The following is a 56,932-nucleotide window of genomic DNA, read 5'->3' on the forward strand; positions in this document are numbered from 1 at the left end:
CGGTGGCGAGGCCGGCCCGGTCGAAGTGGGTGAGCTGGTGCGCGTGCAGGCCGAGCGCGGTGGCCTGCACGGTCAGGTGGGCGACGGCCTGACCGAGGTCGTACGCGGCCCGCTCGGGGTCGCCGCCGGTGTGCGCGCCGAGCAGCAGCGCCGCGGCGTGCCGGGCCCACCGCTGGTCGCCGTCGGGGAGGCTGATCAGCAGCCGCTTCCAGGTGTCGTCATCCCGGTGCCCGAGCGCGAACCGCCACGGCTGGGTGTTGCCGGCCGAGGGCGCCCAGCGGGCGGCCTCCAGCAGCGAGGTGGCCTCGTCGCCGGTGAGCCCGGCGGTCGGGTCGAAGGCGCGCGGGCTCCAGCGGAAGGCGAGCAGCGGGGTGAGGTCGAGCATGCGGAGAAGCATCCCTCATGGGTGTTTTGCACCCTCGACCGCCCCCGGTCAGATGTGGTTAAGAGCACCCGTAACGGACATCAGGGTCACGGCGTTCCCGCGCTCGGGCTGTCGGTCGGCGACGGCGCCTCCCGGCTCACCGGCTCGCCCTCGGTGACCGGCCCGGCCAGCTGCACCGTGGCCGGTGCCGCGCCCGGCTCGCCGGCCAGCTTCAGGGTGCCGAAGGCGGCCCGGACCGCCGCCGGGGTGCCGTCCGGCCGGTAGCAGTAGATGCCGACGTCCAGCGGGGCGTTCAGGGAGGCCGAGGTCGACTCGACCGAGTAGCACTCGCCGCTCACCCCGGGCAGCGGGGCGGCCGGCGAGACCGCGAGCGGGGCCCGCCGGTCGGTGAGCACCTCCAGCCAGTCGGTGAACGGGTGCTGCACCCGCGGGTCCAGCTTCCGGGGCACCGCGTCGTCGGCGTCGCCGAGGCGTACGCAGCCCGCCTGCTGGGCCCAGCCGGCCGAGGGCAGGGCGCACTGGAAGAGCCCGTCCGCGTTCGCGGCGAGCGAGACGTCGACGGCGCCGCCCTGCCCCCAACCGGGCACGTCCACCCGCCAGGTGCCGTCGTTCGCGCTGGTCACCGCCACCGTCCGGGCCGCGCCGTCGGCCGGCTCGAAGGTGTACGTGGCGGTGAGGTGCCGGTCCTGCGCGGCGGCGGCCAGCGCGGCCAGCTCGTCGCGGGCCGCGTCCACCTCGGCCGGGACCGGATCGGCGGTGCTGGTCGGGGCCGGGCTCGGCGGGTCGGCGGTGCAGGCGGCCAGGAGCGCCGGCAGGGTGAGCGCCAGGGCGCCGGTCAGCCGCCGGGCCGCGCGTCGGTGTGCGTGCACCGGCTCATTCTGCGGTGCCGGCCCGGGTGCGGGGAGCCCACCGTACGGGTGTGCCCGTCGGCGTGTCGCGCGGCCGGGCCGGCCCCGGTGAGCCGCCCCACGCCGGGCCGGATGGTGGGATCACCCGACCCGGCGTCGTGCGCCGCCCGATACCCTGGGGAGGTCTGACACGCGCCGCCGGACCGAAGAAACCGGCGGCGCCGGCACGCTCAGGGTCGTCGCTGGGAGGGAGTGCACCGTCGTGGCACTCGTGGTGCAGAAGTACGGCGGGTCCTCCGTCGCCAACGCCGAGCGGATCAAGCGGGTGGCCGAGCGCATCGTGGCGGCCCGCAAGGCCGGCGACGACGTGGTCGTGGTGGTCTCCGCCATGGGGGACACCACCGACGAGCTGCTCGACCTGGCCAACCAGGTCAGCCCGCTGCCGCCCGGCCGCGAGCTGGACATGCTGCTCACCGCCGGGGAGCGGATCTCCATGGCGCTGCTCGCCATGGCGATCCACAACCTGGGGTACGAGGCCCGCTCGTTCACCGGCTCGCAGGCCGGCGTGCTCACCACCTCGGTGCACGGCCGGGCCCGGATCATCGACGTCACCCCGGGTCGCCTCAAGGGCGCGCTCGACGAGGGCGCGGTGGTCATCGTGGCCGGCTTCCAGGGCGTCTCCCAGGACACCAAGGACGTCACCACGCTGGGCCGGGGCGGGTCGGACACCACGGCGGTGGCCCTCGCGGCCGCGCTGGACGCGGACGTCTGCGAGATCTACACCGACGTGGACGGGGTCTTCACGGCCGACCCGCGGATCGTGCCGAACGCCCGGCACATCAAGCACATCACCTACGAGGAGATGCTGGAACTGGCCGCCTGCGGCGCCAAGGTGCTGCACCTGCGCAGCGTCGAGTACGCCCGGCGCGCGGGGTTGCCGATCCACGTCCGTTCGTCATACTCGACCAACACCGGCACGATGGTCACCGGATCGATGGAGGACCTTCCTGTGGAACAGGCACTGATCACCGGGGTCGCCCACGACCGCAGCGAGGCGAAGATCACCATCGTCGGGGTGCCCGACGAGCCGGGCGCCGCCGCGCGGATCTTCGACACGGTGGCCGGCGCCGAGATCAACATCGACATGATCGTGCAGAACGTGTCCACCGAGGGCACCGGCCGCACCGACATCTCGTTCACGCTGCCCAAGACCGACGGCCCGACCGCCATGGCCGCGCTCAGCAAGATCCAGGAGCCGGTCAAGTTCAAGGGCCTGCTCTACGACGACCACGTCGGCAAGATCTCCCTCATCGGCGCCGGCATGCGCTCGCACCCGGGCGTCGCGGCCGGCTTCTTCGCCGCCCTCGGCGCGGCCGGCGTGAACATCGAGATGATCTCCACCTCGGAGATCCGGGTCTCCGTGGTCTGCCGGGACACCGACCTCGACAAGGCGGTCCGGGCCATCCACGACGCCTTCGAGCTGGGCGGTGACACCGAAGCCGTCGTCTACGCCGGCACCGGGCGGTAGTGGGGATGTCGTCGCTGCCCACCCTCGCCGTGGTCGGAGCGACCGGCGCCGTCGGCACGGTGATGTGCCAGATCCTCTCCTCCCGCCGCAACGTGTGGGGCGAGATCCGGCTGCTCGCCTCCGAGCGCTCGGCCGGCCGCCAGATCCAGTGCCGGGGCGAGATGCTGACCGTCCAGGCGCTCACCCCCGAGGCGTTCGACGGCGTGGACGTGGCCATGTTCGACGTCCCCGACGAGGTCTCGGCCGAGTGGGCGCCGGTGGCGGTCGCCCGTGGCGCGGTCGCCGTGGACAACTCCGGCGCGTTCCGGATGGACCGCGACGTCCCGCTGGTCGTTCCCGAGATCAACCCCGAGCAGGTCCGCAACCGCCCGAAGGGGATCATCGCCAACGCCAACTGCACCACCCTCGCGATGATCGTGGCGATCGCCCCGCTGCACCGCGAGTACGGGCTGCGCGAGCTGGTGCTCGCCTCGTACCAGGCGGTCTCCGGGGCGGGGCAGGCCGGCGTGGACGCGCTGCACGCCCAGCTCGGCAAGATCGCCGGGGACCGGGTGCTCGGCTCCCGGCCGGGCGACGTCCGGCAGGCGGTCGGTGACGAGTTGGGCCCGTTCCCGGCGCCGCTGGCGCTCAACGTGGTGCCCTGGGCCGGCTCACTGGCGGACGGCGGCTGGTCGTCCGAGGAGCTGAAGATGCGCAACGAGTCGCGCAAGATCCTCGGGCTGCCCGACCTCAAGGTCTCCGCGACCTGCGTCCGGGTGCCGGTGGTGACCGGTCACTCGGTCGCCGTGCACGCGGTCTTCGCCACCGAGGTGGACGCCGAGGGCGCCCGCGAGGTGCTGCGCAACGCGCCCGGCGTGATCCTGGTCGACGACCCGGCCGCCGGCGAATTCCCGATGCCGATCGACGCGGTGGGCACCGACCCGTCCTGGGTCGGCCGGATCCGCCGCGCGGTCGACGACCCCCGCGCCCTGGACCTCTTCGTGACGGGCGACAACCTCCGCAAGGGCGCCGCCCTGAACACCGCCCAGATCGCCGAACTGCTGGCGAAGGAACTGACCCGCTGATCCGGCCGCTCCAGGGCCGCGCCGGTCAGGCGGCGGAGAGGTGTACGCCGTCCCGGCCGTGCTTCTTCACCGCGTAGAGGGCCTGGTCGGCGCGGCGTAGGGTTCGCTCCGGGGTTTCGCCGGGGCGGGGGAGGGCGACGCCGACGCTGATCGTCCGGCCTGCGCGGCGGGCGGCCTCGGTGAGCCGCTCGGCGATCCGCACGGCCTCCTCGGGGCGACTCACCTCGATCACCGCGACGAACTCGTCGCCGCCGGTCCGGTACAGCTCGTCGCCCTGGCGCAGCGCCCCCTCCAGCGCCCGGGCCAGCCCCACCAGCAGCCGGTCGCCGGCCTGGTGGCCGTACGTGTCGTTGACGTCCTTGAAGCCGTCCACGTCGATCGCCAGCAGGGCGGTACGCCCCGGCGTGGCACGCGCGATCCGCTGCCCGAACGGCCCGGTGTGGCGCAGGCCGGTGAGCGGGTCCGAGCTGGCCTGCTCGCGCAGCCGGGCGAGCGTACGCAGCCGGTCGAGGCAGGTCCACGCCTGCCCGGCCAGCAGCTCGATGAGGTTGACTGTGGTCGGGTCGGGGCGCAGCAGCCGCTCGTCGGCGACCAGCAGCACCCCGCCGCCGTCCGGTGGGCCGACCGGCACCGCCACCAGGGTGCGCGCCCCGGCCCGGGTCAGCGGCAGGTAGTCCTCGGTGGGCGGGTGCCCCGCCTCGCCCAGCGTGTACGCCGAACCGTGCCGGTGCGCCCGGGCGATCATCCGGCCGAGCGCCGCCGGCCCGGCCTCGGCCAGCTCGGCCCGGATGCGGGCCTCCAGCGGGCCGGGGGTGCCCGTCGGGGCGCCCAGCCGCGGCTCACGCCGGCCGTCGAGGATCAGCACGGCGGCGGAGAGGGCCGAGACGTCCCGGGCCGCGGCGATCGCCGCGGTCATCAGGTCCCAGTCGGTGGGTGCGGTGGTCATGGCGGTGGCGTGCCGGAGCAGCTTCTCGCTGCGGCTCTCCGCCGGCCGGCCGCCGAGCGCGCCGATCCGGGCACCGAGCCGGTCGGCCAGCCGCTGCGCGGTCGCCCGCCACCGGTCCGTCTCGACCGGGCCGCTCCACTGGAGGTCCAGCACGCCGAGCGGCCGGCCCGACCGGTCCCGCACCGGCACGCAGATCTCGGCGGTGACGTCGGGGCGTACGGGGAGGTAGTCGGGGTCGGCGGTCACGTCGGGGACGGTGGCGGGCTCGCCGGAGTCATACACACGGGCGACGATTGACCGCTCCGGGTCACGGAGCGGGGTGCCGGCGTTGTCGCTCCCGGTCCTCAACGGCACGGTGGAGAAGACCTGCCAGGCGCCGGTGGCCGCGACGCAGCGGAGCCGGTCGTGGACCTGGAGCAGGATCGAGATCGTCGCCGGGGTGTGCCGGGCCAGCGCCGCGACGGTCCACTGGCACGCCTCCAGCCCGGTCGACGCCATGGGAAGGCGGACCGTGACGTCCCGGACGACTCGCTCGTGATCCACGTCGTTCCTGCTCGGAGGGGGCGGGGCGCGATCAAGGGTACTCAGCGGAGGAGCCCGCGACCTTCGTACACATGTGCTATCCACAGGCTGTGGACGGGGCCTGTGGGTGCGGCCGGGACCCGCGGCCGGGCCGGCGGCGATAGCGTGGAGGTCCCGGGCTCGTCAGGAGGCGCCGATGCTCATCGCCCAGCTCAGCGACCCGCACGTGACCACCGGCCCGCTCGCCGCCGAGCAGGCGTCCGGGCTGCACCGGGCGCTCGGCCGGGTGCTCGCCCTGCGTCCCCGGCCCGACTGCGTGGTGATCACCGGCGACCTGGTGAGCAACGGCCGCCCGGACGAGTACCTCGCGCTGCGCGAGATCATCGCGCGCTTCCCGCTGCCCGTCCACCTCGCCGCCGGCAACCACGACGACCGGGAGTCCCTGCTCGACACGTTCGGCGGCACCCCGTACCTGGGTGGGGGTTTCTCGGCCCACTACCACGTGGACCAGCCGGACGGGACGCTCGTGGTGCTCGACTCGCACGCCCCCGGGGACGACGCCGGGCGGCTCGGCGACGACCAGCTCGGCTGGCTGGACGGCGTGCTCGCCGGCCGCACCGAGGTGCCCGCCGTCGTGTGCCTGCACCATCCGCCGGTCGCCGTCGGCATCCCGGCCATGGACGCCATGGGGCTCACCGACGCGGACGCCCTCGCCGAGGTGATCGGGCGGCACCCCCATGTGGTCCGGGTCGCCGCCGGCCACCTGCACCGGCCGGTGACCAGCGCCTTCGCCGGCACGGTGCTGACCACCGCGCCGAGCACCTGGATGCAGGTCAGCCTCGCCATGACGGACGAGGAGGAGATCGGGTGGGTCGCCGAGCCGACCGCGTTCCTGCTGCACTCGGTGTCGGGCGGCGGCTGCGTGACCCACACCGTCCAGGTCAGCCACGCCGCCGGGCGGACCTGCTGGTTCTGACCGAGCAACTCCTCTGGTACGTCGCGTACGGCTCCAACCTGCACGCGGCGCGGCTGGACCGGTACCTGCGTGGCGGGCGGCCGCCCGGCGGGCTGCGCACGTACCCCGGCTGCCGGGACTGCCGGCCGCCGCGCCGGACGGAACCGGGGCTGATCCCCGGCGGCGTCTACTTCGCCGGCGAGTCGCGGGCCTGGACCGGCGGGATGGCGTTCTACGACCCGGAGCTTCCCGGCCGGGCGGCCGTGCGGGGCTACCTCGTGACGGTCGAGCAGTTCGCCGACGTGGCGGCGCAGGAGATGTACCGGCCGCCCGGCACGGACCTGGACCTGATCCGGGTGGCGGCGGAGACCGGCCGGGCCACCCTCGGCCCGGGTCGCTACGAGACCCTGCTCCGGGTCGGTACGCGCGACGGCCTGCCGATGCTCACCTTCACCGCCCCGCACCGGGCGTCCGAGGTGGACTGGGCCTCGCCCGCCCCGGTCTACCTCGGCATGCTCGCGCGCGGGCTACGCGAGGCGCACGGCTGGGATGTCGCGACGATCACCGGCTACCTGGCGGTCCGGCCCGGTGTCGCGGGGCGCTGGTCCCGCTCGCGGGTTCGCCGGCTGGTCGCGGAGGCGTCGGAACACTGACGCCACGTCGGCGTGGGGGCCTGGTGGGGCCGTCGGTCCCTGCCCGCGCTGCCGTGTCATGGCGCGCCGCCTGCGCCGCCCTGGGGCGGGAGCGCTACCGGGCGGACCGGCAGAACGGGACGCCGTTCGGTCGGGATCCGCCACCCGGTGGGCTGTATTTGCCTACGCAGAGGTTGTCGACGCAAACGTCTCGCGGTGACATTGGCAGCGTCGACGGTGTGCCGCTCGGCACCCGTTCGTGGACCGGCAGGTGCCGCACCCTCCTGCCGGTCCACCCGGCGCACGGCGCCGGCTCCCTGGTCCCTGGGGGCCGGTGCCGTGGGGCCGCCGTCCGGCTGACACGCGGGGCGCCCGCCGCGCCGGGCCGGATCAGCCGAGCAGGGCGTCGCGCAGCGCGGGGGCCAGCACCTCCGGCGGCACCTCGTGGAAGCCGCCCGCCAGGCTGAGGTGGGTGGCGCCGGGGATCGCCCCGGCGGTCGCCCCGGCCGCGTCCCGCAGCCACGGCGGGCTGCCGGTGCTGTCCAGCACGACGGTGGGGACGGCGATCGCCTTGAGCCGGTCGGCGGGCAGGTCGGCGTAGCCGGTGACCGTCGTGTCGTAGGCCAGGGTGTGTGCCAGCCCCGCCATCCAGGCCCATTCCGGGGCCCCGCGCATCCCGCCGACCGCCTCGGCGGGCACGCCGACCGCGTCGGTCAGGAAGAGGGCGACCGCGTCGTCGCGCCGGCCGGCCGCGACCAGCTCGCTCAACCGCTCGGCCAGCCCCGGCTTCGCGCCGCCGTGCGGGCCGGCCTGGAACGGCGGCTCGAAGAGCGCCAGCCCGCTGACCGGCAGCCCTTCGGCCACCGCGTACGCCGCGAGGATCGCACCGGACGAGAGGCCGTAGAGGTGGGCGCCGGGGCCCGCCCGGTCGATCAGGGCGGCCAGGTCCTCGATCTCGCGCTGCACCGCGTAAGGGCCGGTGTCGCCGCTCTCGCCGCGGCCCCGGCGGTCGTAGCCGTAGACGGTGAAGTCGGCGCTGAGCGCGGCGGCCAGCGGGCGCGTGGTGCTCCGGTCGTTGAAGGCCCCGCCGACCAGCACGATCGGCGGCCCGTCGCCGGCCGTCTCGTAGGCGATCGTGGTGCCGTCGGCGGACCGCACCGAGTCCACCGTCCAGTTGGTGCCGCTCGACTCCATGGCTACATTCCTAGCCCATACCTCCGACAGCGGCGCGGCGTGAAGGAATTCACCCCCCGGTCATGTCCGACTAGTCGGGCGTACCGGTGCAGGTTGCCGTCGATATCCACAGTTGAGATGCACTGCCCCGGTCGACCGATCGCTTGACGGGTGGCAAGCTTGCTTCGGCAGGCGGCGTCCCCCCGACCGCCGTCATCCGCGATCGACCCCTGTCACGGCACGTCCAGGGTCACCGGTGCGAACCATCGCCCGGACAGCCACGCGCCGAGTCTCACGAGGAGTTCCATGTCCGTCCCCGGGATGCGCCGGGCCGCCGTCGGCCTGGCCGCACTCGCCGCGACCGCGTTCACCGCGGTCGCCGTCAACCCCAACCAGGCCGAGGCCGGCCCGAAGCCGGTCGACGTCAAGCTGCTCGCCATCAACGACTTCCACGGCAACCTCGAGCCGCCGACCGGCTCGAGCGGCTCCATCGACGGCAAGCTCGCCGGTGGCGCGGAATACCTGGCCACCCAGCTGAACATGCTGCGTGGCACCACCGAGGAGGAGCGGGAGCGCACCATCACGGTCGCCGCCGGTGACCTGATCGGCGCCTCGCCGCTGCTGTCCGCCGCGTTCCACGACGAGCCCACCATCGAGGAGATGAACCTCGCCGGGCTCGAGTTCACAAGCGTCGGCAACCACGAGTTCGACGAGGGCGCCACCGAGCTGCTCCGGATGCAGAACGGCGGCTGTCACCCGGTCGACGGCTGCGCCGACGGCACGCCGTTCGCGGGCGCTCAGTTCCAGTACCTCTCGGCGAACGCCTTCAAGACCGCCACCGGCAAGCCGCTGCTGCCGCCGTACGGCATCAAGAAGGTCGACGGCGTCAAGATCGGCTTCATCGGGATGACCCTGGAGGGCACCCCGCAGATCGTCAGCCAGCAGGGCGTCGCCGGTCTCTCCTTCGCCGACGAGGCGGACACCGCCAACAAGTACGCCCGCATCCTGCGCGCCCAGGGCGTGCAGGCCATCGTCGTGCTGCTGCACGAGGGCGGCGTGCAGAACGGCGGCGGCATCAACGACTGCACCGGCTTCAGCGGCCCGATCGTCGACATCGCCAACCGGATGGACCCGTCCATCGACGTGATCGTCAGCGGGCACACCCACGCCGCGTACAACTGCAACATCAACGGCAAGCTGGTCACCAGCGCCAGCTCGTTCGGCCGCCTGGTCACCGACATCGACCTGAAGGTCGACCGGCGCAGCGGCGACATCGTCAGCGCGTCGGCGAACAACGTCGTGGTCACCCGGGACGTCCCGAAGGACCCGGCCAGCACCGAGCTGATCACCCGTTACAAGACCGCCCTCGGCCCGGTGGCCGACAAGGTCGTCGGTGAGACCACCAGCGTCATCACCAAGACGCAGGAGAACCTGTACCAGACCGGGGTCGACGTCAACGGCAAGCCGACGTACCAGACCGGTGAGTCGCCGCTCGGCAACGTGATCGCCGACGCCCAGCTCGCGGCCACCGACAACGAGCAGAACGCGGTCGCCGCGTTCATGAACCCCGGTGGTGTCCGCGCCGACCTCGACGCCGGCCCGGTCACCTACGCCGAGGCGTTCACCGTCCAGCCGTTCGCCAACAACCTGGTGACCCTGGACCTGACCGGCGCGCAGCTCTACTGCCTGCTGGAGCAGCAGTTCACCACCGCCAAGGTGCTGTACGCGTCCTCGACCGTGCACTACGTCGTCGACGTGAACGGCACCACGGCGCCGGCCGGCACGCCGTGCAGCGGCACCCGCGTGGTCCGGGGCAGCCTCACCATCAACGGCGCCCCGGTCACCGACACCGCGACCTACCGGGTCACGGTGAACAACTTCCTCTCCGGCGGTGGTGACGGCTTCAGCGTCCTCACCGGTGGCACGAACGCCGTCACCGGCATGATCGACCTGGACGCCTTCACCGCGTACCTGACCGAGAAGTCGCCGGTCTCCGCGCCGGCCCTGGACCGGATCCAGACCACCGCGGAGGTCCCCGTCGCCTGACGGCCGACCGCAACGACGACGGGCCCCCGGAGCTGATGCTCCGGGGGCCCGTTCGTGTGCCGTCACGCGTGCGCGGGCTCCGGCTCCCGGACCGGGGCGGCGGCGCGGCCGTCCTGGGCCGCGGTGAGCAGCGGGCGCAGCGACAGGGCCAGCACCGAGGCGGTCAGGCAGCCGCCCACCACGACCGCCACCCAGAGCCGGCCGTGCGCCGCGCCGATCAGCGGGCCCGCGGTGACCGGGCCGATGACGCCGCTGATCCCGAAGATCATCGAGCTCATGGCGTTGTACCGGCCGCGCAGCTCGTCGGTGGCGAGCGCGTTGGTCAGCGCCGGCATCACGGGCGAGAGCATCGTCTCGCCGAACCCGAAGATCGCCGAGCAGGCCACCACGCCGAGCGCCGCGAGCAGCGCGTTGCCCGTGCCGATCACGCCGGCCGCGCCGAGGACCAGCCAGGCGGTCGCGAAGACCGCGCCCACCGCGGCGAGCGCGCCCGTCCGGCTCCGCCCCTCCATGCGACGGATGACCAGCAGCTGGGACAGCACGATCATCACGGTGTTGCCGGCGAGCGCCCAGGCCACCACCCGGGGCGACACCTCCACCACCCGCACCGAGTACGCGGCGAAGCCCACCTCGATCTGCGCGTAGCCGCAGGTGGTGAGGACCAGGCCGAAGAGGACCAGCCGGCGGAACGGCCGGTCCCGCAGCACGGTGAGGTAGCCCCCGGCCCCCGTTCCGGTGTCCGCCGCCCGGTTCCCGGCCAGCCGGTGCCCGACGTGCGGCAGGGTGAGCAGGATCAGCCCCGGCATCAGGTAGCTCACCGCGTCCAGCACGTAGATGGCCTGGAAGGTGACCGGCCGGGCCACGTCGACCACCGCGCCGGAGATCAGGCCGCCCACACCGATGCCCAGGTTGAGCAGCGCGAAGTTCAACCCGAACACCCGCTGCCGCTCACCGTCGCCGGTGAGCGAGGCGAGGATGGTGTTCTGACCGGCCCAGATCGCCGAGCTGCCGATCGCGATCAGCGTCATGACGCCGAACGCCGTCGCGGTCGAGTCGACAAGTGCCAGCGAGCCGGTGCCGATCGCCTCGACGACCAGGCAGGGCAGCACCACCCGACGCGCGCCGAACCGGTCGATCAGCGTGCCGCCCAGCGGCGACAGCGCCAACGTCACGGCGCCGAACCAGCCGATCACCAGGCCGGCCCGGGCGTCGCCCAGGCCGCGCACGTCGGTGAGGTAGATGAAGAGGAAGGGCAGGGTGAGACCGCGCCCGATGGCCGACAGCAGGGTGCCGATCATGATCCGACGGGCTTCGGGACGGGCGGGCAGGGCGCGGCGCAGCATTGCTGCATTCTTGGCGCCGGGTACGACGACCCGCGACCGGATTTGCGCCCGTCACGCGCTCAGGAGAACCGGCAGGTGAGCAAGCTAACCCTGTCTGCCATGCTGGCGCGGTGACCACCACCTGGCGCCACCTGCCCGCCCCGGCCCGCGAGATCGCGCAGGCGGCCACCGAGGCGGTCGGGGCCGCGCAGGACCGGGACGCCGAGGCGTACCAGCCGGCCGTCGAGCGGCTCGCCGCCGCGGACCGGGCGGGGCTGGTGCTCGGCGGCGTGGTCCGGTTGCTGCTGGAGGAGGGCCACCCCGACGGGCTGGACGGCGACGACGTCCGCCAGGTGCTGGAGCGCTGCGTCCGGTCCGCCGCGGCCTGGCGGCCCGACGTCGACCCGCACGTGCTGCTGGTGCTGCTGGCGGGCGCGCTCGGCGTCTACGACCCGGGCGACGACGACGCGCCGCCCGATCCGGCCGCGATCGCCCGGCACGCCCCGCTGCTCGTCGCCGACCTGCTGGCGGCCACCGGACGGCCCTTGGCCGACTACCTGTCGGCGGCGTTCGCCGAGGTGGCCCGCACCGAACTGCACGACTGACCGCCGCCGGAGACGGTCACGGGCTGGCGGCCAGGAAGACGAACGCGGCGAGCAGCACCAGGTGCACCCCGCCCTGGAGCACGGTGGCGCGGCCCGGCACCACGGTCAGCACGCCGGTCACCGCGGTCAGCGCGAGCAGCGTCATCTGGGTGCCGCCGAGGCCCAGCAGCAACGGGCCCTCCAGCCAGATCGAGGCCAGCGCAATGGCCGGGATGGTCAGGCCGATGCTGGCCATGGCCGAACCGAGCGCCAGGTTGAGGCTGATCTGCACCCGGTCCCGGCGGGCCGCCCGGGCGGCGGCGAGGGTCTCGGGCAGCAGCACCAGCAGGGCGATGACCACGCCGACGAACGCCGGCGGCAGGTTCGCCGCCTCGACGCCCGCCTCGATCGCCGGGGAGATGGTCTTCGCGTCGCCGACCACCGCCACCAGCGCCACGACCAGCAGCGCCAGGCTGACCAGGGCGGTACGCGTGGACGGCGGGTCGGCGTGCCCGTCGCCGTCGGCGTCCTCGGGAATGATGCTGCCCTCCTGCGTCACCGGCAGGAAGTAGTCGCGGTGCCGGCCGGTCTGCACCATCACGAACAGGCCGTACAGGGCGAGCGAGGCGACCGCCGCGAAGGCGAGTTGTGCGGGGGAGAACTGCGGGCCGGGCCGGCTGGTGAAGGTCGGGACCACCATGCTGAGGGTGGCGAGCGTGGCCACGGTCGCCAGCGCCCCACCCGTACCCTCCGGGTTGAACACCGCCACCCGGCGGCGCAGCGCGCCGAGCAGCAGGGACAGGCCGAGTATCCCGTTGCAGGTGATCATCACGGCGGCGAAGACCGTGTCCCGGGCCAGTGCCTGCGTCTTGTCGCCGCCGCTGATCATCAGCGTGACGATCAGCCCGACCTCGATCACGGTGACCGCCACCGCGAGCACCAGCGAGCCGAGCGGCTCGCCCACCTTGTGCGCCACCACCTCGGCGTGGTGCACGGCCGCCAGCACGGCCCCCGCGAGCAGCGCGGCCACCGCCACGATCAGCGGGCCGGGCAGGTCCCGGCCCCAGGTGGCCGCAAGCACGAGGACCGCGATCAGGGGGAGGACGGTGGTCCAATCGGTCAGGCGGGATCGAATCAGTGCCGGCATGCCGTCAACTGTGCCAGGCCGGACATTCTCGGAAGCCTGTGCGTCGCCACGGCACATCAACCATGACGGCCGGAGGGAGGCCGCCCCTCACGCAGTGGTCCCTGAAACGGGTAGGCCGTGCCCGCATCCCCCGGTTCGGACAAGCAGGATCGACGAGATCGGGACGGCCCACCGCTCTCCTCGATAGAGCTGCTCGAAATGACAATGAATTGGACCGCCGATTCAGCGTCATCCGATCGGCGGTCCAATTAATTGTCGCTATCCGTTGGCCGACACGATTAGCAGGTCGCCGAATCCATGATGCGAATCTTGTCGACGGTCCAGAACCCCGTCGGGGTGTTGCTGTTGTTGACGCCCGAGTTGGGACGCAGGCAGTAGGTGTAGCCGTTGGTGTAGTGCAACAGGGCTCCGTCGTCGTTGCGCGTGTTGTAGACGTAGTAGGAGCCGTAGGCTGACGAGCTGAGGGTCTGATACGAGCTGGTGATGTCCTTGTAGGCGGCGGTCCACCTGCGAGCGTCCCAGTCGGCCTTGGCCTTGTAGAAGCAGACCTGGGGATAACCGCAGCCGTTGGCCGTTCCCGCGCTGGCTGGCGAGGCAGTCACCACGCCTACTGAAATTGCAGCACAGGCCCCCGCCGTCAGGGCACCGACGATCCGCTTGACCTTCATTCTCTCCCCCGCTTCCATAAGAGCAACTGCAGTGAACATAGCCGATGTCGCTGCTCTTGAAAAGGGTTCAAATGCCGGAGCCTTGTCCCCGCTGCTAAGGCCCGGCCACGGCTGTTCGGCGGCGGCAAAAGTGCCGTCCCTTTGTGGAGGGATGGGCGGGGCGACGGCCCGCCTCGTCCAACGAGGTGCGGTGGGGCGGCGGCGTAGGTGAGGCGAAGGTGGGGTTGGGGGTTCGGCGGCACACCAGAGGTGGCCGGGGGTTGCCTTCGGCGGCTGCGGCTGGTCAGTCAGATGCCGGCGCAGCTCGACGTGATCGACGCCACAGAGTTCCGCGGTCGTTCGGTTACCTTCTCGCCGCGTCCGCCGAGCAATGGTCCCGGAAACGGATCAAGGCCCCTCCGTGGAGGGGCCTTGACCTGCTGTTACCTCTGGTCGGGGTGGCCGGATTCGAACCGACGACCTCTTCGTCCCGAACGAAGCGCGCTACCAAGCTGCGCCACACCCCGAGGCGTGCCGACAAATAGTAGCCCACCCGCTCCGAAGGTCAAACTCGGTATCCCCGCGCCGGGGAGGTCAGCGCGGGATCAGGGTGAGGACGCTCGCCTCCGGGGGGCAGGCGAAGCGCACCGGCGCGGTGGGGTGGGTGCCCAGGCCGGCCGAGACGTGCAGCCAGGAGTCGGAGCCGGGCCAGCGGTGCAGGCCGCGCGCCATCGACCGCGGCAGCCCGCAGTTGGTGACGAGCGCGCCGTACCCGGGCACGCAGACCTGCCCACCGTGGGTGTGGCCGGCGAGCAGCAGACCGAAGCCGTCGGCGGCCATCCGGTCCAGCACGGCGGGCTCCGGGGAGTGGGCCAGTGCGATGGAGAGCGCCGCGCCCGGGCTGACCGGCCCGGCCACGGCCGCGTAGTCGTCCCGCTCGATGTGCGGGTCGTCCACGCCCACCAGCTCGATCTCCCGGCCGCCGGCCTTGAGGGTGGTCCGCGCGTTGTTGAGGTCCACCCAGCCGGCGCCGGTGAAGACGTCGCGCAGCTCCTCGTACGGCAGCGGCACGCCCTCGGTGTACTCCCGGTCCGGCAGGAAGTAGGTGAACGGGTTCTTCAGCACCGGCCCGGTGTAGTCGTTGGAGCCGAAGACGAAGGCGCCGGGCAGGTCGAGCAGCGGTTGCAGGGCGCGCAGCACGCCCGGCACGGCGTCCGGGTGGGCCATGTTGTCCCCGGTGACCACCACCAGGTCCGGGTCGAGGGCGGCCAGCGAGGCCACCCAGTCCTGCTTGCGCCGCTGGTCGGGCATCATGTGCAGGTCCGACAGGTGCAGTACGCGCAGCGGCTCGGCGTCGGTCGGGAGCACCGGTACGTCGTACCGGCGCAGGGTGAACATGTTGCGCTCGATGAGCGACGCGTAGGCAAGGGTGGCCGCCCCGGCGGCGACGGTCCCGGCCGCGAGCCGGAATAGTGTGCGCTTTCGCATGGCGTTCAGGGTAGTTTGACCGTCCATGAGCACGCTGAAGGACCGTCTCACCGCCGACATGCGCGCCGCTCTCAAGGCGCGCGACGAGCTGACCACCTCCACGCTGCGGATGGCCCTCGCGGCCGTCGGCACCGCCGAGGTCGCCGGCAGGGAAAAGCGCGAGCTCAGCGACGACGAGGTGCTCGCCGTGCTGACCAAGGAGGCGAAGAAGCGGCGCGAGGCGGCCACCGCCTTCGCCGACGCGGGTCGCGCCGAGCAGGCCGGCAAGGAGACCGCCGAGGGCGAGGTGCTGGAGCGCTACCTGCCGAAGCAGCTCTCCGACGACGAGCTGGCCGAGCTGGTCTCGGGGGCGCTGGCCGCGGGCGGCTTCACCGGCAAGGCGCAGATGGGCCCGGCCATGAAGGCGGCCCAGGCCGCGGTGGCGGGCCGGGCCGAGGGCGGCCGGGTCGCCGCAGAGGTACGCCGCCAGCTCGGTCTCTGACCGCCCCGTTACGACGAAGCGGGCGGGCACCCACCAGGGTGCCCGCCCGCTGTCGTCCGCTCGGGTCAGCCGCGTGGTCGTCCCGGCTTGGTGGGACCGGCCGGTGGCGGAACCACGGGGCCCGTGCCGGTGCCGGGCTTCGGCTGGCCGCCGCCGGCGCTGACCTCGATGGTCACCACGCCGCCCTTGATGGTGCGCCCCTCCGGGCTGGTGCCGGCCGCGGTGTCCACCGGGCACTCCGACGGGGTCTTCTGGCTGGCGACCACCGGCTCGAATCCGGCGCCGCGCAGCCGCGACTTGGCGGTCTCGATGGACTCGCACTTCACCCCGGGAATCGCGCGTTGGTCACCCTCGATGATCTTCCCGCTCGGCGGGGTGAAGTTGATCCGTTCCTTGCCGACCATGGCGTCGCGCAGCGTCTGGTAGACCGCCGGGTTGATGCCCCACGGCACCTCGTTGTGCCGCATCCGCTGGTTGGTCTGCGGCCAGTCCGGGTCGGCCTCGATGCCGGCCACCGCGTACTGCTTGGTCATGGCGACCAGCGCCGAGGTCTTGTCCCCGTCGGTGGTGCCGGACTTGCCGGCCACCGGGGCGTTGACGACGCCCCGGACGTTGCGGGCAGTGCCGTTCTTGCACTGCGAGGTCGAGGAGTGGTCACCGACCGGGCAGCGAGCCGCGTCCACGGCGGCCCGGGCCACCTCGGTGCTGATCCGCTGCTCGCAGTGCGGGTTGGCGATGTCCAGCTTTTCGCCGTCCGGGCCGCGGATCTCCTGCACCGGGATCGGCTCGCACCACTTGCCGTCGGCGGCCAGGGTCGCGTACGCGTTGGCCAGTTCCAGCGGGGTGGTCTGCGAGACGCCCAGGGTGAACGCGCCCCACTGGTGCGCGGCGTCCTTGTTCGCGGCGTAGCTGGCGTCGTTGGAGGCCCGGAAGGTGATGCCGAGCTTCTGTGCGGCCTTCACCACGTTCTCCGCGCCGACCCGCTGCTGAAGGTCCACGAAGAAGGTGTTGACCGAAGCGCCGAAGGCGCTCCACATGTTGTGCACGCCGGCCATCGACTTCGAGGCGTTCTGCGGGCAGTAGAAGTGGGTGCCCGGGCACGCTGCGTCGTTGCCCTTGTCGATGATGTATTCGGACTTGAACTGCGGCTTCGCGTCGATGGTGTAGCTGAGCGGGTAGCCCTTCTCCAGGGCCGCCACCAGCGTGAAGATCTTGAAGGTCGAGCCGGCCTGGTAGCCGGTGATGCCGGCGCCGCCGCTGATCAGGGGGTTCACCGTGTTCGGGCGGTTGCCCCGGATCTTCTTCGCGGCCTTCTTCGGGTCGCTGGAGATCTTGTTCTGCGGGCGGGCCGGGTCGTCGAGCTTGAAGTTCCGGTTGACCGATATGGCGCGGACGCGCCCGCTGCCCGGCTCGATGACAGCCACCATCCGGGCGGCCGTGGCGTCCTCGCTCAGTTGGTTGCGGACCGCCTTGTCGGCGCCCCTCTGCGCCTGCACGTCGAGTGTGGTGGTGATGGTGTAGCCACCGCTCTTCAGCCGCCGCTCCCGGTCGTAGGAGGTGGAGCCGAAGGTCTCCTGCTGGAGCCACCAGCGGTAGAAGTAGTCGCAGAAGAAGCCCCAGGAGCGGGTGTTGGTGGCGACGCAGCCGTTGGGGGTGCGCTTCTTCGCCACCTTGAGCTTGATCTGCTTGGCCTGGTTGGCCTGCTCCTGGGTGATGGCGCCGATCTGCACCATGTTGTCGATGACGTAGTCGCGCCGGCCGACCGCCTCGGGGTAGCCGGCCGGGGTGGTGGGGTCGAACGCGGTCGGCGCCTTCACCATGCCGGCGAGCATGGCCGACTCCTGGATGTCGAGCTTGCTCGGCGGCTTGTTGAAGTAGACCTGGCTGGCGGCGTAGATGCCGTACGCGCCGTTGCCGAAGGCGGCGATGTTCAGGTAGCGCCGCAGGATCTCGTCCTTGGAGAGTTCCTTGTCGATCTGGAGCGCGTAGCGCATCTCGCGCAGCTTGCGGGCGCTCGTGTCCTCGGTGGCGGCGACCACGTCGGCCGGGTGGGTGGCCGAGTAGGAGATGGCCAGCCGGACGTACTGCATGGTGAGCGTCGACGCGCCCTGCCGCTGGGCGCCGGCCTGGTTGTTGACGAACGCCCGGGCCACGCCGTTGAGGTCCACGCCGTTGTGCTTGTAGAAGTCGTGGTCCTCGGCCGCGATGATGGCCTTCTGCATGATCGGCGCGATGTCCTTGAGTTCCACGTCGCGCCGGTTCTCGTCGTACATCGTGGCCAGCGGGGTCTTGCCGTCGGAGGCCAGCAGGTAGGTGATCTGCGGGGCCCGGGCCACCGTCAGTTCCTTGGGCAGTGCGCCGAAGGTCTCGGCTCCCGCCTTGGCGGCAAGTCCGGACATCGCCACCGCGGGGAAGGCCGCCGCTGCGACCACCACGCCGGCCAACAGGCCACAGATGAGTAGCGATGCGGCGTTGGTCAGCACGTTGTGGTCACGTTTCCGCATCCAGGTCACCTCGACAGGGTACGCGAGTAGGGAACGAGGGGCGCGCGGGGAAGTTTCCCCATTTCCTGCGCGCGCCGACCTCGTTGTGCTAAACGCACGAACCCCGGTGCGTGGTTGCGTGAAACCTGGCAGAAGTCTCCCCCGAACGGGGGAGTGGCGCAGCGTTTTCCTGTACTCGGGCCGGGTAGACGGCGGGCGAAGGCCCGGGAAGCCGGGAGTGTCCGGAATGATGGATTTCGCCGACAACGTTGCGTAATCAGGCGACTACACAGCATGATGGTGGCGGCGACCGCAGCCACACGTCGTCCGTGCCGCCCTGGGGAGGCCGGCCCGGACGACCGGGGGGAATTCGACGGCTGGTCGCGCGAAGTCGGTAGGTACTGCAAGGGGGGACGTGTACAGATGGGCATGATCACTGACTGGCCGTCACTGGCGGCGTGTCAGAACGGGGACCCGGACGCGTTGTTCGTACAGGGCGCCGAACAGAACGTGGCGAAGAGGATCTGCCGGAGCTGCCCAGTTCGGTACGAGTGCCTGGCCGACGCGCTCGACAACCGGATCGAGTTCGGTGTGTGGGGTGGCATGACCGAACGCGAGCGCCGGGCGTTGCTGCGCCGTCACCCGCAGGTGACCAGCTGGCGCAAGATGTTCGAGGCGGCCATGAAGAAGAACGCCAGGGAGAAGGCCGGACGGGACAAGGTCCTCGTGACCACGGCCAACTGACCGGCGCGCCGGCCGGCGGTGCTCACCGCCGGCTGATCGCCTCGCCGATCGTCCGCAGCCCGTCGACGTCGTGCACGTCGGCGGGCTGCGCCGTCACCGACACCGCCGGCACCTCCGGGAACGCCTCGGTGAACCGGGCCGCCACCCGCTGCTCGCGTGTCGCCTGCTCGGCCAGCGCGGCGTGCGCCCGCAGCACCTCGGCGGTGCTCTCGTGCCCGCCCGCGCCGGCCAGTCGCTCCGCGGCGGCCAGGCTGTCCGCCGCGGACAGCTCCGGCACGGCCGGCCGGTGCACCCGGTTGAGCACCAGGCCGGCCAGCGGCATCCGCTCCGAGCGCAGCCGGCCCGCGAAGTAGGCGGCCTCCCGGACCGCGTCCGGCTCCGGCGCCGCGACCAGCAGGAACGCCGTCTCCCGGGCCTGGAGGATGCGGTACGTCTGCTCGGCCCGCTGCCGGAAACCGCCGAACATCGAGTCCAGCGCGGCGACGAAGCCGGACAGGTCGGTGAGCAGCTGCGCGCCGAGCACCTTCTGCACCACCTTCGAGAACATCCCGAAGCTGGCCGTCACGAAGCTGAACATGCTCCGCCCGCCGCTGCGGGCCGGCGCGAGCAGGAGCCGCAGCATCCGGCCGTCGAGGAAGCGGGAGAGCCGGGCCGGCGCGTCCAGGAAGTCCAGCGCCGAGCGGGACGGCGGGGTGTCCACCACGATGAGGTCCCACTCGCCCCGGGCGTGCAGCTGGCCCAGCTTCTCCATCGCCATGTACTCCTGAGTGCCGGCGAAGGTCGAGCTCATGGCCTGGTAGAAGGGGTTCGAGAAGATCTCCGCGGCCTTCGCCGGATCGGTGTGCTGGAGCACCACGTCGTCGAAGGTGCGCTTCATGTCGAGCATCATGGCGTGCAACTGGCCGCCGCTGTCCTCGACGTCGATCCCCTTGACCTGGCGCGGGGTGTTGTCCAGCTCGGTCAGGCCGAGCGACTGGGCCAGCCGGCGGGCCGGGTCGATGGTGAGCACCACCGTCCGCCGGCCGTGCCGCTCGGCCGCCCGCAGCGCGAGCGCCGCCGCGGTGGTCGTCTTGCCCACTCCGCCCGCCCCGCAGCAGACCACGATCCGCACGCCCGGATCGGCGAGGATCTGGTCGACGTCCAGCGGTGGCGCCGCGTCTTCGGAAGGCACCAATCGAGCGTATCGGTCCCGAGGGCCTCTCTGCTCCGTGCCGGCCGCAGGTGTGAGTCAATCCGCCCGGACGAGCGTCTCCGCCAGCGTCTCCAGCCCCGCCCGGTCGACCCCGGCGGGCAGCAGCGGCACCTCGGTCAGGGGCAGGCCCAGCTCCACGAGGTCGGCGCGGAGCGAATCCTCCAGCTCCCGGCGTACGTGCTGGTCACGGGCCTCGGCGGCGAGGCCGGACACGGTCTTGGCGTCGGTCGGCAGGCCGGCGGCGGCCAGCCCGCGCTTCAGCTCGGCGGCGGTCACCGGTCGGCCGGCGGGCACCGGGGGACGGGCCCCGTTGACGATCACCCGGCCGACCGGGAAACCCAGCTTGGTCAGCTCGGCGATCGCGTCGACGGTCTCCTGGACCGGCATCTCCTCCAGCAGCGTGACCACGTGCACGGCGGTCATCGGCGAACGGAGCAGCGCGGAGACCCCCTCGCTCTGGGTCTTGATGGGGCCCATCTTGGCCAGCCGCGCGGTCTCCGCGGTGACGTTGAGGAAGCGACCGATCCGCCCGGTCGGCGGCGCGTCCAGCACCACCGCGTCGTACACCCGGCGCTGCCCGCTGGTCCGGGTGGTCGCCTCCTTGACCTTGCCGGTGAGCAGCACGTCCCGCAGGCCCGGGGCGATGGTGGTGGCGAAGTCGATGGCGCCCAGCTTGCGCAGCGCCCGCCCGGCGGCGCCGAGCTTGTAGAACATGTCCAGGTATTCGAGGAGCGCCTCCTCGGCGTCCACAGCCAGGGCGCGCACCTCGCCGCCGCCCGGCGCGTCGGCCAGGTGCCGTTCCTCGTAGGGCAGTGGGTCGGTGCCGAAGAGCTGGGCGATGCCCTGCCGCCCCTCCACCTCGACCAGCAGGGTGCGCCGGCCCCCGGCGGCCAGCCCGAGGGCCAGCGCCGCGGCCACGCTGGTCTTGCCCGTGCCGCCCTTGCCGGTCACCACGTGCAGGCGGGCCGGCCATCTGCCGGCGGACTCGGCCGGCTGCTCAGTCGCTGCCACCCGTCGAGCCTATCCAGCCGCCGGGGTCAGGCGACCTCGCAGACCCACCAACCCGTCTTCCGCACCACGGTGAAGCGCAGTTCCTGGTCGGCCACCTTCTCGTCGGCGGTGGTCATGGTGACCTTCGTGCTGACCGTGGCCCGGTCACCGGTCTGGTTGTCGACCTTCGGGGTGGTCCACCGGAACCGGGGGTTCTGGTACTGCCCTGCGTACTTCCGCACCTCGTCGACCTTGGCGGCGATCTTGTCGTCGTCCCGGGACGCGGAGCAGACGAAGGTGGCCGCCTTGCGGGCGTCCCGGTCCTGGTAGACCGCGGTGAGGAAGCCGTCCACGGCGACCGTCGGCTCCTTGGCGCCCTGGCCGTCCTCGGCCTGGCGCAGGGTGAGGAAGGCGGCCGTGCCGCCACCACCGCAGAGCAGGATCGCCGCGCCCAGCACGATCGAGGCGATCAACAGGCCGCGCCGCTTCTTCGGGGCCGCCGGCTGCGGGTACGGCGGGTAGCCGGGCGCCGGCGCAGGCAGGGCCCCGGGGGCCGGCGTGGCGCCGGCGGGCGGCTCCTGGTGGGCGGGACCTCCGGGCGAGCCGGCGGCGCCACCGATGGGCGGTTGGGTCATGTGCTCCCCCGGAGTGCGGCGCGCCGCCGCCGCCCCAGGCGACGGACACGTGATCGAGCGTGGCGGGCGAACGCGGGCGCTCGTCCAGACCGGAAGGGTAGCGGTCGGCGGGCGGCTTGCCAGCCCCGCGTCCGCCGCGCCGCGCCACACCGGACGTGAGGCCGCCGTCGGATTCCGGATCAGCAATGTGTCGCATATGTGACTGGAGGTGATCAGCCGTGCGCGTCCCGTTGCCGGGACTCCCCGCAGGTCCTACGTTCGTCGCGACGCGGGGGCCGGACCGGGCAGGGGTTCCGAGCCGGATGGTGGTGACTGTGAACAGGTACGAGGCCCGGAGGCAGCGGATGCGCGACGCGGAGAACATTCCCCGAGCCCAGTTCTCCCCCGGTGAGCGGGCGGGACGGCCCGGCGACGCCGAGGGGTCCGGCACGGGAGCGCCGTTCAACGAGCGGTCCTACCGCCCGCCGACCGAGGTGCTGCGCACCCTGGTCCGGCCCGGCGGGCGGGGCCGGGACGAGGACGAGCCCGGCTACGTCATCCACCTGCCGGTCCGGGTCCCCGACCTGGCTGCGGCCACCGCGCTCGCCGGCACCGTGGCCACCTCGCTGGGGTTCCTCAGCGAACTCGACGCCGGCGAGACGACCGTCTCCACGGCCGACGACCAGAACAACCGGCACCGGGTCTTCTGCGACCTGCTGCTGCCCGACCGCACCCGGTGCCCGCAGCGGTACGACCACGAGGGCCCCTGCGGCGAGCCGTCCGGTACGCCCGAGCAGCGTCCCGGGTCCCCGTAGCAGCGCCGGACCGTAGGCTGTGCCTGACCGCAGTCCATGTCAGGCAAGGGAGCCTTCACCCGATGCAGAAGTGGGAATACGCCACGGTCCCGTTGCTGGTCCACGCGACCAAGCAGATCCTCGACAACTGGGGCGAGGACGGCTGGGAGCTGGTCTCCGTGGTTCCCGGCCCGAACCCGGAGCAGCTCGTCGCCTACCTGAAGCGCCCGAAGGGTGCCGGCGCATGAGCAGCGGACCGCACGCGAAGCTCGCAGAACTCGGCCTGACCCTGCCCGAGGTGGCGTCGCCGCTGGCCAGCTACGTGCCGGCCGTCCAGTCCGGGCAGCACGTCTACGTCTCCGGCCAGCTCCCGCTCGCCGAGGGCAAGCTGCTGGCCACCGGCAAGGTCGGCAACGGCGTCTCCGCCGAGCAGGCGAAGGACCTGGCGCAGCGGTGCGCGCTGAACGCGCTCGCCGCCATCGACTCGCTGGTCGGCCTGGAGAACGTCGTCAAGATCGTGAAGCTGACCGGTTTCGTGGCCAGCGCGCCCGGCTTCACCGGCCAGCCCGGTGTGGTCAACGGCGCCTCCGAGCTGTTCGGCTCCGTCTTCGGCGAGGCCGGCCGGCACGCCCGCAGCGCGGTGGGCGTGGCCGAGCTGCCCCTCGACGCCCCCGTCGAGGTCGAGGTCATCGTCGAGGTGGCCTGACGCTCCGTACCCGCGATCTTGCGGTTGCCCGACGGGCAGACAGCCCGCAGGGGGACATAACACCTGGCGGAACCGCAAGATCGCGGGGAGTGGCGGGCGGGGTCGTACGATCGCTGCCATGGGTGGGCGTGTGACCGGAGCCGCAGCGGCGCTCGCGGACGAGCTGCCGGAGTGGGTGACGCTGGTGCGTGCCCCCAACCCGGGGCCGATGACGCTCGACGGCACGAACAGCTGGGTCCTTCGCGCCCCGGGCGCGTCGCACGCCGTGGTGGTCGACCCCGGCCCGGCCGACGAGGAGCACCTGGCCGCGCTCACCGCGCACGGCCCGGTCGGCTTCGTGCTGATCACCCACGGGCACGCCGACCACACCGAGGGCGCGCCCCGGCTCAGCGAGCTGCTGGGCGGCGCGCCGGTCCTCGCCGTCGACCCGGCGCACACCGTGGGCGGCGCGCCGCTGACCCCCGACACCGCGCTCGACGCCGGCCTGGAGATCCGCCCGCTGACCACCCCCGGGCACACCGCCGACTCGATCTGCTTCCTGGTCGGGCACGGCGACGAGCGGGTGGTGCTCACCGGCGACACCATCCTCGGGCGGGGCACCACCGTGGTCGCCCACCCGGACGGGCACCTCGGCGACTACCTGTCGAGCCTGGAGCTGCTCGCCACGTACCGGGGGATCCCGGCGCTGCCGGGGCACGGCCCGGCGCTGGCCGACTGCGGCGCGGCGGCCGAGTTCTACCTGGCCCACCGGCGCGCCCGGCTCGACCAGGTCCGGGCGGCGGTCGCTGCCGGCGCGACCACGGCGCCCGAGGTGGTCGAGCGGGTCTACGCGGACGTCGACCGGTCGCTGTGGTGGGCAGCCGAATGGTCAGTCCGGGCCCAGCTGGAGTACCTCGGCGTGACCACCCGGGAATCCGGCGCCGGGGGTGCGGAGTTGGAGCAACCGTGACCTGCCCGGTGTGTGGCACCGTCGCCGTACCCGGCGCGCGGTTCTGCCACAACTGCGGGGCCGCGCTGCCGGCCGCCGCCACGCTGCCCGCCGCCGAGCGGCGGGTGGTCACCGTGCTCTTCGGTGACCTCTCCGACTTCACCTCCTGGTCCGAGGACCTCGACCCGGAACGGGTCGGCGCGGTCACCGACCGGGTGCTGGCCGCACTGGCCGGCGCGGTCAAGACCTTCGGCGGCCACGTCGACAAGCTCACCGGCGACGGGATCATGGCGGTCTTCGGCGCGCCCGTGGCGCACGAGGACGACGCCGAGCGGGCCGTCCGGGCCGCGCTCTCCATGCAGCGGGCGGTCCGCCGGGTGCTCGACGACGAGCGGGGCGGCGGCGCGCCGCTCGGCCTGCGGGTCGGGCTGAACACCGGCGACGTGATCGCCGGCATCCAGGCCGCCATCGAGTACACCGTCATCGGCGACACGGTGAACACCGCCGCCCGGCTCGCCGACGCCGCCGCCGTGGGCGCGGTCTACGCCGGGGCGCGCACCTCCGCCGCCACCCGGCACGTCGCCTCCTGGCGGGCGCTGCGCCCGCTGCGGCTCAAGGGCAAGCGCGAGCCGGTCGAGGCGTACGAGCTGCTCGGCCTGCTGGACGCGCCGGGCACCCGGTCCGGCCTCGGCGACGAGGCGCCCTTCGTGGGCCGGGAGACCGAGATCGGCCGGGTCGCCGGCCGGCTCGCCGAGGTGATCGACCGGAGCGAGCCGCGGGTGCTGCTGGTGACCGCCGAGGCGGGGATCGGCAAGTCCCGGTTCGCCGCCGAGGTGGAGCGCCTCGCCGCGGGCTACGACGTCGGCGCCGGCCGGTACGCCGCGCACACCGGCGCCCGGGTGCTCTCCGTCCGCTGCGCCGCGTTCGGCGAGCGGCGCCGGCTCGCCCCCCTCGCCGACCTGGTCCGGGCGGCGGTCGGCCTGCCCAGCGACGCTGCCACCGCGGTCACCCGGCCGGCCGTCGAGGAGCGGCTGCGCCGCCTCGGGCAGCGTCTCGGCCGGCTTCCCGGCGACACGCCCCCGCTGGCCGTGGAGCAGCTCCTGGCCCTGCTCGGGTACGCCGAACTCCCCGCCGCCGCCGAGAACGGCGAGTGGAACGCCGCCTCCCCGCCGCCGGACGCCGAGGCCGTGCCCAACGCGGTCGCCGACCTGCTCAGCGCGCTCGCCGTCGAGGCGCCGCTCGTGGTGGTCGTGGACGACCTGCACGACGCCACCGCCGAGACCATCAACGCGCTCGGCCTCACCCTGTCCCGGCTCAGCGGCCCGGTGCTGGTGCTGCTGCTCGGCCGGCCCGAGCTCGTGCGGACCGCCGGCGCGTTGACCCGGGTCGCGGACGCCGAGGTGCACGCGCTGCCCCCGCTGCGCGGCGCCGACGCCTCCCGGCTGCTCACCAGCTATCTGAGCGGCGGCAAGCTGTCGCCGGCCGACGCGGACCGGCTGCTCGCCACCGCCCAGGGCAACCCGTTCTACCTGGCCGAGCTGGTCACCCTGCTCATGGAGCGCGGGGCCCTGACCGCCGGCCCGGGGCGGGGCGCCAACGTCGGCTGGCGGCTGGCGCCCGGCTCGCTGGGCAGCCGGCTGCTCTCCCGGGACCTGGCCGCCGTGCTCGCCGCGCGTATCGACGCGCTGCCGCCGGACGCCCGCTCGGTGCTGCGGGACGCCGCGGTGGTCGGCGACACGGTGCCCGGCGGCACGCTGGAGGCGCTCCGCGAGCAGCGCGTCGGGCGGGACGGCCGGCCCGCCGCGGTGGCCGCGGTCGAGCTGGACCGGGCCGTGGAGGAGCTGCTGCAACGCCGGATGCTGCACCGCACCCGCACCGGGTTCGCCTTCGCCACCCCGCTCATGCGGGAGGCCGCGTACGCCGGGGTGAGCAAGGCCGAGCTGGCCGACCGGCACGCCGCGCTGGCCCGCTGGGCCGCTCCGGAGAGCGCCGACGGCAACGCCACCCCGCCGGGCGGGTTCACCGAGGCCGCCCGGGACGACTTCGTCGCCGAGCACGTCGAGCGGGCCGCCGCGCTCGCCGACGCGGTCAAGCTGCGCCCGGACGCGCCGGCCCGGGCCGTGGTCCCGCTGGGCGTGGCCGCGCTGGGCCGGGCCGCCCGCCGCGCGCTGCGGTCGGGGGAGCCGGCGCTGGCCGTCGAGTACGCCGAACGCGCCGCCGAGCTGGCCCGCGACGGGGTGCCGCTGGCCGACCGGGTGGTGCACGCCCGGGCGCTGCTCCAGATCGGCCGCCCGACCGACGCGCTCGCCTTCGCCGAGAAGATCGCCGCCAACGCCGGGGACGCGGCGGCCACCCGGACCAGCGCCCTGCTGCTGGCCGGCCAGGCCCACCAGACCCTGGGCGACGCCGACCGGGCCGAGCGGAGCTGGCAGGAGGCGTTGCAGGTGGCCACGGCCGCCAACCTGCCGACCATGCGCGCCTCCGCGATGCGCCGGCTCGGCATGGCCGACTTCATCGCCGGCCGGCTGGGCCAGGCGAGCAGCCGGCTGGCCGCCTCCTACCAGGTCAGCCTCGCCGCCAGGGACCCGCGCGGGCAGGCCTGGTCGTTGCAGAACCTGGCCTGGGTGACCACCACCCGGGGCGACTTCGCCGGCACCGACGCGGTGCTCGGCCGGGCCGCCCGGCTCTTCGCCGAGCTGAAGGACCCGTACGGGCGGGCCTGGCTGCGCGGCACCACCGCGTTCGCCCGGCTGCTCGCCGGCCGGCTCCGCGAGGCGTGCCGGTTGGCGCAGGTGTTCCTGCCGTTCGGCGAGCGGGTCGGCGAGGCGTGGGCGGTGGGCACGCTGCGCGCCGTCGAGGCGTACGCCACCGCCGAGCTGGGTGAGCTGGCCGAGGCGGACCGCGCGGCACGCCGGGCGTACCGGGAGTTCGCCGAGGTCGGCGACGACTGGGGGCAGGGCTTCGCGCTGGTCGTGCGCGGGGTGGTGGCGCGCGGGCTGGGCGAGCCGGAGCACGCCGCCGACCTGCTCACCGACGCCCTCGCGTACGCCGACCGCACCGCGCACCCGCTGCTCACCGGGATGGCCGGGACGCTGCGCGGTTTCGTGGCGCTGGACATGGGCGACGCCGGTTCCGCCGAGCGGGAGGCCCGGTCGGTGCTGACCACTGTGGAGCCGCACAACCCGCAGGCCCCGGCCCAGGTGGGGCCGCGGGTGCTGCTGGCCATGGCCCGGCTCGCCGCGGGCGACTCGGCGACCGCCGTGGGGCTGCTCGCCCCGGTCGCCACCGCCGCCGCCCACACCCCGTCGCTGCTCTTCTCCCGCCGGCAGACGATGGCCCGGTACGCGTCCGCGCTGCTCGCCCACGGCCAGCGGGAGCAGGCGCTGGACTGGGCGCAGCGGGCGGTGTCCGCCCCGGCCGAGGACGTGCGCAGCCAGGTCGTCGCGCGGATGGTGCTGGCCGAGGCGTTCTCCGCGTGCAGCCGTCCGGCCGAGGCGCTGGCCAGCGCCGAGGAGGCGGTGCGGCTGGCGTACGCCACCGAGCAGCGCAGTGAACGGGCCGTCGCCGACGCGCTCCGGGATCGCCTCGCCGGGCACTGATCCCGCCCCCAGTTCTGCCGGTTCCGGGGATGTGTCCGTCGGAGGGGGCGGTTAGCGTGTTGGCGGAGGGCCGTCCACGTCGACGGCCGCGGGGTTGGGGGAGGAACGATGAGGCTGCCGCGCTCCGGCGCCGGCTGGACGATCGCGGTCTTCGGGCTCCTGGCGCTGCTGCTCGGCGCCCTGGGGCTGATCTGGCCGGAGACGCAGCTGCGCCTGCTCGGCTTCGAGGTGCCGGCCGAACGCGCCCCCGGTGACTACACCGGCACGTTCCTCACCGCGTCCTCGATGGCCTCGTTCAACATGGGGGTCTACTACCTGCTCGCGGTGGCCACCGAGTGGCGGCCGTTCTACCGGTTCACGGTCTGGTTCCGCCTGGTCACCTTCACCGTCTTCAGCATCGCGGTGCTCTCCGACGTCGCACCGGACCGGTTCTTCGGGGTGGCCGCCTGGGAGGGCCTGGGCGCGGTCGCGACCGCCGTGGGCCTGTGGTGGGATGCCCGCCGGGCGGCCACCGGGCCGGCCGGGCCGGGTGTGGCGGACGACGGCGTTCCGGGCCCGGGCGCGGTTCCGGCGACCGACGCGGTGCACTGAGCGACCGGGACCGTTGGGTATTTTCGAGCCGTGACCGAGACCCCGCCCGGCGCCCTGCGGCTGCCCATCGTGCCCGGTCTGACCGACCTGGAGGTCTTCGCCCGGGGTGGCTACGCCACCGTCTACCGGGCCACCCAGATCTCGGTGGGGCGCGAGGTCGCCGTCAAGGTGGAGAACCGCACGCTGGCCAGCGAGCGGGACCAGGCGCGCTTCCTGCGTGAGGCGCGGGCCGCCGGCAAGATGTCCTCCCATCCGCACGTGGTGGACCTCTTCGACGTCGGGGTCACCGTCGACCAGCACCCCTACCTGATCATGGAGCTCTGCGACGGCTCGTACGCGGAGCGGATGCGCCGGCGCCCGTTGGGCGCGGTGGAGGCCCGCGACCTCGGCGTGAAGATCGCCGACGCGCTGGCGCACTCGCACGCGGCCGGGGTGCTGCACCGGGACGTCAAGCCGGCCAACATCCTCTACTCGCACTTCAACCCGGCGGTGCTGGCCGACTTCGGGCTGGCGGTGCTGGCCGAGGTGCGCGACGCCTCGGTCACCCTGGAGGTGCTCACCCCGGCGTACGCGCCGCCGGAGATGTTCAGCCACAGCCCGCCCAGCCCGGCCGTCGACGTCTACGCGCTCTGCGCCACCCTCTACGCGGTGATGCACGGCCGGCCCCCGCGCTGGCAGTCCGAGCGCAACCCGAGCCTGGTCACCGTGCTGGAGATGTTCCAGCAGCCGATCCCCGGCCTGCCCGGCGTGCCCGACGAGCTGATCGACCTGCTGCGGCTGGGCATGGCGAACGACCCGGACGAGCGGCCCTCCGCCGTCGAGCTGCGCGGCCTGCTCGCGTCGCTCCCGCTGGACCCGGGGGCCGCCCCGGTGAGCGGCGCGCCCTACCCGGGGGCCCCGGTCAGCGGCGGTCCGACCACCGGCGGCCACCCGCTGGCCCGTAGCGGCCAGCCGAGCCCGCGCCCGCCGTCGGAGGACACCCACCCGACCGTGCCGACCCGTGGCCGGCGCTGGCCGCGCCGCTGGTTCCTCGGCGGTGCGGGGGTGCTCGCGCTCGCCGCCTCGGCCAGCGCCGGGGCCTGGCTCGCCGGCGGTGCGCCGCCCGTGGTGTCGCCGACGCCGGTGGCCAGCGGTGCGGTCCAGCCCTCCGGTGCGAAGGTGCTGCCGGGCTGCGCGGCGGGCGACGTCCGGCTGCCGGCGGGCGCCCACTGCGCGTCCGAACTGGAGTGTTACGGCCCGGTCCGGTTGCGCCGCGACCGGGCCGAGGCGACCCGGGTGCCCTGCGACGGCCGGCACACCTGGGAGACCTACGCGGAGGGCGACCTGCCGGCCGCGCTGGCCGGGGCGGGCCACGACGCGGTGGTGGCCGACCCGGCCGTCCAGCAGGTCTGCAACCTCAGCACATTCCGGCTGGCCAGCGGCATCCGGCAGGCGACCGGCTGGAATCTGGAGGTGCTGCCGCCGGCCGGCACGGAGCTGGACCGCACCTACCGGTGCCTGGCGGGTCGGGGCGTGGACGCGCTCGCCGTGCCCACCCTCACCGGTCGCTGACGCCGTTCGCCGCCCGCTGTTCCCGCACGACCCGGGGATCGAGCGTGGCCAGGGTGTCGGCGTCCACCGGGTAGGCGCCGCCGGACGCCCGCAGGTCGTGGACCGCCCGCGGATCGAGCGTTTCCAGGGTGTCGGCGTCACCCGCGTAGCCGCCGGTGGGCGTGCGGAGCTGCCGCACGGCCCTGGGGTCGATCGCCTCCAAGGTGTCGGCGTCCACTCCGTACCCGGCGGGGGTCGGCCACTCCTCGGCCGGGGCGTCGGCGCGGGGAGGGGCCTGGCGGGCGGCGGTCACCGTCACCCCGGCGACCATGCCGAGCAGGACACAGATCAGGGCCAGCACCACCGACAGGATGCCGGCGGGGCGCCACACGACCAACGTGACAAGCGCCGCGACCGCCGCCAGCGATGCGACGGCGGCCTTGACCCGCGCATCGGGCTTCGGGAACGAACTCACCCGACAAGCATGGCCCAGCGCGTCGACCTGTCAACCGCAGGGTTGGGACGGCTTCCCGTCAGAAGCGTTCCCTCGCGGGTCACCCTCCCACCTGGAGGGCCAAAAGCGTCGATCAAGAAAAATTCGTTACATCAATCGGCAATCTGTCGCTTCTGCCCGCGTTTGACGGGCGGCTTTGGTTGGCCTTGATCCCTAAAGTGACGGGGGTCGAGGTCTCCTCGACGGACCCCGTTCCCCACCGGAAGGCAGCCACATGCCACGTGCAATCCGGTCCCTCACCGCAACAGGGATCGCCGGCATCGTCCTCGCCGGATCGGCGTTCGCGCCGGCCGCGGCCGCGGCGCGCACGCCGCAGCCGCCGACGCACGACCGGACCAGCGCCGCCGAGGCGCGCCGGGTCGACCGCGTGCCGACGCCGAAGCTCGACTGGTACGCCTGCTACGACTACGCCGAGTGCGCCACGGTCCGGCTCCCGCTGGACTACGACAACCCGAAGCGCGCCACCACCGAGGTGGCGGTGCTCCGGGTCAGGGCCCGCGACCAGCAGCACAAGATCGGCAGCCTGTTCCTCAACCCGGGCGGCCCGGGCGGCTCCGGCACCAGCATCGCGCTCGCCGCGCCCTATTTCCTCGGCGACGACCTGCTCGACCGCTTCGACATCGTCGGCGTCGACCCGCGCGGCGTCGCCGCCAGCGACAACGTCAAGTGCTTCCCGTCGGTGAAGGACCAGACCCGGGCGTACGCCGGGCTGAACGTCGCCTTCCCGTACACGAAGGCCGAGGAGAAGGCGTACGTCGCGGCGTCGAAGGCGGTCGGCAGGGGCTGCTCGACCACGGGCCGGCCGCTCACCGGCGCGGCGTCCACCGCTGAGGTGGCCCGCGACATGGACGTGCTGCGCCGCGCGGTCGGCGACAGGAAGCTCAGCTACCTGGGCTTCAGCTACGGCACCGCGCTGGGGCAGTACTACGCCAACATGTTCCCGGACCGGTTCCGCGCCCTCGTGGTCGACGGCGTGCTCAACCCGAACGCCTGGGTCGGCCAGGGCAGGTCCCGCAACCAGCTCCAGGAGACCCGGCTGCGCAGCGCCGACGGCGCGTACCGGGCGCTGCACGAGATCCTGGTCCGCTGCGCCAAGGCGGGTGCGGAGAAGTGCGCGCTGGCGTCCGGCGGCGACCCGGTCGCCGCGTACGAGACGGTGGCGCAGCGGCTGCGCAAGAAGCCCCTGGTGGTGGACGACCCGGACCTCGGGCAGTTCACCGTGAGCTACGCCGACTTCGTCAGCGCCACCCTCGGCAACCTCTACGACCCGAACGGCTGGCAGTACATCGTGGAGCTCACCGGCGAGCTGCTGGTGCTGACGGACCCGGCCGCGGCGGCGCCGGCCCGGGCGCAGGCGCGCACCGAGGTGGCCCGCCGGGCCGCCCAGGTCCGCCAGCAGCGCGGATACGACTTCCCGTACGACAACGGGCTGGAGACGTTCCTGACGGTGGACTGCACCGACGCGTACCACCCGAGGAGCGCGGACGCCTGGCCGGCGCTGTCGGCCAGGGAGGACAAGCGGGCGCCGTACTTCGGCCGGGCCTGGACCTGGGGCACCGCGCCCTGCGCCCGCAACACCTGGACCGTGCGCGACGAGGACGCCTGGACCGGCCCGTTCGACCGGACCACCGCCGCGCCGGTGCTGGTGGTCGGCAACTACTGGGACCCGGCGACCAACTACCAGGGTGCGGTCAGCTCGGCCCGGCTGCTGCCGAACAGCCGGCTGCTGAGCAGCGACAGCTGGGGGCACACCGCCTACGGCACCTCGGCCTGCGTGACGGGCGCGGTCGACGCGTACCTGGTCAAGGGGACGCTGCCGGCCAAGGGCACGCTCTGCACCGGTGACGCCCAGCCGTTCCAGGACGAGCCGGCGGCCACCCGGGCGGCGGCGTCGAAGAGCGACCTGGCCCGGGCCGGTGAGCCCGGCCGCGGCGAGCCGAAGCGGCTGCCGCCGGTCGTCGCGCCGCTGCCGGCGGTCGGCACGCTGACCGTCCGCTGACGGACCCCCGGGGTACGGCGGGTGATCGGGCACCCGCCGTACCCCGGGCCCCGAGCGACGCGGACGGTCGGGGCAGCACGCAGGCGGTTCGGCGGGTTAGAGTACGGCCGCGCCCTGCTCCCGCCGGTTCCCCGGCCCGAGTGCGAGGGCGTTCCGCCGCCGTGATCCGCCCCTTTGGCGACCGGCGGTCCTCGACTTCCCGACCGAGGAGATCTCGACCTCCATGTCAAGAAGATGGATCTCTGTTCTGCTGTCCGCCGGGCTCGCGCTCGGCGCACTCGGCATGTCCCAGCCGGCCGGCGCGGCCGACGCCGCTCCCGACGGTGGTGGCCGGGCGAACGCCGGCGTCAAGCCCGGCGCCCGCATCACCTCGGCCACCACGAGCGCCACCATCCCCGCCGGCTACACGATCCGCGGGATCGACGTGTCCAGCCACGACCACAACCTCGGCGCCATCGACTGGCCGGGCGTGGCGGCCAACGGCTACAAGTTCGCGTACGTGAAGGCCACCGAGGGGCAGACGTACCGCAATCCCTACTTCGCCGCGGACTACGCGGCGGCCAAGGCCGCCGGCCTGCTCGTCGGCGCCTACCACTTCGCCCGCCCGGACGGGCGCGACCCGGTCACCGAGGCGAACTTCTTCATCGACAACGCGCAGTTCGCCAAGGACAGCCAGACGCTCGTGCCCATGGTCGACATCGAGTGGCCGTACTGGTCCGGCGCCCCGACGTGCTACGGGCTGACCACGACGGAGATGTCCGCCTGGATCAAGTCCTTCACCGACCAGGTCAAGGCCCGCATCGGGCGGCCGGTGATGATCTACACGAACACCAACTACTGGAACCCGTGCACCGGCAACAACGCCACCTTCGGGGCCAACCCGCTGGACATCGCCGGCTACACCACCACCCGCCCGCCGCTGCCCGCGGGCTGGACGACCGAGACGATCTGGCAGTACGCGGCCGGCGACCCCAGCCAGCCCGGCAACTACAGCCAGAACGCGTTCAACGGCGACTACGCGGCCCTCACCCGGCTCACCGGCGCTCCGGCGCCCGCGGCGCCGATCGCCCTCCGCGCCCGGGCCAACAGCCGCTACGTGGTGGCCGAGAGCGCCGGCGCCAAGCCGCTCATCGCCAACCGGACCGCGGTCGGGCTGTGGGAGCAGTTCGACGTGGTCGACGCGGGTGGCGGGTTCGTCGCCCTCCGTGCACGGGCCAACGGCCGGTACGTGGTGGCGGAGAGCGCGGGCGCCAAGTCGCTGATCGCCAACCGCACGTCGATCGGCGCCTGGGAGAAGTTCACCGTCATCAACAACTCGGACGGCAGCATCAGCCTCCGGGCCAACGCCAACGGCCGGTACGTGGTGGCGGAGAACGCGGGCGCCCTGCCGCTCATCGCCAACCGCACGTCGATCGGGCCGTGGGAGAAGTTCGACAGGATCGCCACCTCCTGAGCCCGCCGCCGTTGCCCGGCGCCCCCGAGGAAGGGGTGCCGGGCAGCGGCGTACTCAGTAGGACTTGTCCTGGCCCAGCACGTGCTGGGCGACGAAGTTGAGGATCATCTCGCGGCTGACCGGGGCGATCCGGCCGGCCCGGACCGCGCCGAGCAGGGTCGCCACGCCGTACTCCGTGGTCATGCCGGCGCCGCCCAGCGCCTGCACGGCGGTGTCCACGGCGAGGGCGGCTGCCTCGCCGGCCGCGTACTTGGCCATGTTGCCGGCGACGCCGGCCTCCAGGTCGCGGCCCGCGTCGTAGAGGGTGGCCGCCTTGTGGATCATCAGGCGGGCCAGTTCCACCTGCACCGCCGCGTGCGCGAGCGGGTGGGCGACGCCCTGGTGCGTGCCGATGCTCCGGCCGCCCCACACCTTCCGGGTGGCGGTGTACTCGCTGGCCCGCTCGACGGCGTACCGGCCGGTGCCGGCGCCCATGGCGGCGACCGTGATCCGCTCCGGGTTGAGGCCGGCGAACAGCGCCGGCAGCCCGGCGTCCAGCGACTCGCCGACCAGCGCGTCGGCGGGCAGCCGCACGTCGTCCAGGTAGAGCAGGAACTGGTTCTCCGGGGAGAGGATCTCCATGTCCAGCTTGGACTTCTCCAGGCCGGGCGCGTCGGTCGGCACGATGAACAGCGCCGGCTTGAGTTTCCCGGTGGAGGAATCCTCGGTCCTGGCCACCACCAGCACGTGTCCGGCCTCGTTGACGCCGGAGATGTAGCACTTGCGGCCGGTGAGCAGCCAGTCGTCGCCGTCGCGGCGGGCCACCGTGCCGAGCCGGTGGAAGTTCGACCCGGCCTCCGGTTCGGTGATCGCGAAGACGATCTTCTGCGAGCCGTCGGCGAGGCCGGGCAGGTGCCGCTTGCGCTGCTCGTCGGTGCCGTGCTTGTTGATGACGGTGGCCGCGATGGCGGGCGAGACCACGAGCAGCAGCAGCGGGCAGCCGGCCGCGGCCAGCTCCTCGCAGACGATGGCCAGCTCGGTGATGCCGCCGCCCCCACCGCCGTACTCGGTGGGGATGTTGACACCCAGGTAGCCGAGCCGGCCGGCCTCCTGCCACAGCTCGGTGGTGTGCGCACCGGCCTTGGCCTTCTCGACGAAGTAGCCGTGGCCGTACTTCCGGCCCAGCGCCCGGACGGCGTCGCGGAGCTGGTCCTGCTCGGGGGTGAGGTCGAAGTTCATCGCGGGTCCTCCTCAGTGACCACGGCCAGCACGGCCCCGGTGTCGACCTGGCCGCCGGACGGCACCGGCAGCTCCGCCACCACGCCGTCGGTCGGGGCGAGCACGGGGTGTTCGAGTTTCATCGCTTCGAGGGTCAGCAGCAGGTCGCCGGCGGTCACCCGCTGGCCGACCTCGACGTGCACCCGGGTCACCGCGCCGGGCAGCGGCGCGAGCAGCGACCCGGCGGCCAGCTCCGCGGTGGGCAGGGGGAAGCGCGGCAGCTCGGTGAGGCTCGCCGCCCCGTCCGGGCCGTCCACGAAGACCTCCGACCCCACCCGGTGTACGCGGAACGCCCGCCGCGTCCCGTCCACGTCGAGCACGGCGCGGTCCGGAGCAACCTCGACCACCGTCACGTCCGGCGCCGCGTCGCCGCCGCCCGCCGCCGACCCGTCCCGGCCGGTTGACGCGGGGGCCGGTGACGCCGACCAGTCGGCGAGCGCGCCCGTGCGGTCCAGCCGGTACCGGACCTCGATCTCGCCGTCGGGTCCGGCGAAGCGGGTGACCTGCGGGAAGGCCGGCACGTTCCGCCAGCCCGAGGGGAGCCCGCCCAGCACGGGTGCGGCCGCGCGACGCCCGGCGGCGCCCGCCAGCGCGGCGGCCAGCGCGGCCAGGGGGAGCTGGTCGGCCGCCAGCAGCGGCGCGAACACCTCCTCGTGCCGCTCCAGGAAGCTGGTGTCGGCCTCCGCCGCGCCGAACTCGCGGCTGCGCAGCACCCGGACCAGCAGGTCCCGGTTGGTGGCGACGCCGTGCAGCTCGGCCCGGGCCAGCGCGCCGGCCAGGGCGCGGGCGGCCTCGGCCCGGGTGGGCGCCCAGGCGACGAGCTTGGCGAGCATCGAGTCGTAGTGCACGCTCACCGCCGAGCCGTCCACGACGCCGGAGTCCAGCCGCAGGCCCTTCGCCGGGGTGAACTCGCCGGCCACCCCCGGGATCGCGAAGCGGTGCAGGGTGCCGGTGGCCGGGCGGAAGCCCTGGGCCGGGTCCTCGGCGCAGAGCCGCACCTCGATCGCGTGGCCGTCGGCCGGCGGGGTGGCGGTCAGCGGCAGCGGCTCGCCCTCGGCGACCAGCAGTTGCAGCCGGACCAGGTCCCACCCGGTGACCGCCTCGGTGACCGGGTGCTCCACCTGGAGGCGGGTGTTCATCTCCAGGAAGTGGACCTCCCCGTCGGGCGCGAGCAGGAACTCGACGGTCCCCGCGCCGACGTAGTCGACCGCCCGGCCGGCGGCCACCGCCGCCTTGTGCAGCCGCTCGCGCACCTCCGGCGGCAGGACGCCCGGCGCCTCCTCGACGATCTTCTGGTGCCGGCGCTGGATCGAGCAGTCGCGCACCCCGAGGGCCACCACGGTTCCGTGGGTGTCGCCGAAGATCTGCACCTCGACGTGCCGGCCGCGCTCGACGTACCGCTCGATGAAGACCGTGCCGTCGCCGAACGCCGCGGCCGCCTCGCGGCGCGCGCCCGCCACGGCCTCGGCGAGCCCGGCGGCGTCGCGGACCACCCGCATGCCCCGCCCGCCGCCGCCCGCGGCGGCCTTGACCAGCACCGGGAAGCCCGTCACCTGGTCGGCCTCGGTCCAGGTCGGCAGCATGGGCACGCCAGCGTCGGCGAGCAGCGCCTTGGCCGCCATCTTGTCGCCCATGGCGGCGATCGCCTTGGCGGGCGGGCCGACCCAGGTCAGCCCCGCGTCGGTGACCGCCGCGGCGAAGTCGGCGTTCTCGGCCAGGAAGCCGTAGCCGGGGTGGACCGCGTCCGCGCCGGCCCGCCGGGCCGCGTCCAGGACGAGGTCGATCCGCAGGTACGTCTCGGCCGGCGTGTTCCCGGGCAGCCGGACGGCCAGGTCGGCCTCGGCCACGAAGGGCGCGTCGGCGTCCGCGTCGGAGTGCACGGCGACCGTCGTGACGCCGAGCGCCCGGCAGGTGGCGAAGATCCGGCGGGCGATCTCGCCCCGGTTGGCGACCAACAATCTCTGGATCATTCTGGTAGCCCTCTCACATCCGGAAGACGCCGAAGCCTTCGGCGCCCTTCACCGGTCCGCTGTGGATCGCCGACAGGCAGAGCCCCAGGACGGTACGGGTGTCCCGGGGGTCGATCACCCCGTCGTCGTAGAGCCGGCCGGAGAGGAAGAGCGCCCCGGACTGGGACTCGATCTGCTGCTCGACCATCATCCGCATGGCGGCGTCGGAGTCCTCGTCGTAGTCGCGGCCCCGGGCGGCGGCGGCCTGCCGGGCGACGATCGACAGCACCCCGGCGAGCTGCGCCGGCCCCATCACCGCGGACTTGGCGTTCGGCCAGGTGAAGAGGAACCGCGGCTCGTACGCCCGGCCGCACATGCCGTAGTTGCCGGCCCCGTAGGAGGCGCCGAGGTTGACCGTCAGGTGCGGGACCTTCGAGTTCGACACCGCGTTGATCATCAGGGCGCCGTGCTTGATGATGCCGCGCTGCTCGTACTCCGTCCCGACCATGTAGCCGGTGGTGTTCTGGAGGAAGACCAGCGGCGTGTCGGCGGCGTTGGCGAGCTGGATGAACTGGGCCGCCTTCTGCGCCTCCTCGCTGAACAGCACCCCCCGGGCGTTGGCCAGCACGCCGACCGGCCAGCCGTGCAGCTCGCCCCAGCCGGTGACCAGCGCGGTGCCGTAGTTCGGCTTGAACTCGTCGAACTCGCTGCCGTCCAGGACCCGCGCCAGCACCTCGCGCGGGTCGAAGGGCACCTTGAGGTCGGCGCTGGCGATGCCGAGCAGTTCCTCCGGGTCGTACTTCGGTGGCTGGGGGAACGGGTTGCGCGGCGGCGGGCCCTGCTTGCGCCAGTTGAGCCGGCGTACGCACTGCCGGGCCAGCCGGATGCCGTCCCGCTCGTCCTCGGCCAGGAAGTCGGCCAGGCCGGACTTCGTGGCGTGCATGGCCGCCCCGCCCAGCGACTCGTCGTCGGTGACCTCGCCGGTGGCCATCTTCACCAGCGGCGGCCCGGCCAGGTAGACCTGCGACCGGTCCCGGATCATGATCGTGTAGTCAGACATGCCGGGCACGTACGCGCCGCCCGCCGTGGCGTTGCCGAAGACCACGCTGACCGTGGGGATCCGCGCCGCGGAGAGCCGGGTCAGGTCGCGGAACACCCGGCCGCCCGGGATGAAGATCTCCGCCTGGGTGGGCAGGTCCGCGCCGGCGGACTCGACCAGGTTCACCATGGGCAGCCGGTTGGCCAGGGCGATCTCGCCGGCCCGCCGGGTCTTGGCGAGCGCCCACGGGTTCACGGCCCCGCCGCGTACCGTCGGGTCGTTGGCGACGACGAGGCACTCCACGCCCTCGACCACCCCGATGCCGGTGACCGTGCTGGCGCCCACCGGGAAGTCGGTGCCGTACGCGGCCACCGGCGACAGTTCCAGGAACGGGCTGTCCGGGTCCAGCAGCAGCTCGATCCGCTCCCGGGGGAGCAGCTTGCCGCGCTTGTGGTGCCGGGTCACGTACTTCTCGCCGCCACCGGCCCGCGCCTGGTCGAGCGTCGACTCCAGCTCGGCGAGGCGCTCGAGCAGCGCCTCGCGGTTGGCCCGGTGGGCCGGCGAGGACGGGTCGATCGCGCTGTCCAGTGTGCTCACAGCGATCCTTTCGTTCGTGACTGCGGGGCTCGCAAACCCGGCTCACTCCTCGCACTCACAGGCCCATGCCCTTCGCGATGATCTCGTTCATGATCTCCGTGGTGCCGCCGCCGATGCCGAGGATCCGGGCGTCCCGGTAGTGCCGTTCCACCTCGGCGTCACGCAGGTAGCCGAAGCCGCCGTGCAGTTGCAGCGCCGCGTCGACGACGAAGTCGCAGGCCGCCACCGCGACGTTCTTCGCCATGGCCACCTCGGTCACGACCGGCTCGCCCGCGGCGACCCGCTCGGCCACGTCGTGCACGTACGCCCGGGCCGCCTCGGCGCGGGTGTGCATCTCGGCCAGCCGGTGCCGGACGAGCTGCCGGCTGGCGAGCGGGCGGCCGAAGGTGGACCGGTCCCGGCACCAGCGGGTGGCCAGCTCCACGCAGCGCTGCGCGGTGGCGTAGGCCTGGGTGGCCAGCGAGAGCCGCTCGGTGGCGAACTGCTGCATGATCGCCAGGAACCCGGTGTCCTCCGGTCCGATCCGGTTCGCCACCGGCACGCGGACGTCGACGAAGGAGAGTTCGGCGGTGTCCGAGCAGTGCCAGCCCAGCTTCTCCAGCCGCCGGCCGACGGTGAACCCGGGCGTGCCCTTCTCGATCACGAGCAGGCTCAGCGCGCCGGAGCCGGGGAAGTCGGTGCAGACGGCGGTGGTCACGAAGTCGGACCGGACGCCGCTGGTGATGTAGGTCTTCGACCCGTTCACCACGTAGTGGTCGCCGTCCCGCCGGGCGCAGGTGCGGATGCCCGCCACGTCGGAGCCGCCGTCCGGCTCGGTGATCGCCAGCGCGCCGATCATCGTCCCGGCGAGTGTGGGCCGCACGTACCTGTCGATGAGATGCTGCGGACCGGCCGCGCCTGGGCCTGCCTTGTCGCCGCAGGCGGCGACGATGTGCGGCAGCGCGATGCCGTGGGTGAACAGGGCGGCGATCAGCCCGGACGAGCCGCCCGCGCGGATGACCTCCTCGGTGACCAGGATCGAGTCGAGCAGGTCGCCGCCGCTGCCGCCGACCGACTCGGGGAAGCCGATGCCGAGCAGCCCGATCTTCGCGGCGGTCTCGTGCAGCGAGCGGGGCACCTCGCCGGCCCGCTCCCAGTCGTCCAGGCAGGGCAGGACCTCCTTGGTGACGAAGGCCCGGGTCAGCTCGCGGAGCTGCCGCCGTTCGGGAGTGTCCACGATGGTCATGACGGCACTCCCGGGGTGAGGTCGGCGGGCAGGTCGACGATCCGGGAGCGGAGCAGCTCGCCGAGCGCCTTGGCCTGCGGGTCGAAGCGGGTGGAGGCGGCCACGCCCTGGCCGAGGAGCCCCCGGATCACGAAGTTGACGGCGCGCAGGTTCGGCAGCTCGTGCCGCTCGACGGTCAGCGGGCCGGTCTCCGGCAGCAGCTCGGCCAGCCGCGCGACGGTCAACCAGCCGCGCAGCCAGGCCCAGGTGGCGTCGGTGCGGGCCCAGACGCCGAGGTTGGCGTCCCCGCCCTTGTCGCCCGACCGCGCACCGACCAGCTCCCCGAGCGGCGCCCGCCGGGTCGGCCCGGCGTCGAACTCCGGTGCCGCCACCGGCTCGTAGGCGGGCGGTGCGGCCGTCCGCGCCGGCGGGGCGATCGGCACCCGGGTCCCATCCGGCAGCACGGCCACGTGCGCGACCGCGTCCTGCGGCACGGCGTCGGCGGTGAAGACCCCGTACGGGGTGGCGTCGCCGGGCAGGGTGGTCAGCGTGCAGCCCGGGTAGGAGGCCAGCGCCAGCTCCACGGCGGCCGCCGAGAAGGCCCGCCCGGCCCGCGCCTTGTCGCCGTCCCGCAGGTGTACGTGCAGCAGCGCGCTCGCCGCCTCGGTGTCGGCGGCGTCCGGGTGATCGGTGCGGGCCAGCGTGAACTCCAGCCCCTCCTTGCCGACCGCCTCCTCCAGCTGCCCCCGCACCAGGGCCGCCTTGGCCGGGATGTCCAGCCCGCAGAGCACGAACGTCATCGAGTTGCGGAAGCCGCCCAGGTTGTTGACGCCCACCTTGAGGGTGTCCGGCGGGGGCGTGCCCCGGACGCCGGAGACCCGCACCCGGTCCGGCCCCTCCTGGGCCAGCTCCACGGTGTCGAGCCGGGTCACCACGTCCGGCCCGAGGTACGCCGGCCCGCCCACCTCGTACAGCAGCTGGGCGGTGACCGTCTCGACGGTGACCGCGCCGCCCGTGCCCGGGTGCTTGGTGAGCACCGACGAGCCGTCCGCGTGGATCTCGGCGATGGGGAAGCCGGGCCGGTGCCCGCCGTCGGGCAGCTCGGTGAAGAAGCTGAAGTTGCCGCCGGTGACCTGTGCCCCGCACTCGATGAGGTGCCCCGCGACGGTCGCCCCGGCCAGCGCGTCGAGGTCGTCCCGGGTCCAGCCGAAGCGGGAGATGGCCGGGCCGACCGCCAGCGAGGCGTCACTCACCCGCCCGGTGACCACCACGTCCGCCCCGGCGTCGAGGCAGGCCGCGATCCCGAACGCCCCCAGGTAGGCGTTCGCGGTCAACGCGTCCGGCCGGGCGAGGGCGTCGCCCTCGACGTACCCGATCCGGACGGTGAGGCCGAGCCGGTCGGCGAGCGCGCTGATCGCGGCGGCCAGCCCCGCCGGGTTGAGGCCGCCGGCGTTGGTGACCAGCCGGACCCCGCGGTCCAGCGCGGTGCCGAGGGTGCCCTCCAGCTGGCGCAGGAACGTCTTCGCGTAGCCGAGCGAGGGGTCGCGCATCCGGTCCCGGCCGAGGATCAGCATGGTCAGCTCGGCCAGGTAGTCGCCGGTCAGCACGTCCAGCTCGCCGCCGTCGAGCATCTCCCGCCAGGCGGAGAGGCGGTCGCCGTAGAAGCCGGACGCGTTGCCGACCCGCAGCGCGGTCACCGGGGCACCCCGCTGCCCGCCGCCCGCTTCCCGCCCGGCGGGCCGGCGAACGCCTGGGCCACGTCCAGCCACTCGTCGGCTACCGGCCCGGTGGCGACGAGCGCCAGGTCGGCGCGGTGCCGGCGCTGGGTCACCAGCAGGCAGAAGTCGAGCGCCGGGCCGGTGACCCGGTCGGCCGCGTCCTCCGGCCCGAAGGCCCAGGTGTCCCCGTCGGTGTCGTCTTTGTTCGCGACTGCGGGGCTCGCAGGCTCACTCCCCGCGCTCACCGGTGCCAGCAGCTCGACCCGGACCGGCGCCGCCGGCACCGCGCGGCCGTGCGCCGCGAAGCCGTGCCCGAGGGTACGGAACCCCAGGTGCGCGACGTGCCGCAGTCGGGCCGTCGGGGTCCGCCGGACGCCCAGCGCGTCGGCCACGTCCTCGCCGTGCGCCCAGGTCTCCATGAGCCGGGCGGTCGCCATCGAGGTGGGCGACATCCGGGTGCCGTACCAGGGCAGTTTCTCCCCGGCCGGCGCGGCCGCGAGCGCCGCCGCGAGCGCGGCCCGGCCCGCACGCCAGCGGGCCAGCAGCGCGGCGGGCGGGGCGAGGAACGCCTCGGCGCCGTCGTCGACCAGCCGGGACGGATCCGGGGCGGAGGTGACCGAGGCGAAGAACGCCGCGGTGTCCGTCGCCGCCAGGTGGGCCACGTGGTCGGTCCAGGCCAGGTGGGCGATCTGGTGGGCCACGCTCCAGCCGGGTGCCGGGGTCGGCCGCGCCCAGGCTTCCGGCGGCAGCGGCGCGACGAGGGCGTCGAGCTGCTCGGACTCGGCGGCCAGGTCCGCGAGCAGGGCTGTCAGGTCGACCATGGAGCCTCCGGGGAGTCAGTGCGGCCGCGCGCTCCCGGGCGTGGGCGGGCCGGCGTCGGGGGTGAGCAGGGTGGCGAGCTGGCGCTTCCAGGTGTGCAGCAGGGCGGCGCGGCGGGCCGAGTCGTCGCTGAGCAGGTTGGCCACGCCGAGGCCGCGGAGCAGGTCGAGGGTTGCCTGCACCGCCTCGCGGACGCCGGGCCGCCGCTCGTCCACGCCGAGCAGCTCGACGGTCAGCCGGTGCATCTCGCGGCCCACCCGGGCTTCGAGGGGGACCAGGGCGTCGCGCAGCTCGGCGTCGGTGCGGGCGGCCACCCACAGTTCCAGCGCGGCGACGAAGAGCGGCCCCGTGAAGGCGGCGGCGAGCAGGTCGACCACGCGGTCGAGCCGCCGCGGGCCGGCGGGCAGCGCCGCGGCCTCGGTGCGCAGCTCCACGGCCCGGCGCTCGGTGAGGTGGGTGACGGCGGCGGTGACCAGGGCGGCCTTGGTCGGGTAGTGGTGCAGCTGGGCGCCCCGGGAGACGCCCGCCCGGGCCGCCACCACGGTCGTGGTGGTGCCGGACCAGCCGTGCTCCACCAGGCACTCGACGGTCGCCTCCAGCAGCCGGGCCTGGGTGGCGCGGCTGCGCTCCTGCTGAGGGACGCGGGTCGATGCGGTGGGCACGGGGACAGCGTGCCGTCCCCGAAACAAACAGTCAAGCCTGACTTTTTCTGGGTCGCTTTGTCGATGTTTTCAATTCAGGCACTTGGATCTAGCTGTCCGTCGGGGGCAGGACTAACGTGCGGCCTCACCAGATCAAGGAGGCGTGCCGTGACTCATCCTCCCGACCCATCCCAGACAGGCCCCCAGGTCGAACGGTTCGGCTACCGACAGGAACTGAGCCGGAGCCTCAGCTTCACCGACCTGCTCATCTACGGACTGATCTTCATGGTGCCGATCGCGCCCTTCGGCATCTTCGGCAGCGTGTACGCCGGCTCCGGCGGCATGGTCGCGCTCGCCTACATCATCGGCATGGTGGCGATGATGTTCACCGCCCTGTCGTACGCGCAGATGGTCCGCGCGTTCCCCATGGCCGGCTCCGTCTACAGCTACGCCGGTCGCGGCATCGCACCGCCCGTCGGCTTCCTCGCCGGCTGGGTGATCCTGCTCGACTACGTCCTCGTGCCCGGCCTGCTCTACCTGGTGGCGAGCGTGGCCATGCACTCGCTCGTGCCCGGCGTGCCGGTGTGGGCGTGGCTGGTGGCCTTCGTCGTGCTCAACACCGTCGTCAACTACTTCGGCATCAAGATGACCGCCCGGGTCAACCGGGTGATGCTCGCCGCCGAGGTGGTCATCCTCGCGATCTTCCTGGTCGTCGGCGTGATCGCGCTGGCACAGGGCAAGGGTGCCGGCTTCTCGCTCCGGCCGCTGTTCAACGGGGACACCTTCTCCTGGCCGCTGGTCTTCGGCGCGGTGTCGATCGCCGTGCTCTCCTTCCTCGGCTTCGACGGGATCTCCATGCTGGCCGAGGAGAGCCGCGAGGAGGCCCGGCAGATCGGCCGGGCGATGGTCGCGGCGCTGCTGCTGGCCGGCGCCCTGTTCGTCGTGCAGACCTGGGTCGCCGCCCTCCTGGTGCCGGACGCCGCCAGCCTGCTCGACAACGGCGACCCCGAGGGAACCGCGTTCTACGACGCGGCCCGCGCGGCCGGCGGCGGCTGGCTGGCCGCGCTGACCGCCCTGGCCACCGCGATCGCCTGGGGCTTCGCCAACTCCCTGGTCGCCCAGGCCGCGACCTCCCGCCTGCTGTACGCGATGGCCCGCGACCGGCAGATGCCGCGCTTCCTCGCCCGGATCAACCCGAAGCACAAGGTGCCGGCCAACGCCACCCTGCTGGTCGCCGCGATCTCCCTGGCACTCGGCCTCTACATGGCCAGCCGCGACGACGGCATCTCGCTGCTGTCCACACTCGTCAACTTCGGCGCCATGACGGCGTTCCTGGCGCTGCACGTCTCCGTCGTGACCCACTACGTGGTGCGCAACGGCAGCCGGGACTGGCTGCGGCACCTCGTGGTGCCGGTGATCGGGTTCCTGATCCTGCTCTACGTCGTGATCAACGCCAAGGTCGCCGCCCAGGTGCTCGGCTTCGTCTGGCTGGGCGTCGGGCTGCTGGTCCTGCTGGCCTTCTACCTGACGGGCCGGCGCCCCGAACTCGCCGCGCTTGTCGACGTCGCCCACGACAGCACCGACGAGCCGGTGAAGGAGCCGCACTGATGACCGACGTGGTGAAGTACCGGCCGGAGCCGGACGAGCTCTCCTACACCTTCGGCGGGCGCGAGGCGGTGCTCCGGGTGCGCCCGGGCACGATCCTCGAGCTCTACACCGAGGACTGCTTCGGCGGGCGCGTCCGCAGCGTCGACGACCTGCCGTCGCAGGTCTGCCAGTTCCCGTACCTCAACCCGGTGACGGGACCGATCCACGTCGAGGGTGCCGAGCCCGGTGACACCCTCGCCGTCCACTTCGTCGCCATCGAGCCGGCCCGGGACTGGGCCGTGTCCACCACCTTCCCGCACTTCGGCGCGCTCACCAGCACCCACACCACGGCGACCCTGCAACCCCCGCTCGACGAGGTGGTCTGGCGGTACGACGTCGACGTCGCGGCCGGCACGGCGACGTACCGGGCCCGCCGGGGCGACTACACGGTGGCGCTGCCGCTGGACCCGATGCACGGCACCGCCGGCGTGGCGCCCGGCGCCTTCGAGGCGCGCATGACGATCACCCCGGACGCGCACGGCGGCAACATGGACACCCCGGAGCTGCGGGCCGGAGTCACCGCGTACTTCGGCGTGAACGTGTCGGGAACGCTCTTCGCCCTCGGCGACGGGCACTGCCGGCAGGGCCACGGCGAGGTCTGCGGCACCGGCATCGAGGCGGCCATGAACACCACGGTCGTGGTGGACGTCGTCAAGGGAGCCGGCACGCCGTGGCCCCGGCTGGAGTCGGACGACGCGCTCATGTCCACCGGCTCGGCCCGCCCCCTGGAGGACGCGTACCGGATCAGCCAGCACGACCTGGTCACCTGGACCGCCGAGCTGGTCGGCCTGGATCAGCTCGACGCGTACCAACTGGTCAGCCAGGCCGGCGAGGCGCCGGTCGGCAACGTGTGCGACACGAACTACACGATGGTGGCGAAGGTGGACAAGCGCTACCTGGGCGGGCGCGGTGGATACGACGGGGTGCACGCCCGGCTGCGTGAGACGGCCCAGCACTACCTGACCCACCGCTGACCGGTGCCGGGACCGGCCGGCCACCACCGGCCGGTCCCGCTGCGACTCGGAATCTTCACGATCTCGCGCGGGGGGTGCGCGTCAGCGGCCGTCGCGCGGGCCGAAGACGGTGAGCGCGTCCGCGTCGGAGTGGCGCGAGCGCAGGTACTCGTCGGCCCAGGCCGCGGCGTCGGGGAAGCCCGACTCGGCGGCCACCCGGGCGCACGCGGCGTCCACGTCGAAGGCGGTCCGGCGCAGTTGCACGCCCGGCCCGAGCAGCGCCCACCAGGCGCCCGCGCCGCCGTACGGCATGCCGACGCTGCCCGGGTTGACCACCAGGCGGCGGTCGACCAGCCGGGTGAACGGCATGTGCGTGTGCCCGCAGACCACCGTGCCCACCTCGGCCGGCAGCCCGGCGAAGACCTCGGCCCACCGTTCCATGCGGGAGTCGACAAGCACCACCTCCTCGTCGTCCCGGGGCGTGGCGTGGCAGAAGAGCACCTCGCCGAGGCCGGCGACCGGCAGCGTCACGGTCGGCGGCAGCGCGGCGAGCCGGGCCACCTGGTCGTCGCGGAGCTGGGTCGCCGCCCAGTCGGACACCTCGATCTGCGCCGGCCGCCCGGCCCGCGCCTCGACCAGTTCCCGGTCGGCGTTGCCGCCGACCCAGCAGGCCCGGTCGCCGAGCGAGGCGAGCAGGTCGAGCACCTCGACCGGCTGAGGGCCGGCCGCGATGTCGCCGGTGAGCACGATCAGGTCGGCGGCGGCCACGTCCGGCTCGGCCAGGACGGCTTCCAGCGCCGGCAGCGCGCCGTGGATGTCGGAGAGGACAGCTACCCGCTCGATCATCGCCCCAGCCTCCGCCGGGTCGGGCCGATGGTCCAGCGATTCTGCGCCGGGCAGACGCGACCGGTGTCGCTGCGCCGGGCCAGGTTCCGTGTCCGAGGCCCGGACGGGACCGGCCCGGACCGCGGAGGCGGGCCGGGCCGGGACGTCGGGCGGAGGTGTCAGACCCGCGCGCGGCGGGCCAGGCGCTCCGGGTCGAGGATGATGATGCTCTTGCCGTCGAGCCGCAGCCAGCCGCGCGAGGCGAAGTCGGCCAGGGCCTTGTTGACGGTCTCCCGGGAGGCGCCGACGAGCTGGGCGATCTCCTCCTGGGTCAGGTCGTGGGTCACCCGCAGCACGCCGCCGTCGCGGGTGCCGAACCGGCCGGCCATCTGGAGCAGGTTCTTGGCGACCCGGCCGGGCACGTCGGTGAAGATCAGGTCGGCCAGCGAGTCGTTCGTCCGGCGCAGCCTGCGGGCCAGCACCCGCAGCAGCTGCTCGGCGATCTCGGGCCGGTTGTTCAGCCACGGGCGCAGCGCCTGCTTGCGCAGCCGGACCAGCCGGGTGTCGGTGACCGCCGTGGCCGTCGCCGTACGCGGGCCGGGGTCGAAGAGCGACAGCTCGCCGACCATGTCCGACGGGCCCATCACGGCGATCAGGTTCTGCCGGCCGTCCGCCGCGCGGCGGCCCACCTTGATCTTGCCGGACAGGAGGATGTAGAGACTGTCGCCGGGCTCGCCCTCGTTGAAGACGACCTCGCCCTTGCGGACCTCGATCGTCTCCATCTCCTTGGCGAGCGCCTCGGCAGCCTCCGGGTCGACACCCTGGAAGATCCCGCTGCGGGCCAGTACCTCGTCCATCGCGCACCTCCGCTTGCGCGTGCCGTCCGTCGGCCGGGTCCGCCGTCCGCTGATCCCTCGCGCGCCGCCAGTCTAGGCGCACATGAGCGGGAATCAGAGGTGCACCCCTGGAATCTTGATCGTTGGGCGTAACCCGCCCGACCCGGTCAACGACTAGGATCCCGCCTCCGGTGCGGGCCGCCACCACCCGTCCCCACCTGTGATCGTAGGGTGACCGGCGTGCTGAGCGAGCCGTTCCTGACCAGCCGGCCCGAGGACGGGTCGGACATCCCGCTGCTGGTCTGGCGGGCCGAGGCGCCGCTGCTGGCGGTCGGCTCCGCCCCGCTGGGCGGGGGGATCGGCGTACGCCGTTGGGTCGTCAACGCGACCGTGCCGATGTCGTACGACCGGGACGACCCGGCCGCGCACCTGGCCGAGCTGGCCGACGGCCTCGGCCTGGCCGGGCCCGGGGTCGGGCTGCTGACCGGGGTCGACGTGACCGAGGTGGTGGCCCGCGCGGACGGCGGCGTACGGGTCTGGGCGACCGTCGGCCTCGGCACCCCGGTCTGGGCGGCCGAACCCGAGCCCGCCGCGCCCGCCCAGCGGGTCGGCACGGTCAACATCGTCGTGCACGTCCCGGTCCGGCTCGGCGACGCCGCCCTGGTCAACGCGGTGGCCACGGCCACCGAGGCGAAGGCCCAGGCGATCTGGGAGCTGGGGTTGCCGGCCACCGGCACCCCCACCGACGCGGTCACCGTGCTCTGCCCGGCCGACGGCGAGCCGGCCCCGTACGGCGGCCCTCGCTCGGCCTGGGGCGCCCCGCTGGCCCGGGCCGTGCACGCGGCGGTCCTGGCCGGCGGCGCCGGCACGGTGGTGCCCTGGTCCGACCGGCGGGCGGGCTGAGCGTGAACCGGTCCCGCCCGGCCGATCGGGTTTTCCGACCGATCGGCCCTCGTCGCGGCATTCCCGGGACGGTAGCGTCGCGCACGATGTACGCTCCCGCCCTTTCCGTGCCTCGCCCCCGTCGCCGCCGCTCCGCCGCCCGGGGCGTGCGCCTCTCCGCGGCCCTCGGTGCGCTGCTCGTCGCCCTGCTCGCCGCCGGGTGCGGCGACGGTTCCGGCGACGGGCCGATCTGGCAGCCGGGCCAGGGCGGGGGGTCGACCGCCTCGGCGGGCCCCGCCGAGGCCGACCAGCCCGACGCGTCGGGCGAGCCGGCCGAGAAGTCGATCTCGCTGACCGCGACCGGTGACGTGATCATGGGCAACGCCCCGTCCCGGCTGCCGGCCAACGGCGGGAAGGGCTTCTTCGACGACGTCAAGACCGCGCTCAAGGGCGACCTCGTGATGGGCAACCTGGAGGAGCCGCTCACCGACGACACCGGCGCCGGCAAGTGCGGCCCGCAGCCGAAGAACTGCTACCAGTTCCGGGCGCCCCCGGGCTGGGCGGCACATCTGCGCACCGCCGGGTTCCAGCTGCTCAACCAGGCCAACAACCACGGCTACGACTACGGCCAGCAGGGCTACGAGAACACCCAGTCGGCGCTGGAGGCGCACGGGCTCAAGCACACCGGCGCGCCCGGCGAGATCACCGTGCTCGACGTCAAGGGCGTCAAGGTCGCGGTGGCGGGCTTCTCGTCGTACCCCTGGTCCAACAGCCTCATCGACATCAACGCGGCGAAGCAGGTCATCACCATGGCCAAGGGGATGGCCGACCTGGTCGTGGTGCAGGTGCACATGGGCGCCGAGGGCGCCGACCGGTCCCACGTGAAGCCGGGCACGGAGATGTACGTCGGGGAGAACCGGGGCGACCCGATCCGCTTCTCGCACGCGGTGATCGACGCCGGCGCCGACCTGGTGATCGGGCACGGCCCGCACGTGCTGCGCGGCATGGAGTTCTACAAGGGGCGGCTCATCGCCTACAGCCTGGGCAACTTCGCCGGGGGCGGGAAGTCGCTGAACAGCGCGGGCCGGCTCGGCTGGGGTGGCGTGCTGAAGGTGTCGCTGACCGCGGAGGGGCGCTTCGTCGGGGGCGAGTTCACCTCGACCGCGATGAACAGCGTGGGCCGGCCGGCCATCGACCGGCAGGACCGCGGCCTCGGTTTGGTCCGCGAGGTGAGCCGGGCCGACTTCCCGCAGTCCGGGGCGCGGCTCGACGGGAGCGGCAAGATCAGCGCTCCGGCGGGTGGCTGAGGCGCACCGCCGCCCGCGTGGGCCCCGCCGGGACGTCGCCCCCGCGACGTAGGCTGGCCGGCGTGACCACGCGCCTCCCCGAGACCGACCTCGGCCGCACGCGCCGCGCCCGCCGGATCGGCCGGGTGCTGACCGAGACGCACCCCGACGCGCACTGTGAACTCGACCACTCCAACGCGCTGGAGCTGTCCGTCGCCACGATCCTGTCGGCCCAGTGCACGGACAAGAAGGTCAACGAGGTCACTCCGAAGCTGTTCGCCCGCTACCGCAGCGCGGCGGACTACGCCGGGGCCGACCGCGCCGAGCTCGAGGAGCTGATCCGGCCCACCGGGTTCTACCGGAACAAGACCAGCTCACTGATCAACCTGGGCCGCGCCCTCTGCGAGCGCTACGACGGCGAGGTGCCCGGCCGGCTGGCCGACCTGGTCACCCTCCCGGGGATCGGGCGCAAGACCGCCAACGTGATCCTGGGCAACGCCTTCGACGTCCCCGGCATCACGGTCGACACCCACTTTCAGCGGCTCGTGCAGCGGTGGGGGCTGACCACCGAGACCGACCCGGTGAAGATCGAGCACGCGATCGGCGCGCTCTACCCGAAGCGCGACTGGACGATGCTGTCGCACCGGATCATCTTCCACGGCCGGCGGGTCTGCCACGCCCGCAAGCCGGCCTGCGGGGCCTGCACGCTGGCGAAGCTCTGCCCGTCGTACGGCACCGGGCCGACCGAACCGGTGGCCGCGGCCAAGCTGCTCAAGGGGCCCCGCGCCCGGGACCTGGCGGCGGCCGTCGGCATCGACCCCGACCTGGTGCCGCAGCAGGCCGTGGCGGCGGAGGTGCCGTGACCCGCCGGCTCGCGTACCTGCTCGTCCCGCTGCTGCTCGGGGTGGCCGGCTGCACCGGCAGCACCGAGGAGCCGGCGGGCCGGGCGCCGGCCACCCGGGCCGAGCGCCCCTCGCCGTTCGCCGACTGCGCCCCGCTGACCGCCGCGCCGCCGTCCGGTCCGGCCCCGTCCGGCGCCCCGGGTGATCCCCTGCCCGACCTGGCCCTCTCCTGCTTCACCGGCGGCGCCCCGGTGAACGTGCGCGAGATCAAGGGTCCGGCCGTGATCAACGTGTGGGCGTCCTGGTGCCCGCCGTGCCGCAAGGAGCTGCCCGCGTTCCAGCGGCTCAGCGAGCGCGCCGGCGGCCGGTTCCAGGTGATCGGGGTCAACAGCCGGGACAGCCGCGGCGGCGCGCAGTCCATCGGCGAGGACTTCGGCGTCCGGTTCCCCATGCTTGTCGACCAGGGGGACGCGTTCGAGCGGGCGCTCGGCCGCAACGCCTTCCCGCTGACCGTCCTGGTCGACGCCGACGGGCGGATCCGGCACACCGACTCGACCGGCGCGCTCGACGACGCCCGCCTCGCCGAGCTGGTCCGCACCCACCTCGGGGTGCGGCTGTGACCCGACCGCCCGGCTGGCTCGACCCGCTGCTCGACCGCCTCGGCACCGCGCGGGCCGAGGACTTCACCCGGCTCGCCACGCCGGAGAGCGGCGGTCGGGAGAGCGCCGTGCTGGTGCTGCTCGGCGAGGAGCCGGCCGCCGGCCCGGACGTGCTGGTCCTCCAGCGCGCCGCCACGCTGCGCAACCACGCCGGGCAGCCGGCCTTCCCCGGCGGCGCGGCCGACCCGGAGGACGCCGACGCCAGCGCCACCGCGCTGCGCGAGGCGAACGAGGAGGTCGACCTCGACCCGGCCAGCGTCACCGTGCTGGCCGAGCTGCCCAAGCTGTGGATCCCGGTCAGCGACTTCCTGGTCACCCCGGTGCTCGCCTGGTGGCACGACCCGCACCCGGTGCACCCCCGCGAGCCGGCCGAGGTCGCGCACGTCGCCCGGCTGCCGATCGCCGAGCTGGTCGACCCCGAGAACCGGATGCGGGTACGCCACCCGAGCGGCTGGATCGGCCCGGCCTTCTCGGTGCGCGGCATGCTCGTCTGGGGCTTCACCGCCGGGGTGCTGAACACGCTGCTGGAGATGGGCGGCTGGGCCCGCCCCTGGCCGCGTTCCCGGGTGGTGGAGCTGCCGCCGACCGGCGCCGCCCCGGCCCCCTCGGCGGGCACCGACGCGGTCGACGAGAGCCCGGTCCGCTGAGCCGACCGGGATCACCGGCACGGCTCTGAAGGTCACGTTCAGCGAGCGGTCAGCCTGTTCCGGGCACGGTGCCCGTACCCTGGGGGCGTGTCCGCCGTGGATCTCGTACTGCTCCTGCTCATGCTCGTGTTCGCGATCAGCGGATACCGTCAGGGTTTCGTCATCGGGGCGCTGTCGTTCTCCGGCTTCTTCCTGGGCGCCCTGCTCGGCCTGCAGGTCGGGCCGCTGGTCGCCCGGCAGTTCGCCGACAGCGGCACCCGCGTGCTGATCTCCCTGGTGGCCATCTTCGGGCTGGCCGTGCTGGGGCAGGCGCTGGCCGGCTGGCTCGGCTCCAACCTGCGGGCGGCGATCACCGGGCCGTTCGGGCGGAAGGTCGACGACGCCGGCGGCGCGGTCATCTCGGTGTTCGCCGTCATGCTGGTGGCGTGGCTGGTCGCCGTGCCGCTGGGCTCCTCGTCGGTGCCCTGGCTGGCCTCCTCGGTGCGCAACAGCGCGCTGCTGACCGTGGTCGACCGGGTGCTGCCCGACAAGGCGCAGGAGCTGTCCACGGCGCTGCGCGACACGGTCGACACCAACGGCTTCCCGGACGTCTTCGGCGACCTCGCGCCGACCCGGGCCCGGCAGGTCTCCCCGCCCGACCCGGCGCTGGCCAACTCCCAGGTGGTGAAGAACAGCCAGCGGTCGGTGGTGAAGGTGCTGGGCTCCGCGCCGAGCTGCGCCCGCCGCATCGAGGGCTCCGGCTTCGTGTACGCCGACGACCGGGTGATGACCAACGCGCACGTCGTGGCGGGCACCCGGTCGGTGGCGGTGGAACTGCGCGGCGAGCGCTACGACGGCGAGGTCGTCGTCTACGACCCCGCGCGGGACCTGGCCGTGCTGCACGTGCCGGGCCTGCCCGGGCCGTCGCTGCGCTTCGCCGCCGGGGAGGCCGGCAGCGGGGCCGACGCCATCGTGCTGGGCTTCCCCCTCGACGGCCCGTACGATGCCCGCCCGGCCCGGATCCGGGACGTCGACCGGATCACCGGCCCGGACATCTACTCGTCCGGCGACGTGACCCGGGAGATCTACACGATCCGGGCGCTGGTCCGCAGCGGCAACTCGGGCGGCCCGCTGGTCTCCTCGAACGGACTGGTGCTCGGCGTGATCTTCGCGGCCGCCGCGGACGACCCGAACACCGGCTTCGCGGTGACCGCCGCCGAGGCGCGGTCGGTGGCGCTGGCCGGCGCGGAGCGTACCCGCGGGGTGGCCACCGGCGACTGCACCTGAGCCCGCGGGCGGCGGTCAGCCGGCCGCGGCGCCGGCCCGGGTCACGTCGTCACCGGAGCGGCCCAACGGCAGCTTGGCCCGGCCCCAGGTGAGCGTGCGGTCGAGCACCGCCCGCGCCATGATCGCCACGCAGACGCCGCCGTTGAGGAAGGACGCCGCCACGTCGCTGGGGTGGTGCATCCCCCGGTACATCCGGGTGACCGCGACCCCGACCGGCACCAGCACCAGCAGCGTCCACCAGGTGACCTTGGCCGGGGTGCTCCGCGCCCGCAGGGCGAGCAGCACGGCGATGCCGACATAGAGCGCCATGGCGGCGGACGTGTGCCCGGACGGGAAGCTGGAGGTCGGCGGCGAGCTGTCCATGTGCTCGACGGCGGGGCGGCGCCGGTCGATGGCCATCGTGGTGAAGAGGAAGATCAGCGCCTGCGCGCTCACCGCGGCGCAGAGGAAGATCGGCTCCCGCCAGCGGTGCAGCACCAGTCGCAGCACCAGCGCCACCAGCACGGTCACCACGACGATCACCTGGGTGCTGGCCAGCGTGCTGAACACCAGCGAGACGTCGTTCCAGCCCGGGGACCGGTGGGCGGCCAACTCGCGGTTGACCGTGTCCTCCACGGTGAACGGCCAGGTCTTCGCGAGCACCCGGGTGACCAGGAGACCCAACGCGACCATGACGGAGAAGAGCAGGGCCACCGGCAGCAGGATCCGCCGGGCGATCTGGACCGCGACATCGGACATGAGCCGCCCTTTACCCCGACAGGTGCCGGACTACGCGTGGCGGCCGTCCGGCCCCGGTTCGGCCAGCTCCGGCTCGACCCCCTCCCGGGCGGTACGCGCCGGCCGCCGGCCGACCCGGGTCCGCCAGGTGGAGAAGGCGGCCGAGGTGGCGACGACCACCGCCACGCCGAGCAGCCAGCCGCCGACCACGTCGCTGGTCCAGTGCACGCCCAGCGCGATCCGGCTGAGCCCGGTCACCACCGCGATCAGCACCGCCACCGCCCAGAGCGCGCCGCGCAGCGGCCGGCTGTGCCGGGCGAACGGCAGGAAGACCAGCAGCAGCACGCCGGCGGCCAGGGTGGCGTTCAGCGCGTGGCCGGACGGGAAGGAGTAGCCGGCCGCCCGGGCCACCGAGTCGAGCAGGTCCGGCCGGTGCCGGCCCACCAGCAGCTTGAGCAGCGCGCCGAGCAGCCCGCCGACGGTCATGGTGGTGACCACCCAGAGGGCCAGCCGGGGCGCGCCGCGCAGCAGCAACCAGACCACCACCGCGGCGGCGGCCACCCGGAGCGGGCCGGGCCCGAAGACGTGGGTCCAGACCTCCATCACCCGGACCCAGGCCGGGTGGTCGACGCCGTACCCGTGCAGGGCGTCGGTGATCGAGGCGTCCAGCCGGGACAGCGGCGACCAGGCGCCCAGCACCAGCAGCGCGAGCAGGGCGAACGGCACCAGCACCAGGAAGGCGGCGGTGGCGGCCAGGGTCAGCCGGAGACCCAGTGATTTGTCCGGGTCGAGGCGGCGGTGCCGCCAGGACCGCTCCTGCGGGGAGATCAGGTCGCCGGAGGTGTTCATGCGCTGTTCACTACCCAGGCTGGGGCCCGGTCAGACGGGCCGGTCCGGTCAGCGGCGGGACTGGCGGAACCGGCGGACCGCCAGCGCGGCACTGGTGACCAGGGCGACGAACAGGGCGAGCCCTGGCCAGAGCCGCTCCCGCGCCGAATCGTCGACCTGGCCGGCCGGGCGGGCCTCCCAACGGGGCTCCTGCTCGGGCGCGGCGACGCTGAACGGGTCGCTGGGAGGCACGGCGGCGGCCCGGGTGTCCGGGCCGAGGCCGGGCGCCCAGCCGAAGCCCACCTTGCCGGGGGAGCCGCCGTCGTCGAGCGGGTTGGCCTCCACCGGGGGCACGTCGGAGGTCAGTGCGGCCACCGGATCCACCATGCCGTAGCCGAACCGGTCGTCGCGACCGGTGGGCCCGAGGTCCCGTGCGGTCGTGATGATCCGGTTGACCACGTCCGCGGCCGACATCTGGGGGTACCGGGCCCGGATGAGCGCCGCCGTCGCTGCGACGAGGGGAGCCGCGAAGCTGGTGCCCTGCACCATCCAGTAGCCGCCGGGACGGGCCCCGAAGATCGCGGTGGCCGGAGCGCTGAGCACCGTCTCGTGGCCCGTGACCGCGCCGGACCAGAGGTTGTCGCTCGGGTCCATCCCCGTCACGGCGAGCACGCCCGGCTCACGGGCCGGGTACCAGACCTTGCGACTGTCCGAGGTGGCCAGGTTGCCCGTGCAGGCGACCACCACGACGTTGCGAGCGAAGGCGTAGTCGATGGCGGCGGCCAGGGCGTCGCTGGTGTCCGTGCCGCCGAGGGAGAGGTTGATCACGCGGGCGCCGTGGTCCACCGCCCAGCGCACGCCGGTGGCGACGGTGCTCGCGTGGTCGTACCGGTTTTCCTGGTCGAGCACCCGGACCGGAAGGATCTTGGCCTCAGGCGCCAGCCCGACCGCGCCGCGGTCGTCGTCGTTACGCCCGGCGATGAGGCCGGCGACGGTGGTGCCGTGCCCCACCGGATCGGGCCCGTCGGCGCCCCCGGAGACCAGGTCGATGCCGGGCAGCACCTGGCCGGCCAGGTCGGGGTGGGAACCGTCCACTCCGGAGTCGACCACGGCGACGATGACGCCACGGCCGGTGGAACTCTGCCAGGCGGTCTGCGCCTGCATCTTGGCGAGTTGCCACTGGCCCGCGCGGACCGGGTCGACAGGGGTGAGCTCGTCCGCCGGCGCCAGCCAGACGGCTTCTCGTGCGGCGGGGGCCGGAACGGCGTGCGCGGACCTGGCCGGCGGAACGGCCACGGCGGCCAGGACCGCCGCCGCGCCGAGCAGCACGCGTCCGGCGAGACGCCGGGGCGGCGCGGTGGGAACTCCCTGCCGATCCCTGGTCACATTCCCCAGCCATTCATCGCGTCAGACACATGCCGCTCGGAGATTACCGGTTTTCCCGCCAGTCACGGTGCAACTCGGTGAGACCGGTCAGCCGGGCGGGAGATGCGCCAGCTGGACCAGGCGTACGCCCTCGCGCCGGGTGACCAGGCGACCGCGGCCCGGTGGCAGCGGACCGGCCTTCACCTGAGCGACGAGCGGCCCCTCCTCCGGGCCGCCCGACATGACCAGCCCGGCCGTGGACAGCTCCCGCAGCCGCTGGATGATCGGCTCGAACGAGGTCCGGCCGGCGCCTCCGGAGCGGCGGGCCAGCACGAGATGCAGGCCGACGTCCCGGGCGTGCGGCAGGTGCTCCTCCAGCGCCCGCAACGGGTTGGTCGGCCCGCCGGCCACCAGGTCGTAGTCGTCCACCAGCACGAACAGCTCCGGCCCGGCCCACCACGACCGGTCGCGCAGCTCGGCCGGGGTGACCTGCGGCCCGGGCAGCCGCCCCTGGAGGTAGCCGGCCGCCGACTCGATCAGCTCGGTCGTGTGCGGCGCGGCGGTCCCGTACCCGATGAGGTGCGCCGTCTCGATCGTGCCCATGAGGCTGCGCCGGTAGTCGACCAGGATGACCCGGGCCTGCTCCGGGGTGAACCGGTGGACGATCGAGGTGGCCAGCGCCCGCAGGAACGAGGACTTGCCGCACTCGGCGTCGCCGAAGACCACGAAGTTCGGCTCGGTGGCGAAGTCCAGCACCACCGGGCGCAGGTCGGCTTCGGCCACCCCGATGGCGAACGCCAGCCCGGTGGTCGCGGTCTGGTCCAGCTCGGCGTAGGGCAGCACCGGCGGGAGCAGCCGCACGCGGGGCGCGGCAGGCCCGGCCCAGGCCCCGGCGACCGCCTTCACCAGGTCACCCGTCTCGGCGCCCAGGCCGGCGACCCGGGGCGCGGCGGCGAGGAAGTGCAACCCGCCCGCGGTGATCCCGCGCCCCGGCCGCTCCTCCGGCACGGCCGCCGCCAGCGCGCGCTTGACCACCACCGAGTCGGCCGG

General features: G+C 73.8%; 50 protein-coding genes, 1 tRNA gene and 1 pseudogene (2 of these 52 only partly in view). 25 read left to right on the forward strand and 27 right to left on the reverse strand.

The window, feature by feature from the left end; translation table 11 throughout:
* Positions 1-385, reverse strand: the 5' portion of a protein-coding gene (locus NLX85_RS09960; protein WP_254333847.1) for a nitroreductase family protein. 146 nt of this gene lie to the left of the window's left edge; the window shows 385 of its 531 coding nt (coding positions 1-385); the start codon lies at positions 383-385; the stop codon falls past the left edge of the window.
* An 86-nt stretch (positions 386-471) separates the two neighbouring features.
* The gene (locus NLX85_RS09965) at positions 472-1,254 is read right to left on the reverse strand and encodes a hypothetical protein (RefSeq protein ID WP_254333848.1); all 783 of its coding nucleotides are present in this window, start codon (positions 1,252-1,254) and stop codon (positions 472-474) included.
* Positions 1,255-1,495: 241 nt separating this feature from the next.
* On the opposite strand from NLX85_RS09965, the gene NLX85_RS09970 reads away from it, so the two are divergent.
* Positions 1,496-2,761 (forward strand): aspartate kinase, encoded by a 1,266-nt coding sequence (locus NLX85_RS09970; protein ID WP_254333850.1) that lies wholly within the window; start codon positions 1,496-1,498, stop codon positions 2,759-2,761.
* Between the two features lie 5 nt (positions 2,762-2,766).
* Positions 2,767-3,825 (forward strand): aspartate-semialdehyde dehydrogenase, encoded by a 1,059-nt coding sequence (locus NLX85_RS09975; protein WP_254333859.1) that lies wholly within the window; start codon positions 2,767-2,769, stop codon positions 3,823-3,825.
* 25 nt (positions 3,826-3,850) lie between these two features.
* Here the strand turns inward: NLX85_RS09975 and NLX85_RS09980 are convergent, their stop codons facing one another.
* The gene (locus NLX85_RS09980) at positions 3,851-5,314 is read right to left on the reverse strand and encodes a diguanylate cyclase (RefSeq protein WP_254333861.1); all 1,464 of its coding nucleotides are present in this window, start codon (positions 5,312-5,314) and stop codon (positions 3,851-3,853) included.
* A gap of 175 nt (positions 5,315-5,489) precedes the next feature.
* Here NLX85_RS09980 and NLX85_RS09985 point away from each other — a divergent pair, with 175 nt between their 5' ends.
* Entirely contained in the window at positions 5,490-6,269 is a 780-nt protein-coding gene (locus NLX85_RS09985; protein WP_254333863.1) for a phosphodiesterase, read from the forward strand.
* On the forward strand, positions 6,161-6,901 hold the full coding sequence (locus tag NLX85_RS09990) for a histone deacetylase (protein ID WP_254333865.1): 741 nt from the start codon (positions 6,161-6,163) through the stop codon (positions 6,899-6,901). Before NLX85_RS09985 ends, NLX85_RS09990 begins: the two co-directional genes overlap by 109 nt.
* A 369-nt stretch (positions 6,902-7,270) precedes the next feature.
* Here the strand turns inward: NLX85_RS09990 and NLX85_RS09995 are convergent, their stop codons facing one another.
* Positions 7,271-8,074 carry an alpha/beta fold hydrolase gene (locus NLX85_RS09995; RefSeq protein ID WP_254333867.1) on the reverse strand — a complete coding sequence of 268 codons (804 nt, stop codon included), beginning with the start codon at positions 8,072-8,074 and terminating at the stop codon, positions 7,271-7,273.
* Between the two features lie 285 nt (positions 8,075-8,359).
* Here NLX85_RS09995 and NLX85_RS10000 point away from each other — a divergent pair, with 285 nt between their 5' ends.
* On the forward strand, positions 8,360-10,099 hold the full coding sequence (locus NLX85_RS10000) for a bifunctional UDP-sugar hydrolase/5'-nucleotidase (RefSeq protein WP_254333869.1): 1,740 nt from the start codon (positions 8,360-8,362) through the stop codon (positions 10,097-10,099).
* Between the two features lie 62 nt (positions 10,100-10,161).
* Here the strand turns inward: NLX85_RS10000 and NLX85_RS10005 are convergent, their stop codons facing one another.
* Positions 10,162-11,442, reverse strand: coding sequence for an MFS transporter (locus tag NLX85_RS10005; RefSeq protein ID WP_254333871.1), 1,281 nt, complete (start codon positions 11,440-11,442; stop codon positions 10,162-10,164).
* 110 nt (positions 11,443-11,552) lie between these two features.
* Here NLX85_RS10005 and NLX85_RS10010 point away from each other — a divergent pair, with 110 nt between their 5' ends.
* Positions 11,553-12,026 (forward strand): hypothetical protein, encoded by a 474-nt coding sequence (locus NLX85_RS10010; protein ID WP_254333873.1) that lies wholly within the window; start codon positions 11,553-11,555, stop codon positions 12,024-12,026.
* Positions 12,027-12,042: 16 nt separating this feature from the next.
* Here NLX85_RS10010 and NLX85_RS10015 read toward each other — a convergent pair whose 3' ends face one another.
* The 4 genes from NLX85_RS10015 to NLX85_RS10030 all read right to left on the reverse strand — a co-directional run bounded on the left by NLX85_RS10015 (position 12,043) and on the right by NLX85_RS10030 (position 15,287).
* Complete coding sequence (locus NLX85_RS10015; protein WP_254333875.1) at positions 12,043-13,152, reverse strand: calcium:proton antiporter; 1,110 nt, start codon at positions 13,150-13,152, stop codon at positions 12,043-12,045.
* 278 nt (positions 13,153-13,430) lie between these two features.
* Positions 13,431-13,820, reverse strand: coding sequence for a hypothetical protein (locus NLX85_RS10020; RefSeq protein WP_254333877.1), 390 nt, complete (start codon positions 13,818-13,820; stop codon positions 13,431-13,433).
* A gap of 429 nt (positions 13,821-14,249) precedes the next feature.
* Positions 14,250-14,326, reverse strand: a tRNA-Pro gene (locus NLX85_RS10025).
* Positions 14,327-14,393: 67 nt separating this feature from the next.
* On the reverse strand, positions 14,394-15,287 hold the full coding sequence (locus tag NLX85_RS10030) for a metallophosphoesterase (RefSeq protein WP_254333879.1): 894 nt from the start codon (positions 15,285-15,287) through the stop codon (positions 14,394-14,396).
* 25 nt (positions 15,288-15,312) lie between these two features.
* Between NLX85_RS10030 and NLX85_RS10035 the strand changes: the two genes are divergently transcribed.
* Complete coding sequence (locus tag NLX85_RS10035; RefSeq protein ID WP_107075391.1) at positions 15,313-15,768, forward strand: GatB/YqeY domain-containing protein; 456 nt, start codon at positions 15,313-15,315, stop codon at positions 15,766-15,768.
* 65 nt (positions 15,769-15,833) lie between these two features.
* Here NLX85_RS10035 and NLX85_RS10040 read toward each other — a convergent pair whose 3' ends face one another.
* Positions 15,834-18,272: a transglycosylase domain-containing protein gene (locus NLX85_RS10040; RefSeq protein WP_254333880.1), complete on the reverse strand. Its 2,439-nt coding sequence runs from the start codon at positions 18,270-18,272 to the stop codon at positions 15,834-15,836.
* 402 nt (positions 18,273-18,674) lie between these two features.
* Here NLX85_RS10040 and NLX85_RS10045 point away from each other — a divergent pair, with 402 nt between their 5' ends.
* The gene (locus NLX85_RS10045) at positions 18,675-18,995 is read left to right on the forward strand and encodes a WhiB family transcriptional regulator (RefSeq protein ID WP_107075389.1); all 321 of its coding nucleotides are present in this window, start codon (positions 18,675-18,677) and stop codon (positions 18,993-18,995) included.
* 22 nt (positions 18,996-19,017) lie between these two features.
* On the opposite strand, the gene NLX85_RS10050 is transcribed toward NLX85_RS10045, so the two are convergent.
* The 3 genes from NLX85_RS10050 to NLX85_RS10060 are packed head-to-tail and all read right to left on the reverse strand — an operon-like array spanning position 19,018 to position 21,812.
* Positions 19,018-20,169, reverse strand: a complete 1,152-nt coding sequence (locus NLX85_RS10050) for an ArsA-related P-loop ATPase (protein ID WP_254333888.1) — start codon at positions 20,167-20,169, stop codon at positions 19,018-19,020.
* Between the two features lie 54 nt (positions 20,170-20,223).
* Complete coding sequence (locus NLX85_RS10055) at positions 20,224-21,198, reverse strand: ArsA-related P-loop ATPase (RefSeq protein WP_254333890.1); 975 nt, start codon at positions 21,196-21,198, stop codon at positions 20,224-20,226.
* Positions 21,199-21,224: 26 nt separating this feature from the next.
* Positions 21,225-21,812 (reverse strand): hypothetical protein, encoded by a 588-nt coding sequence (locus NLX85_RS10060; RefSeq protein WP_254333898.1) that lies wholly within the window; start codon positions 21,810-21,812, stop codon positions 21,225-21,227.
* A 344-nt stretch (positions 21,813-22,156) separates the two neighbouring features.
* Here NLX85_RS10060 and NLX85_RS10065 point away from each other — a divergent pair.
* The 7 genes and pseudogenes from NLX85_RS10065 (at position 22,157) to NLX85_RS10095 (ending at position 29,960) form a co-directional block, all read left to right on the forward strand.
* Positions 22,157-22,622, forward strand: a pseudogene (locus NLX85_RS10065) (hypothetical protein).
* Between the two features lie 46 nt (positions 22,623-22,668).
* Positions 22,669-22,833, forward strand: a complete 165-nt coding sequence (locus NLX85_RS10070; RefSeq protein WP_091316921.1) for a DUF4177 domain-containing protein — start codon at positions 22,669-22,671, stop codon at positions 22,831-22,833.
* Positions 22,830-23,291, forward strand: coding sequence for a RidA family protein (locus NLX85_RS10075; RefSeq protein ID WP_254333900.1), 462 nt, complete (start codon positions 22,830-22,832; stop codon positions 23,289-23,291). The genes NLX85_RS10070 and NLX85_RS10075 overlap by 4 nt, the downstream gene beginning before the upstream one ends.
* Before the next feature lie 118 nt (positions 23,292-23,409).
* Positions 23,410-24,240 (forward strand): MBL fold metallo-hydrolase, encoded by an 831-nt coding sequence (locus NLX85_RS10080; RefSeq protein ID WP_254333902.1) that lies wholly within the window; start codon positions 23,410-23,412, stop codon positions 24,238-24,240.
* Entirely contained in the window at positions 24,237-27,818 is a 3,582-nt protein-coding gene (locus tag NLX85_RS10085; protein ID WP_254333904.1) for an adenylate/guanylate cyclase domain-containing protein, read from the forward strand. The genes NLX85_RS10080 and NLX85_RS10085 overlap by 4 nt, the downstream gene beginning before the upstream one ends.
* 108 nt (positions 27,819-27,926) lie before the next feature.
* Positions 27,927-28,409 carry a hypothetical protein gene (locus tag NLX85_RS10090; protein ID WP_254333906.1) on the forward strand — a complete coding sequence of 161 codons (483 nt, stop codon included), beginning with the start codon at positions 27,927-27,929 and terminating at the stop codon, positions 28,407-28,409.
* A 30-nt stretch (positions 28,410-28,439) separates the two neighbouring features.
* Positions 28,440-29,960, forward strand: a complete 1,521-nt coding sequence (locus tag NLX85_RS10095) for a serine/threonine-protein kinase (protein WP_254333908.1) — start codon at positions 28,440-28,442, stop codon at positions 29,958-29,960.
* On the opposite strand, the gene NLX85_RS10100 is transcribed toward NLX85_RS10095, so the two are convergent.
* Entirely contained in the window at positions 29,947-30,414 is a 468-nt protein-coding gene (locus NLX85_RS10100; RefSeq protein WP_254333910.1) for a hypothetical protein, read from the reverse strand. The two genes, NLX85_RS10095 and NLX85_RS10100, sit on opposite strands and share 14 nt — an antisense overlap.
* 253 nt (positions 30,415-30,667) lie before the next feature.
* On the opposite strand from NLX85_RS10100, the gene NLX85_RS10105 reads away from it, so the two are divergent.
* Positions 30,668-32,452, forward strand: a complete 1,785-nt coding sequence (locus tag NLX85_RS10105) for an alpha/beta hydrolase (protein WP_254333912.1) — start codon at positions 30,668-30,670, stop codon at positions 32,450-32,452.
* Between the two features lie 223 nt (positions 32,453-32,675).
* Positions 32,676-33,905: a GH25 family lysozyme gene (locus NLX85_RS10110; RefSeq protein WP_254333914.1), complete on the forward strand. Its 1,230-nt coding sequence runs from the start codon at positions 32,676-32,678 to the stop codon at positions 33,903-33,905.
* A gap of 54 nt (positions 33,906-33,959) precedes the next feature.
* On the opposite strand, the gene NLX85_RS10115 is transcribed toward NLX85_RS10110, so the two are convergent.
* The 7 genes from NLX85_RS10115 to NLX85_RS10145 are packed head-to-tail and all read right to left on the reverse strand — an operon-like array spanning position 33,960 to position 43,150.
* Positions 33,960-35,123: an acyl-CoA dehydrogenase family protein gene (locus tag NLX85_RS10115; protein WP_254333916.1), complete on the reverse strand. Its 1,164-nt coding sequence runs from the start codon at positions 35,121-35,123 to the stop codon at positions 33,960-33,962.
* Complete coding sequence (locus NLX85_RS10120) at positions 35,120-37,132, reverse strand: biotin carboxylase N-terminal domain-containing protein (RefSeq protein ID WP_254333918.1); 2,013 nt, start codon at positions 37,130-37,132, stop codon at positions 35,120-35,122. Before NLX85_RS10120 ends, NLX85_RS10115 begins: the two co-directional genes overlap by 4 nt.
* A gap of 13 nt (positions 37,133-37,145) precedes the next feature.
* Positions 37,146-38,747: a carboxyl transferase domain-containing protein gene (locus tag NLX85_RS10125; RefSeq protein ID WP_254333920.1), complete on the reverse strand. Its 1,602-nt coding sequence runs from the start codon at positions 38,745-38,747 to the stop codon at positions 37,146-37,148.
* 55 nt (positions 38,748-38,802) lie between these two features.
* Positions 38,803-39,972 carry an acyl-CoA dehydrogenase family protein gene (locus NLX85_RS10130; RefSeq protein WP_254333921.1) on the reverse strand — a complete coding sequence of 390 codons (1,170 nt, stop codon included), beginning with the start codon at positions 39,970-39,972 and terminating at the stop codon, positions 38,803-38,805.
* Positions 39,969-41,648: an acyclic terpene utilization AtuA family protein gene (locus NLX85_RS10135; RefSeq protein WP_254333924.1), complete on the reverse strand. Its 1,680-nt coding sequence runs from the start codon at positions 41,646-41,648 to the stop codon at positions 39,969-39,971. The genes NLX85_RS10130 and NLX85_RS10135 overlap by 4 nt, the downstream gene beginning before the upstream one ends.
* Positions 41,645-42,490 carry a TIGR03084 family metal-binding protein gene (locus tag NLX85_RS10140; protein ID WP_254333930.1) on the reverse strand — a complete coding sequence of 282 codons (846 nt, stop codon included), beginning with the start codon at positions 42,488-42,490 and terminating at the stop codon, positions 41,645-41,647. Before NLX85_RS10140 ends, NLX85_RS10135 begins: the two co-directional genes overlap by 4 nt.
* A 15-nt stretch (positions 42,491-42,505) precedes the next feature.
* Complete coding sequence (locus NLX85_RS10145) at positions 42,506-43,150, reverse strand: TetR/AcrR family transcriptional regulator (RefSeq protein ID WP_254333931.1); 645 nt, start codon at positions 43,148-43,150, stop codon at positions 42,506-42,508.
* Between the two features lie 147 nt (positions 43,151-43,297).
* On the opposite strand from NLX85_RS10145, the gene NLX85_RS10150 reads away from it, so the two are divergent.
* Both NLX85_RS10150 and NLX85_RS10155 read left to right on the forward strand, forming a co-directional pair.
* Positions 43,298-44,737, forward strand: coding sequence for an APC family permease (locus NLX85_RS10150; protein WP_254333933.1), 1,440 nt, complete (start codon positions 43,298-43,300; stop codon positions 44,735-44,737).
* A complete protein-coding gene (locus tag NLX85_RS10155; protein WP_254333935.1) occupies positions 44,737-45,750 on the forward strand; it encodes an acetamidase/formamidase family protein in 1,014 nt (337 codons plus the stop codon). Before NLX85_RS10150 ends, NLX85_RS10155 begins: the two co-directional genes overlap by 1 nt.
* An 81-nt stretch (positions 45,751-45,831) precedes the next feature.
* Here NLX85_RS10155 and NLX85_RS10160 read toward each other — a convergent pair whose 3' ends face one another.
* Together NLX85_RS10160 and NLX85_RS10165 are read right to left on the reverse strand one after the other, a co-directional pair.
* Complete coding sequence (locus tag NLX85_RS10160) at positions 45,832-46,575, reverse strand: metallophosphoesterase (protein ID WP_254333937.1); 744 nt, start codon at positions 46,573-46,575, stop codon at positions 45,832-45,834.
* Between the two features lie 158 nt (positions 46,576-46,733).
* Positions 46,734-47,411, reverse strand: a complete 678-nt coding sequence (locus tag NLX85_RS10165; protein ID WP_007073398.1) for a Crp/Fnr family transcriptional regulator — start codon at positions 47,409-47,411, stop codon at positions 46,734-46,736.
* A gap of 219 nt (positions 47,412-47,630) precedes the next feature.
* Between NLX85_RS10165 and NLX85_RS10170 the strand changes: the two genes are divergently transcribed.
* The 6 genes from NLX85_RS10170 (at position 47,631) to NLX85_RS10195 (ending at position 52,972) form a co-directional block, all read left to right on the forward strand.
* Positions 47,631-48,293 carry an adenosylcobinamide amidohydrolase gene (locus tag NLX85_RS10170; protein ID WP_254333939.1) on the forward strand — a complete coding sequence of 221 codons (663 nt, stop codon included), beginning with the start codon at positions 47,631-47,633 and terminating at the stop codon, positions 48,291-48,293.
* A gap of 86 nt (positions 48,294-48,379) precedes the next feature.
* Positions 48,380-49,579, forward strand: coding sequence for a CapA family protein (locus NLX85_RS10175; protein ID WP_254333941.1), 1,200 nt, complete (start codon positions 48,380-48,382; stop codon positions 49,577-49,579).
* Between the two features lie 62 nt (positions 49,580-49,641).
* Positions 49,642-50,421, forward strand: a complete 780-nt coding sequence (nth, locus tag NLX85_RS10180; RefSeq protein ID WP_254333943.1) for an endonuclease III — start codon at positions 49,642-49,644, stop codon at positions 50,419-50,421.
* Positions 50,418-51,020 (forward strand): TlpA disulfide reductase family protein, encoded by a 603-nt coding sequence (locus tag NLX85_RS10185; RefSeq protein ID WP_254333945.1) that lies wholly within the window; start codon positions 50,418-50,420, stop codon positions 51,018-51,020. The genes nth and NLX85_RS10185 overlap by 4 nt, the downstream gene beginning before the upstream one ends.
* Positions 51,017-51,706: a CoA pyrophosphatase gene (locus NLX85_RS10190; RefSeq protein WP_254333947.1), complete on the forward strand. Its 690-nt coding sequence runs from the start codon at positions 51,017-51,019 to the stop codon at positions 51,704-51,706. The genes NLX85_RS10185 and NLX85_RS10190 overlap by 4 nt, the downstream gene beginning before the upstream one ends.
* Positions 51,707-51,793: 87 nt before the next feature.
* On the forward strand, positions 51,794-52,972 hold the full coding sequence (locus tag NLX85_RS10195) for a MarP family serine protease (RefSeq protein WP_254333949.1): 1,179 nt from the start codon (positions 51,794-51,796) through the stop codon (positions 52,970-52,972).
* Between the two features lie 15 nt (positions 52,973-52,987).
* Here NLX85_RS10195 and NLX85_RS10200 read toward each other — a convergent pair whose 3' ends face one another.
* The 4 genes from NLX85_RS10200 to eccCa form a co-directional block, all read right to left on the reverse strand.
* Positions 52,988-53,710, reverse strand: coding sequence for a phosphatase PAP2 family protein (locus tag NLX85_RS10200; RefSeq protein WP_254333951.1), 723 nt, complete (start codon positions 53,708-53,710; stop codon positions 52,988-52,990).
* A 30-nt stretch (positions 53,711-53,740) separates the two neighbouring features.
* Positions 53,741-54,538: a phosphatase PAP2 family protein gene (locus tag NLX85_RS10205; RefSeq protein WP_254333953.1), complete on the reverse strand. Its 798-nt coding sequence runs from the start codon at positions 54,536-54,538 to the stop codon at positions 53,741-53,743.
* A 48-nt stretch (positions 54,539-54,586) separates the two neighbouring features.
* Positions 54,587-55,903 carry a type VII secretion-associated serine protease mycosin gene (gene mycP / locus NLX85_RS10210; protein WP_254333955.1) on the reverse strand — a complete coding sequence of 439 codons (1,317 nt, stop codon included), beginning with the start codon at positions 55,901-55,903 and terminating at the stop codon, positions 54,587-54,589.
* Between the two features lie 87 nt (positions 55,904-55,990).
* On the reverse strand, positions 55,991-56,932 hold the 3' end of the coding sequence (eccCa, locus tag NLX85_RS10215; protein ID WP_254333957.1) for a type VII secretion protein EccCa. Its footprint extends 3,015 nt past the window's final position; the window shows 942 of its 3,957 coding nt (coding positions 3,016-3,957); its start codon lies off the right edge, out of view; its stop codon occupies positions 55,991-55,993.

The organism is Micromonospora sp. A3M-1-15, assembly GCF_024213425.1.
GTDB lineage: Bacteria > Actinomycetota > Actinomycetes > Mycobacteriales > Micromonosporaceae > Micromonospora > Micromonospora chersina.

Excerpts from the sequence above, each read along its gene's own strand:
- NLX85_RS09975 (WP_254333859.1), top strand. The coding sequence starts at position 2,767 with ATGTCGTCGCTGCCCACCCTCGCCGTGGTCGGAGCGACCGGCGCCGTC.
- NLX85_RS09985 (WP_254333863.1), top strand. The coding sequence starts at position 5,490 with ATGCTCATCGCCCAGCTCAGCGACCCGCACGTGACCACCGGCCCGCTC.
- NLX85_RS09995 (WP_254333867.1), bottom strand. The coding sequence starts at position 8,074 with ATGGAGTCGAGCGGCACCAACTGGACGGTGGACTCGGTGCGGTCCGCC.
- NLX85_RS10000 (WP_254333869.1), top strand. The coding sequence starts at position 8,360 with ATGTCCGTCCCCGGGATGCGCCGGGCCGCCGTCGGCCTGGCCGCACTC.
- NLX85_RS10005 (WP_254333871.1), bottom strand. The coding sequence starts at position 11,442 with ATGCTGCGCCGCGCCCTGCCCGCCCGTCCCGAAGCCCGTCGGATCATG.
- NLX85_RS10015 (WP_254333875.1), bottom strand. The coding sequence starts at position 13,152 with ATGCCGGCACTGATTCGATCCCGCCTGACCGATTGGACCACCGTCCTC.
- NLX85_RS10020 (WP_254333877.1), bottom strand. The coding sequence starts at position 13,820 with ATGAAGGTCAAGCGGATCGTCGGTGCCCTGACGGCGGGGGCCTGTGCT.
- NLX85_RS10030 (WP_254333879.1), bottom strand. The coding sequence starts at position 15,287 with ATGCGAAAGCGCACACTATTCCGGCTCGCGGCCGGGACCGTCGCCGCC.
- NLX85_RS10035 (WP_107075391.1), top strand. The coding sequence starts at position 15,313 with ATGAGCACGCTGAAGGACCGTCTCACCGCCGACATGCGCGCCGCTCTC.
- NLX85_RS10040 (WP_254333880.1), bottom strand. The coding sequence starts at position 18,272 with ATGCGGAAACGTGACCACAACGTGCTGACCAACGCCGCATCGCTACTC.
- NLX85_RS10045 (WP_107075389.1), top strand. The coding sequence starts at position 18,675 with ATGGGCATGATCACTGACTGGCCGTCACTGGCGGCGTGTCAGAACGGG.
- NLX85_RS10060 (WP_254333898.1), bottom strand. The coding sequence starts at position 21,812 with ATGACCCAACCGCCCATCGGTGGCGCCGCCGGCTCGCCCGGAGGTCCC.
- NLX85_RS10070 (WP_091316921.1), top strand. The coding sequence starts at position 22,669 with ATGCAGAAGTGGGAATACGCCACGGTCCCGTTGCTGGTCCACGCGACC.
- NLX85_RS10075 (WP_254333900.1), top strand. The coding sequence starts at position 22,830 with ATGAGCAGCGGACCGCACGCGAAGCTCGCAGAACTCGGCCTGACCCTG.
- NLX85_RS10080 (WP_254333902.1), top strand. The coding sequence starts at position 23,410 with ATGGGTGGGCGTGTGACCGGAGCCGCAGCGGCGCTCGCGGACGAGCTG.
- NLX85_RS10090 (WP_254333906.1), top strand. The coding sequence starts at position 27,927 with ATGAGGCTGCCGCGCTCCGGCGCCGGCTGGACGATCGCGGTCTTCGGG.
- NLX85_RS10105 (WP_254333912.1), top strand. The coding sequence starts at position 30,668 with ATGCCACGTGCAATCCGGTCCCTCACCGCAACAGGGATCGCCGGCATC.
- NLX85_RS10110 (WP_254333914.1), top strand. The coding sequence starts at position 32,676 with ATGTCAAGAAGATGGATCTCTGTTCTGCTGTCCGCCGGGCTCGCGCTC.
- NLX85_RS10115 (WP_254333916.1), bottom strand. The coding sequence starts at position 35,123 with ATGAACTTCGACCTCACCCCCGAGCAGGACCAGCTCCGCGACGCCGTC.
- NLX85_RS10120 (WP_254333918.1), bottom strand. The coding sequence starts at position 37,132 with ATGATCCAGAGATTGTTGGTCGCCAACCGGGGCGAGATCGCCCGCCGG.
- NLX85_RS10130 (WP_254333921.1), bottom strand. The coding sequence starts at position 39,972 with ATGACCATCGTGGACACTCCCGAACGGCGGCAGCTCCGCGAGCTGACC.
- NLX85_RS10140 (WP_254333930.1), bottom strand. The coding sequence starts at position 42,490 with ATGGTCGACCTGACAGCCCTGCTCGCGGACCTGGCCGCCGAGTCCGAG.
- NLX85_RS10155 (WP_254333935.1), top strand. The coding sequence starts at position 44,737 with ATGACCGACGTGGTGAAGTACCGGCCGGAGCCGGACGAGCTCTCCTAC.
- NLX85_RS10160 (WP_254333937.1), bottom strand. The coding sequence starts at position 46,575 with ATGATCGAGCGGGTAGCTGTCCTCTCCGACATCCACGGCGCGCTGCCG.
- NLX85_RS10165 (WP_007073398.1), bottom strand. The coding sequence starts at position 47,411 with ATGGACGAGGTACTGGCCCGCAGCGGGATCTTCCAGGGTGTCGACCCG.
- NLX85_RS10175 (WP_254333941.1), top strand. The coding sequence starts at position 48,380 with ATGTACGCTCCCGCCCTTTCCGTGCCTCGCCCCCGTCGCCGCCGCTCC.
- NLX85_RS10200 (WP_254333951.1), bottom strand. The coding sequence starts at position 53,710 with ATGTCCGATGTCGCGGTCCAGATCGCCCGGCGGATCCTGCTGCCGGTG.
- NLX85_RS10205 (WP_254333953.1), bottom strand. The coding sequence starts at position 54,538 with ATGAACACCTCCGGCGACCTGATCTCCCCGCAGGAGCGGTCCTGGCGG.